At 65.8% G+C, this 54,594-nt stretch carries 56 protein-coding genes (1 of these 56 only partly in view); 36 read left to right on the top strand and 20 right to left on the bottom strand.

The features are described 5' to 3' along the window. The 4 genes from paaK to paaZ form a co-directional block, all read left to right on the top strand. Positions 1–185, top strand: the final stretch of a protein-coding gene (gene paaK, locus AC1DIX_RS04235; RefSeq protein ID WP_477322226.1) for a phenylacetate--CoA ligase PaaK. 1,138 nt of this gene lie to the left of the window's left edge; only the last 185 of its 1,323 coding nucleotides appear in the window; its start codon lies off the left edge, out of view; it ends in the stop codon at positions 183–185. 17 nt (positions 186–202) lie between these two features. Further along, a complete protein-coding gene (pcaF, locus tag AC1DIX_RS04230; protein WP_477322224.1) occupies positions 203–1,408 on the top strand; it encodes a 3-oxoadipyl-CoA thiolase in 1,206 nt (401 codons plus the stop codon). Between the two features lies 1 nt (position 1,409). Further along, entirely contained in the window at positions 1,410–2,000 is a 591-nt protein-coding gene (paaY, locus tag AC1DIX_RS04225) for a phenylacetic acid degradation protein PaaY (protein ID WP_441934554.1), read from the top strand. A gap of 163 nt (positions 2,001–2,163) precedes the next feature. Continuing rightward, a complete protein-coding gene (gene paaZ / locus AC1DIX_RS04220) occupies positions 2,164–4,212 on the top strand; it encodes a phenylacetic acid degradation bifunctional protein PaaZ (protein WP_477322222.1) in 2,049 nt (682 codons plus the stop codon). Between the two features lie 2 nt (positions 4,213–4,214). Here the strand turns inward: paaZ and AC1DIX_RS04215 are convergent, their stop codons facing one another. Both AC1DIX_RS04215 and AC1DIX_RS04210 read right to left on the bottom strand, forming a co-directional pair. Further along, positions 4,215–5,003: a hypothetical protein gene (locus AC1DIX_RS04215; RefSeq protein ID WP_477322220.1), complete on the bottom strand. Its 789-nt coding sequence runs from the start codon at positions 5,001–5,003 to the stop codon at positions 4,215–4,217. A gap of 66 nt (positions 5,004–5,069) precedes the next feature. Next, positions 5,070–7,136 carry a UvrD-helicase domain-containing protein gene (locus AC1DIX_RS04210; RefSeq protein WP_477322218.1) on the bottom strand — a complete coding sequence of 689 codons (2,067 nt, stop codon included), beginning with the start codon at positions 7,134–7,136 and terminating at the stop codon, positions 5,070–5,072. Between the two features lie 69 nt (positions 7,137–7,205). On the opposite strand from AC1DIX_RS04210, the gene AC1DIX_RS04205 reads away from it, so the two are divergent. Further along, entirely contained in the window at positions 7,206–7,814 is a 609-nt protein-coding gene (locus AC1DIX_RS04205; RefSeq protein WP_477322216.1) for a cupin domain-containing protein, read from the top strand. Here the strand turns inward: AC1DIX_RS04205 and AC1DIX_RS04200 are convergent. The 3 genes from AC1DIX_RS04200 to argH all read right to left on the bottom strand — a co-directional run bounded on the left by AC1DIX_RS04200 (position 7,803) and on the right by argH (position 10,604). After that, the gene (locus AC1DIX_RS04200) at positions 7,803–8,480 is read right to left on the bottom strand and encodes an HAD-IA family hydrolase (protein WP_477322214.1); all 678 of its coding nucleotides are present in this window, start codon (positions 8,478–8,480) and stop codon (positions 7,803–7,805) included. The genes AC1DIX_RS04205 and AC1DIX_RS04200 overlap by 12 nt on opposite strands. Positions 8,481–8,491: 11 nt before the next feature. Further along, positions 8,492–8,734: a hypothetical protein gene (locus tag AC1DIX_RS04195; protein ID WP_441934565.1), complete on the bottom strand. Its 243-nt coding sequence runs from the start codon at positions 8,732–8,734 to the stop codon at positions 8,492–8,494. 472 nt (positions 8,735–9,206) lie between these two features. After that, positions 9,207–10,604 (bottom strand): argininosuccinate lyase, encoded by a 1,398-nt coding sequence (gene argH / locus AC1DIX_RS04190; RefSeq protein ID WP_477322212.1) that lies wholly within the window; start codon positions 10,602–10,604, stop codon positions 9,207–9,209. 149 nt (positions 10,605–10,753) lie between these two features. Between argH and AC1DIX_RS04185 the strand changes: the two genes are divergently transcribed. The 4 genes from AC1DIX_RS04185 (at position 10,754) to AC1DIX_RS04170 (ending at position 13,983) form a co-directional block, all read left to right on the top strand. Then, the gene (locus AC1DIX_RS04185; protein ID WP_477322210.1) at positions 10,754–11,374 is read left to right on the top strand and encodes a hypothetical protein; all 621 of its coding nucleotides are present in this window, start codon (positions 10,754–10,756) and stop codon (positions 11,372–11,374) included. Between the two features lie 96 nt (positions 11,375–11,470). Further along, the gene (locus tag AC1DIX_RS04180; RefSeq protein ID WP_441934574.1) at positions 11,471–11,914 is read left to right on the top strand and encodes a GNAT family N-acetyltransferase; all 444 of its coding nucleotides are present in this window, start codon (positions 11,471–11,473) and stop codon (positions 11,912–11,914) included. 75 nt (positions 11,915–11,989) lie between these two features. Further along, positions 11,990–13,234 (top strand): cyanophycinase, encoded by a 1,245-nt coding sequence (locus tag AC1DIX_RS04175; protein WP_441934576.1) that lies wholly within the window; start codon positions 11,990–11,992, stop codon positions 13,232–13,234. Between the two features lie 62 nt (positions 13,235–13,296). Next, entirely contained in the window at positions 13,297–13,983 is a 687-nt protein-coding gene (locus tag AC1DIX_RS04170) for a hypothetical protein (protein WP_477250839.1), read from the top strand. 2 nt (positions 13,984–13,985) lie between these two features. Here the strand turns inward: AC1DIX_RS04170 and AC1DIX_RS04165 are convergent, their stop codons facing one another. Continuing rightward, positions 13,986–15,020 carry an alpha/beta hydrolase gene (locus AC1DIX_RS04165; RefSeq protein WP_477322208.1) on the bottom strand — a complete coding sequence of 345 codons (1,035 nt, stop codon included), beginning with the start codon at positions 15,018–15,020 and terminating at the stop codon, positions 13,986–13,988. A gap of 135 nt (positions 15,021–15,155) precedes the next feature. On the opposite strand from AC1DIX_RS04165, the gene AC1DIX_RS04160 reads away from it, so the two are divergent. The 7 genes from AC1DIX_RS04160 to AC1DIX_RS04130 all read left to right on the top strand — a co-directional run bounded on the left by AC1DIX_RS04160 (position 15,156) and on the right by AC1DIX_RS04130 (position 21,767). Then, the gene (locus AC1DIX_RS04160) at positions 15,156–16,580 is read left to right on the top strand and encodes an IgA Peptidase M64 (protein ID WP_477322206.1); all 1,425 of its coding nucleotides are present in this window, start codon (positions 15,156–15,158) and stop codon (positions 16,578–16,580) included. 98 nt (positions 16,581–16,678) lie between these two features. After that, the gene (locus AC1DIX_RS04155) at positions 16,679–17,266 is read left to right on the top strand and encodes a hypothetical protein (protein ID WP_477322204.1); all 588 of its coding nucleotides are present in this window, start codon (positions 16,679–16,681) and stop codon (positions 17,264–17,266) included. Between the two features lie 153 nt (positions 17,267–17,419). Beyond that, entirely contained in the window at positions 17,420–18,046 is a 627-nt protein-coding gene (locus AC1DIX_RS04150; protein ID WP_441934585.1) for a hypothetical protein, read from the top strand. A 609-nt stretch (positions 18,047–18,655) separates the two neighbouring features. Then, positions 18,656–19,594, top strand: coding sequence for a hypothetical protein (locus AC1DIX_RS04145; RefSeq protein WP_477322202.1), 939 nt, complete (start codon positions 18,656–18,658; stop codon positions 19,592–19,594). Positions 19,595–19,692: 98 nt separating this feature from the next. Then, on the top strand, positions 19,693–20,214 hold the full coding sequence (locus AC1DIX_RS04140; protein ID WP_477322200.1) for a nuclear transport factor 2 family protein: 522 nt from the start codon (positions 19,693–19,695) through the stop codon (positions 20,212–20,214). A gap of 4 nt (positions 20,215–20,218) precedes the next feature. Beyond that, positions 20,219–20,995 carry a lipase secretion chaperone gene (locus tag AC1DIX_RS04135; protein WP_441934591.1) on the top strand — a complete coding sequence of 259 codons (777 nt, stop codon included), beginning with the start codon at positions 20,219–20,221 and terminating at the stop codon, positions 20,993–20,995. 22 nt (positions 20,996–21,017) lie between these two features. Next, entirely contained in the window at positions 21,018–21,767 is a 750-nt protein-coding gene (locus tag AC1DIX_RS04130) for a DsbC family protein (RefSeq protein ID WP_477322198.1), read from the top strand. 60 nt (positions 21,768–21,827) lie between these two features. On the opposite strand, the gene parC is transcribed toward AC1DIX_RS04130, so the two are convergent. Both parC and AC1DIX_RS04120 read right to left on the bottom strand, forming a co-directional pair. Continuing rightward, the gene (gene parC / locus AC1DIX_RS04125) at positions 21,828–24,161 is read right to left on the bottom strand and encodes a DNA topoisomerase IV subunit A (protein WP_477322196.1); all 2,334 of its coding nucleotides are present in this window, start codon (positions 24,159–24,161) and stop codon (positions 21,828–21,830) included. Between the two features lie 57 nt (positions 24,162–24,218). After that, entirely contained in the window at positions 24,219–26,219 is a 2,001-nt protein-coding gene (locus tag AC1DIX_RS04120; protein WP_441934597.1) for a DNA topoisomerase IV subunit B, read from the bottom strand. Positions 26,220–26,459: 240 nt separating this feature from the next. Between AC1DIX_RS04120 and AC1DIX_RS04115 the strand changes: the two genes are divergently transcribed. Next, positions 26,460–27,413 (top strand): gamma-glutamyl-gamma-aminobutyrate hydrolase family protein, encoded by a 954-nt coding sequence (locus tag AC1DIX_RS04115; RefSeq protein WP_477322194.1) that lies wholly within the window; start codon positions 26,460–26,462, stop codon positions 27,411–27,413. A 175-nt stretch (positions 27,414–27,588) separates the two neighbouring features. After that, positions 27,589–27,948, top strand: coding sequence for a hypothetical protein (locus AC1DIX_RS04110; protein ID WP_477322192.1), 360 nt, complete (start codon positions 27,589–27,591; stop codon positions 27,946–27,948). Between the two features lie 12 nt (positions 27,949–27,960). Here the strand turns inward: AC1DIX_RS04110 and AC1DIX_RS04105 are convergent, their stop codons facing one another. Beyond that, on the bottom strand, positions 27,961–28,638 hold the full coding sequence (locus AC1DIX_RS04105; RefSeq protein ID WP_477322190.1) for an ArsR/SmtB family transcription factor: 678 nt from the start codon (positions 28,636–28,638) through the stop codon (positions 27,961–27,963). Between the two features lie 78 nt (positions 28,639–28,716). On the opposite strand from AC1DIX_RS04105, the gene AC1DIX_RS04100 reads away from it, so the two are divergent. Both AC1DIX_RS04100 and AC1DIX_RS04095 read left to right on the top strand, forming a co-directional pair. Continuing rightward, entirely contained in the window at positions 28,717–29,046 is a 330-nt protein-coding gene (locus AC1DIX_RS04100) for an NIPSNAP family protein (protein WP_441934605.1), read from the top strand. Further along, positions 29,043–29,387, top strand: coding sequence for an antibiotic biosynthesis monooxygenase family protein (locus AC1DIX_RS04095; RefSeq protein ID WP_477250834.1), 345 nt, complete (start codon positions 29,043–29,045; stop codon positions 29,385–29,387). Before AC1DIX_RS04100 ends, AC1DIX_RS04095 begins: the two co-directional genes overlap by 4 nt. 124 nt (positions 29,388–29,511) lie before the next feature. On the opposite strand, the gene AC1DIX_RS04090 is transcribed toward AC1DIX_RS04095, so the two are convergent. Continuing rightward, the gene (locus AC1DIX_RS04090) at positions 29,512–29,916 is read right to left on the bottom strand and encodes a VOC family protein (protein ID WP_441934609.1); all 405 of its coding nucleotides are present in this window, start codon (positions 29,914–29,916) and stop codon (positions 29,512–29,514) included. Positions 29,917–29,967: 51 nt separating this feature from the next. Next, positions 29,968–30,414: an SRPBCC family protein gene (locus AC1DIX_RS04085; protein WP_477322187.1), complete on the bottom strand. Its 447-nt coding sequence runs from the start codon at positions 30,412–30,414 to the stop codon at positions 29,968–29,970. 89 nt (positions 30,415–30,503) lie between these two features. Here AC1DIX_RS04085 and AC1DIX_RS04080 point away from each other — a divergent pair, with 89 nt between their 5' ends. Beyond that, on the top strand, positions 30,504–30,863 hold the full coding sequence (locus AC1DIX_RS04080; RefSeq protein ID WP_477322185.1) for a hypothetical protein: 360 nt from the start codon (positions 30,504–30,506) through the stop codon (positions 30,861–30,863). A gap of 9 nt (positions 30,864–30,872) precedes the next feature. Next, entirely contained in the window at positions 30,873–31,454 is a 582-nt protein-coding gene (locus AC1DIX_RS04075) for a CPBP family glutamic-type intramembrane protease (RefSeq protein ID WP_477322183.1), read from the top strand. A gap of 30 nt (positions 31,455–31,484) precedes the next feature. On the opposite strand, the gene AC1DIX_RS04070 is transcribed toward AC1DIX_RS04075, so the two are convergent. Genes AC1DIX_RS04070 through AC1DIX_RS04060 form a run of 3 tightly spaced genes read right to left on the bottom strand, consistent with a single transcriptional unit; the run spans position 31,485 to position 34,082 of the window. Continuing rightward, a complete protein-coding gene (locus AC1DIX_RS04070; protein WP_477250830.1) occupies positions 31,485–32,654 on the bottom strand; it encodes a vWA domain-containing protein in 1,170 nt (389 codons plus the stop codon). After that, entirely contained in the window at positions 32,644–33,231 is a 588-nt protein-coding gene (locus AC1DIX_RS04065; RefSeq protein WP_441934619.1) for a GNAT family N-acetyltransferase, read from the bottom strand. The genes AC1DIX_RS04070 and AC1DIX_RS04065 overlap by 11 nt, the downstream gene beginning before the upstream one ends. Next, on the bottom strand, positions 33,228–34,082 hold the full coding sequence (locus tag AC1DIX_RS04060) for an AAA family ATPase (protein WP_477322181.1): 855 nt from the start codon (positions 34,080–34,082) through the stop codon (positions 33,228–33,230). The genes AC1DIX_RS04065 and AC1DIX_RS04060 overlap by 4 nt, the downstream gene beginning before the upstream one ends. A gap of 176 nt (positions 34,083–34,258) precedes the next feature. On the opposite strand from AC1DIX_RS04060, the gene AC1DIX_RS04055 reads away from it, so the two are divergent. Then, positions 34,259–34,609 (top strand): c-type cytochrome, encoded by a 351-nt coding sequence (locus AC1DIX_RS04055; RefSeq protein ID WP_477322178.1) that lies wholly within the window; start codon positions 34,259–34,261, stop codon positions 34,607–34,609. Between the two features lie 12 nt (positions 34,610–34,621). Continuing rightward, positions 34,622–34,975 carry a c-type cytochrome gene (locus AC1DIX_RS04050; RefSeq protein ID WP_477322176.1) on the top strand — a complete coding sequence of 118 codons (354 nt, stop codon included), beginning with the start codon at positions 34,622–34,624 and terminating at the stop codon, positions 34,973–34,975. Between the two features lie 113 nt (positions 34,976–35,088). Here the strand turns inward: AC1DIX_RS04050 and AC1DIX_RS04045 are convergent, their stop codons facing one another. The 3 genes from AC1DIX_RS04045 to AC1DIX_RS04035 form a co-directional block, all read right to left on the bottom strand. Continuing rightward, a complete protein-coding gene (locus AC1DIX_RS04045; protein ID WP_441934627.1) occupies positions 35,089–35,514 on the bottom strand; it encodes a DUF1841 family protein in 426 nt (141 codons plus the stop codon). Between the two features lie 65 nt (positions 35,515–35,579). Further along, entirely contained in the window at positions 35,580–37,136 is a 1,557-nt protein-coding gene (locus tag AC1DIX_RS04040; protein WP_477322174.1) for a retroviral-like aspartic protease family protein, read from the bottom strand. Between the two features lie 142 nt (positions 37,137–37,278). Then, entirely contained in the window at positions 37,279–37,983 is a 705-nt protein-coding gene (locus AC1DIX_RS04035) for an RNA pyrophosphohydrolase (RefSeq protein ID WP_477250826.1), read from the bottom strand. A gap of 209 nt (positions 37,984–38,192) precedes the next feature. Between AC1DIX_RS04035 and AC1DIX_RS04030 the strand changes: the two genes are divergently transcribed. Together AC1DIX_RS04030 and AC1DIX_RS04025 are read left to right on the top strand one after the other, a co-directional pair. After that, positions 38,193–39,917: a proline--tRNA ligase gene (locus AC1DIX_RS04030; RefSeq protein ID WP_441934633.1), complete on the top strand. Its 1,725-nt coding sequence runs from the start codon at positions 38,193–38,195 to the stop codon at positions 39,915–39,917. A gap of 44 nt (positions 39,918–39,961) precedes the next feature. After that, complete coding sequence (locus tag AC1DIX_RS04025; protein ID WP_441934635.1) at positions 39,962–40,573, top strand: lytic transglycosylase domain-containing protein; 612 nt, start codon at positions 39,962–39,964, stop codon at positions 40,571–40,573. 36 nt (positions 40,574–40,609) lie between these two features. On the opposite strand, the gene AC1DIX_RS04020 is transcribed toward AC1DIX_RS04025, so the two are convergent. Next, positions 40,610–41,500 (bottom strand): LysR family transcriptional regulator, encoded by an 891-nt coding sequence (locus AC1DIX_RS04020; RefSeq protein WP_477322172.1) that lies wholly within the window; start codon positions 41,498–41,500, stop codon positions 40,610–40,612. A 91-nt stretch (positions 41,501–41,591) separates the two neighbouring features. Here AC1DIX_RS04020 and AC1DIX_RS04015 point away from each other — a divergent pair, with 91 nt between their 5' ends. From AC1DIX_RS04015 to AC1DIX_RS04005, 3 genes are read left to right on the top strand one after another with little or no spacing between them, the layout of a single operon-like run. Next, positions 41,592–42,365: a sulfite exporter TauE/SafE family protein gene (locus tag AC1DIX_RS04015; protein WP_477322170.1), complete on the top strand. Its 774-nt coding sequence runs from the start codon at positions 41,592–41,594 to the stop codon at positions 42,363–42,365. 34 nt (positions 42,366–42,399) lie between these two features. Further along, positions 42,400–43,848 (top strand): alkaline phosphatase, encoded by a 1,449-nt coding sequence (locus AC1DIX_RS04010; RefSeq protein ID WP_477322168.1) that lies wholly within the window; start codon positions 42,400–42,402, stop codon positions 43,846–43,848. Between the two features lie 19 nt (positions 43,849–43,867). Further along, on the top strand, positions 43,868–45,250 hold the full coding sequence (locus AC1DIX_RS04005; protein ID WP_477322166.1) for an alkaline phosphatase: 1,383 nt from the start codon (positions 43,868–43,870) through the stop codon (positions 45,248–45,250). A gap of 89 nt (positions 45,251–45,339) precedes the next feature. Here the strand turns inward: AC1DIX_RS04005 and AC1DIX_RS04000 are convergent, their stop codons facing one another. After that, entirely contained in the window at positions 45,340–45,732 is a 393-nt protein-coding gene (locus AC1DIX_RS04000; protein WP_441934644.1) for an SWIB/MDM2 domain-containing protein, read from the bottom strand. Between the two features lie 243 nt (positions 45,733–45,975). Further along, complete coding sequence (ffh, locus tag AC1DIX_RS03995) at positions 45,976–47,340, bottom strand: signal recognition particle protein (RefSeq protein ID WP_441934645.1); 1,365 nt, start codon at positions 47,338–47,340, stop codon at positions 45,976–45,978. Between the two features lie 266 nt (positions 47,341–47,606). On the opposite strand from ffh, the gene AC1DIX_RS03990 reads away from it, so the two are divergent. The 7 genes from AC1DIX_RS03990 to AC1DIX_RS03960 all read left to right on the top strand — a co-directional run. Next, positions 47,607–48,581 (top strand): ABC transporter substrate-binding protein, encoded by a 975-nt coding sequence (locus tag AC1DIX_RS03990; RefSeq protein WP_441934646.1) that lies wholly within the window; start codon positions 47,607–47,609, stop codon positions 48,579–48,581. 27 nt (positions 48,582–48,608) lie between these two features. Next, positions 48,609–49,445, top strand: a complete 837-nt coding sequence (locus tag AC1DIX_RS03985; RefSeq protein ID WP_477322164.1) for an ABC transporter permease — start codon at positions 48,609–48,611, stop codon at positions 49,443–49,445. Positions 49,446–49,459: 14 nt separating this feature from the next. Continuing rightward, positions 49,460–50,254, top strand: a complete 795-nt coding sequence (locus AC1DIX_RS03980) for an ABC transporter ATP-binding protein (RefSeq protein WP_477322162.1) — start codon at positions 49,460–49,462, stop codon at positions 50,252–50,254. 222 nt (positions 50,255–50,476) lie between these two features. Continuing rightward, positions 50,477–51,286 carry a cytochrome C assembly family protein gene (locus AC1DIX_RS03975; RefSeq protein WP_441934649.1) on the top strand — a complete coding sequence of 270 codons (810 nt, stop codon included), beginning with the start codon at positions 50,477–50,479 and terminating at the stop codon, positions 51,284–51,286. Further along, positions 51,283–51,573, top strand: a complete 291-nt coding sequence (locus AC1DIX_RS03970; RefSeq protein WP_477322160.1) for a PP0621 family protein — start codon at positions 51,283–51,285, stop codon at positions 51,571–51,573. The genes AC1DIX_RS03975 and AC1DIX_RS03970 overlap by 4 nt, the downstream gene beginning before the upstream one ends. A gap of 5 nt (positions 51,574–51,578) precedes the next feature. Next, entirely contained in the window at positions 51,579–53,222 is a 1,644-nt protein-coding gene (locus AC1DIX_RS03965; RefSeq protein ID WP_441934651.1) for an ATP-binding protein, read from the top strand. A gap of 3 nt (positions 53,223–53,225) precedes the next feature. Further along, on the top strand, positions 53,226–54,594 hold a 1,369-nt coding region (locus AC1DIX_RS03960), incomplete at its 3' end, for a sigma-54-dependent transcriptional regulator (RefSeq protein ID WP_477322158.1).

Genomic DNA, 54,594 nt, shown 5'->3' with positions numbered 1-54,594 from the left:
TGCGCCCGGGTGCGGGGGAAGCTCTCCTTGCGGACGAGCAGATAGCGGCCCTGGCCCAGGAACTGAAGCACCGCATCAAGACCTATATCGGCGTGACCACCAGCGTGAACCTGCTGCCGGCCCAGGGCATCGAACGTTCGATGACGGGCAAGGCGCGGCGCGTGGTCGACCAGCGCAACAAATAATCCGAGGAGACTTTTTCATGACTGACGCATTCATCGTCGACGCCATCCGCACCCCCTTCGGCCGCTTCGGCGGTTCGCTCGCCGGCGTGCGCGCGGACGACCTGGCCGCGCTGCCGATCGCGGCGCTGATCGACCGCAACCCGGGCGTGGACTGGAGCAAGGTCGACGACGTCTACTACGGCTGCGCCAACCAGGCCGGCGAGGACAACCGCAACGTGGCCCGCATGGCGGGCTTGCTGGCCGGCCTGCCGCCCTCGGTGCCTGGCACGACCATCAACCGCCTGTGCGGCTCCAGCCTGGATGCGGTCGGCATGGCCGCGCGCGCGATCCGCACCGGCGAAGCCCACTTGATCATCGCCGGCGGCGTCGAGAGCATGACCCGCGCGCCCTTCGTCATGGGCAAGGCCGATACCGCCTTCTCGCGTACGGCGAAGATCGAGGACACCACCATCGGCTGGCGCTTCGTGAACCCGAAGATGAAGGCGGAATACGGCATCGACTCGATGCCGGAGACGGCCGAGAACGTGGCTCGCGATTTCAATGTCTCGCGTGCCGACCAGGATGTGTTCGCGCTGCGCAGCCAGCAGAAATGGGCCGCGGCCAATGCGGCGGGTGTTTTCAAAGAGGAAATCGTACCCGTCACGCTGCATGGGAAGAAAGGTGAATCGCGCGTGTTCGACACCGACGAGCATCCGCGCCCCGACGTGAGCCTGGAAGGCCTGGCCAGGCTGAAGGGCGTGGTGACGCCGGATGGTTCGGTCACCGCCGGTAATGCCTCCGGCGTGAACGACGGCGCCTGCGCGCTGCTGCTGGCGTCGAGCGCCGCCATCGAGCAGTACAAGCTGACCCCGCGCGCCCGCGTGGTCGGCATGACCAGCGTCGGCCTGGCGCCGCGCATCATGGGCTTCGGTCCGGCGCCGGCGACGAAAAAGCTGTTGCAGATGACCGGCCTGAGCATCGAGCAGATGGACGTGATCGAACTGAACGAAGCCTTCGCCTCGCAAGGGCTGGCGGTGCTGCGCGACCTCGGCCTGCGCGACGACGACCCGCGCGTGAACCCGAACGGCGGCGCGATCGCCCTCGGCCACCCGCTGGGCGCCTCCGGCGCGCGCCTGGTGACGGCCGCCGTGAACCAGCTGCACCGCACGGGCGGCCGCTATGCGCTGTGCACGATGTGCATCGGCGTCGGTCAGGGCATCGCCCTCATCGTCGAGCGGGTCTGAGATGCCGATCTACGAAATCGACGGCATCCGTCCGGTGGTCCATCCAAGCGCCTACGTGCACCCGACCGCGGTGCTGATCGGCGACGTGATCGTCGGCCCGCGCTGCTATGTGGGGCCCCTGGCCTCGCTGCGCGGCGACTTCGGCCGCCTGATCCTGGAAGAGGGCGCGAACCTGCAGGACACCTGCGTGATGCACGGCTTCCCGGAGGACGACACGGTGGTCGAAGTGGACGGCCATATCGGCCACGGCGCCGTGCTGCACGGCTGCCGCGTGGGCCGCAACGCCATGGTCGGCATGAATGCGGTGGTGATGGACAAGGCCGTGGTCGGCGCGGAATCCATCGTCGGCGCAGCAAGCTTCGTGAAAGCCGGCATGGCGATCCCGCCGCGCAGCCTGGTGCTGGGGGCGCCGGCCAAGGTGATCCGCGAAGTGTCCGACGACGAGATCGCGTGGAAGAGTCATGGGACGCGGCAGTATCACGACCTGGCGCTGCGGTCGATGAAGTCGCTGCGGGAGGTCGAGGCCTTTACCGAGGTGGAGGCTGGGCGTGGGCGGCTGGTGTTCGATGAACCTCACCGTCCTAAAAAGTAGCCGCGAGTATTCGTAGGAACTTGGATTCCCGCCTGCGCGGGAATGACGTTTCTGGGTACGTGGCCTAAAGACCGTCGTCCCCGCGAAGGCGGGGACCCAAGGAAAAGCATCCGAATTCGAAAATACTGACGTTAGACCAAACTGACCGAAGGAGACAGAAAAAATGACCCCAACCACCCTGCAAAGCTACATCGCCGGCCGCTGGCAAGGACAGCAAGCCCACCAGCCCCTGCACAGCGCCCTGGACAACCAGCTGATCTATCACACCCACGCCGAAAAAATCGACTTCGACGAAGCCCTGGGCTACGCCCGGAAGCAAGGCGTACGCGAGCTGATGGCGCTCGACTTCCAGAAGCGCGCCCAGCGCCTGAAGGCCCTTGCGCTCTACCTCATGGAACGCAAGGAAGAGCTGTACGAGATCTCGCACCTGACCGGCGCCACCCGCCCGGACAGCTGGGTCGACGTCGAAGGCGGCATCGGCACCCTGTTCGCCTACGCCAGCATGGGCTCGCGCGAGCTGCCGTCGTCGAACGTGCTGCATGAAGGCCCGGCCATGGCGCTGGGCAAGCGCGGCGGCTTTGCCGGCACCCACATCCTGGTGCCGCGCGGCGGCGTGGCCGTGCACATCAACGCCTTCAACTTCCCGATCTGGGGCCTGCTCGAGAAATTCGCGCCCAGCTTCCTGGCGGCCATGCCCTGCATCGCCAAGCCGGCGACCGCCACCAGCTACCTGACCCATGCCGTGGTCAAGATGATGATGGAATCCGGCCTGGTGCCGGAAGGCAGCCTGCAACTGGTGATCGGCTCCACCGGCGACCTGCTGGACCGCCTGACCGGCTTCGACGCCGTCACCTTCACCGGCTCGGCCGACACCGCCGCCAAGCTGCGCGCCAACCCGAACCTGATCCGCGAAGCCGTGCCTTTCACGGCCGAAGCCGACTCGCTGAACGCCGCCATCCTGGCGCCGGACGTCGGCCCGGACGACGAGGAATTCGACCTCTTCGTCAAGGAAGTCGCGCGCGAGATGACCGGTAAGGCCGGCCAGAAGTGCACGGCGATCCGCCGCATCATCGTGCCGGAACAGCACGCCGATGCGCTGGGCGAGCGCCTGCGCGCACGCCTGTCGAAGATCGTGGTCGGCAATCCGAAAGTCGAGGGCGTGCGCATGGGCGCGCTGGCCTCGATGGACCAGCACCGCGACGTCTCGGAGCGCGTCGAGATGCTCGCGCGCGGCAACGAAGTCCTGTTCAGCGCACGCGACGGCTTCAAGCCGGTGGGCGAGGGCGTAGGTGCCGGCGCCTTCTTCTCGCCGACCCTGATCCTGTGCCGCAACGGTTTGACGAACGACGCCGTGCACGACGTCGAAGCCTTTGGCCCGGTCAGCACCATGATGACCTACCGCGACATCGACGAAGCCCTGATTCTCGCCGCGCGCGGCAAGGGCAGCCTGGTGACGACCCTCGTCACGAAAGATCCGGCGATCGCCGCGCATGCGGTGCCGGTGGCGGCGGCCTCGCACGGCCGTGTCCACATCCTCGACCGCGTGGCGGCCGTCGATTCGACCGGCCATGGCTCGCCGCTGCCGCAGCTGAAGCACGGCGGTCCGGGCCGCGCCGGCGGCGGCGAAGAACTGGGCGGCATCCGCGCCGTGAAGCACTTCCTGCAGCGCGCCGCGGTGCAGGGCTCGCCGACCATGCTGACGGCGGTGACCGGCGAATACGTGCGCGGCGCCGAGGTCAAGGAAAGCGAAGTCCACCCCTTCCGCCGCTGGTTCGAAGACCTGGAGATCGGCCATTCCCTGTTGACCCACCGCCGCACCGTGAGCGAGGCGGACATCGTCAACTTCGGCGGCGTGTCCGGCGACTACTTCTACATGCACTTCGACGAGRTSGCGGCCAAGGACACCCAGTTCGGCAAGCGCATCGCSCACGGCTACTTCGTGCTGTCGGCGGCGGCCGGCCTGTTCGTGTCGCCGGCGCCGGGTCCGGTGCTGGCCAACTACGGCCTCGACAACCTGCGCTTCGTGGCGCCGGTGGCGATCGGCGACACCATCCGCGCCCGCCTTACCTGCAAGCGCAAGGTGGACCGCAACCGCACCGACGAGCAGGGTCGCGGGCAGGGCGTGGTGGCCTGGGACGTGCAGGTGACCAACCAGCATGATGAGCTGGTGGCGAGTTATGACATTCTGACGTTGGTGCAGAAGCGGGGTTAAGCCTACTTTCCGTTCCCGCTGCGGCGGGAACGGCGTTCGCGGGCTGTTTCCCTGCGGAGCGTCATGGCCCGACGCGCATTCATTTTCCCCATCCCCGGCGAGGCCAAGGGCTTGGCGATGCCGGCCCGAACTGCAGTCCGCAGCGACGGGTCGTAAATCAAATCGACCGCAAGCGCGGCGAGGCGCTGGGCTTCGGCATGCTCGCCGATGCCGGCCGTGATCTCAACATCGCGGCGTGCCGATTCGGTATAACTCTTGATACTGGCCCAGCGCTGCGGCGCCCGGGTGAAGCGGCGGTGCTTGATATCCTGGATGTCTTCGCGCAGCACAGTCGCCGAGGTGCGGAGCCGCGCTTCCGGATCCGTGCGGAGCTGATGGGCCAGTCGGTAGTCCTTCACTGCAACGATGGACGGCAAGGCCAACTTCGCGCATTCCCCCGCAAGCACCGGGTGCCGTTCGGCCAGCGCCATGTAGAGTTCATAGGTGGCGCCTGATTGGCCGAGCCGTTCGTCGATCGCTTCGATGTCGCGGAATAAGGCGTGGTTGCCTTCACCCTGGAGAAGGGTTTGCGCCTTCTGTTCGCGCAGCTTGATGAGCGCTTGCCGGGCAGGCGGATAGGCTTTGCCCAGTTTCAGCCAATCATACAGCGCGTATGACAGCCGTACGCCAGCCAGGTACCGGTTTTCTTCCAGCGCGTGATGGTGGAACCACACCAGTTCACGCAGGGCTTCCTCGTGCCTGCCTTCGCGCGCGGCCTGCCGTGCTGCGTGCAACCTTTCCAGTGCCTTCATCGCTTGCCCCCGTGTTAAAACCAGGAACAAGATAGCAGCTTCAAGAAGCGCAAAATGCGCTGATTCTCACCGCAGATTCGTCAGGTAAGCCAGCCGCCGCTCCGCCGACCCCTCATCCGGCTCGAACAGCACCAATTCCTTCATCACCCGCGTCAACCCCACATACAGATGCCGCACCTCATTGGTCGCATCCCTGGTCCGCACGAACTCGTCCTGCGCCAGGAAAGGCATCAGCACATAGGGCCACTCCCTGCCCTTGGCCGCCTGGATGGTGGTCACCCGCACCAGGCTGCGGCGGGTGCCGATGCTGTTCGCATTCTTCGACCTGCGCACCAGCGCGACATCGTTTTCCATCTGCGAAAGCAGGGCCAGGAACTGCGCCGCCGGCACCTGGCCGTGGCTCGAAGCGAAGCGTAAAAACGCGTCGATCGAGCGGCGGGCGGAAGCGACGCGGTCGCGGCTGACGAAGGCGCGGCTGGTGGCGTCGTGCAGGTCGACCTGGCCGCGCAGCATGGTCAGCAGCTCATGTGCGCTCGCGGTCCCGGTCATCGACGCCATCTTCTCGATCACGGGCCGGATCAGGTTCTTGGACTGGCGCGCCTGCGGGCTGTCGAACTCGGTCTCGCGCAGCAGGGCGCCGTCGAAGAAGCTCTTCAGCACTTCCGGCGTGCGCCTCACCTCGTCCTGGGCATACGCCAGCACCGAGCGGCGTTCGGCCCATTCCAGCTTCCAGTGCTTGGGATCGCGCGTCAGGTAGAAGTAGCGCGACAGCGCCAGCACCATCTGCACGCAGGTGTCGGCGTGGGCGCGGCCGTGCAGGGCCGAGTAATCGTTGCTGACGTAGTGCAGGATCCCGCGCAGCAGCAGGATCTCCGGCAGCAGCAGGAAGGTCTCGAAGCCGTCGCACTTGTACGGGATCTTCGCTTCCATCAGCGCGGTCTCGATCTCGATGCTCTGGTCGACGTCGCGCAGCACCACGGCGAAGTCGCGGTTGCTCGGCTTCGGGCGTCCCTTCTGCAGGCTTTCCTTGATGGCCTCGGCCACCAGGCGCGCGCAGTCGCCCGGCTGCGAGGGGTCGTAGCGCATGCGGCGCACGACGGTGTCGCGGTCCGGACGGCCTTCGCAGCCGTTGCGGGTCAGGCCGTCGGCAAGCAGCGCCGGGTCCTTGCCGAAGCGGTAGGACATCCCCAGCGGGAAGCGCTTGGCATCCGGACGGTAGGCTGCCATGAAGCGCAGGCCGGAAAAGACAGGGTCGGCGCCGCGGTCGCGGTTGATGGTCTGGTCCTTGTCGCCGGCCACCACCAGGCGCGCGCCGCGCCGCAGCCGCGCCAGCAGCTCGAACTCCGCCGCGTTCACGTCATGCCATTCGTCGACCAGGTACAGCGACCAGCGGCGCAGCTCCTGGCCCAGCGCCGGCTGGCGCTGCAGCAGGTAGACCAGGTCGGCGACGGCATCGTTCGGGCCCTGCCAGCGGAATTCCTCGGGGTAGGGATGGCGCTGCGCCTCGTACTCGCGGATGATGTCCGCGATCGGGTCCGGCTGGCCGGCCAAGTCGCCGTCGCCGCTTTCGTCGTAGTCGGCATCGTCGCCGTCGTTCGTATCGTCGTCGTCGTGGGACTCGGCGTCCTTGGGCGCGAAGGCGCGGGTTTCCAGCGCGGCCTTCAGCTGGGCCAGGCGGCGCGCGATGTCGTCCAGGTGCTGGTTGTTCTCGTCGAGGCCGAAATTGAAGTCGCTGCGGATGCCCTGTTCCTGGTAGCGCTGCCAGACGCGCGCGGCGGCGTCGACCAGTTCGCCGCGGATGCCTTCGACGTCCTGGTGCACCACCGGGCGGCCGATGCGGCCCTTCTCGGCCAGGTCCTCGATCAGCTGGCGCGCGAAGTCCTCGACCGTCATCACGAAGGTCGCGCTGTCTTCGCCGACTTCCTCCTTCAGCTTTTCATGGAAGCGCAGGCGCGCGCCGCGCGAAAAGCACAGGGCCAGGATCGCGCGTTCGGGCAAGCCGCCCTCGCAGGCCTGGCGCGCTTCCATCGCCAGCGTGGTGGTCTTGCCGGCGCCGGCGACGGCGTCGATCAGCTTGACTTTGTTGGGGGACTGCAGGATGGCAGCCTGCTGGCTGTTTGCTTGCGTGGACATGCGTGTTGGTTCCGGCTTTTTGGCTACTATACACTGTCATCTGTCCATTACCCTCATCAAGGAGCGTCCATGTCGCGGTTAGACCTGAGCAGTATCCCCGTGATGACCGGCACCGGTTATCCCGATCCCTTCGCCGAGGCCGTCAGCGGGCGCAGTCGGCAGGCGCTGGGAGACGCCGGCGGCATCACCCAGTTTGGCGTCAACATGGTGGAGCTCCAGCCGGGCGCCGCCTCTTCGCAGCGCCACTGGCATTCGCGCGAGGACGAATTCGTCATGGTCGTGTCCGGCGAACTGACCCTCATCACCGACGAGGGCGAAACCCTGATGCGCGCCGGCGACTGCGCGGCCTTCCCGGCCGGCCGGCCGAACGGCCATCACCTGGTCAACCGCGGCTGGGGCACGGCGCTGTTCCTGGTGGTCGGCTCGCGCAGCAAGGAAGACAGGGCCACCTACCCGGACATCGACCTGCTGTACGACGGCAGCACCGACAGCTATACCCGCCGCGACGGCACGCCGTATCCGAAACGCGACAAGAACGCGCCCCCGGTCACGACGCCGCTGCCGATCGAGGCCGAGACTTTGGCTCCGCGCGTCTACATCGCCGACCATGGCGAGCAGGATGGCGTTCATCCGGAGCGTGCCGAGCGCGACCCGGTCGAACGCGACTCAGGCGGCTGAAGCCACGCCCAGCCGGCCTTCCGGCGTCTTCACCGCGCGCAGATCCGCATAATCGCGCACCGCCGTCACCCCGGTGTCGAGCGGATGCGCGTGGGTGATGGTGACGACGATGCTGTCCATGCCGGCCGCTTCGGCGGACCTCAGGCCGGCCAGCGTATCCTCGAACACCAGGCAGTCGGCCGGCGCCACGCCCAGCTTGCGCGCGCCCAGCAGGAAGGGATCGGGCGCCGGCTTGCCGCGCTCGACGTCCTCTGCCGCCACCAGCACATCCGGGATCGGCAGGCCGGCGGCGGCGATGCGCGCTTCGGCCAGCAGGCGCGGGGCCGAGGTGACGATCGCCCAGCGCTCGCGCGGCAGGCTGTCGAGGAAGGCGGCGGCGCCTTCGATGGCTTCGATGCCGGCCACGTCCTCGATTTCGGCACGGGTGATGAAGGCGGCCTCAGCCACCGGATCGACGCCCGGCAGTTCGAGGCCGCGGATGGTCTCTTCGGTGCGCTTGCCGTGAATGGTCGGCAGGAAAGCCTCGACGTCCAGGCCATGCCCCCTGGCCCACTGGCCCCAGACCCGCTCGGCGGCCTTGATCGAGGTGAGGATGGTGCCGTCCATGTCGAACAGGAAGGCGGCGTAGCTGCGCTGCGGCAGGTCGGTCCGGAATGCTTGGGTCACTGTTTGCTTTCTTAGTAGAGTCGCCCGGAGTTTACCTTGCGTTCGTAACGGTCGTGCACGTGCTGGCTGATGAAGCCGGACAGGCCGCGGCCGGCAATGGCCAGTTCCTGCATTTTCGCGACGTTGGCGGCGCCGGCGCTGTCCTCGGTGTAGAGGTAGCGGTCGCCATTCCTGAATTGCACGATGATCTGGCCGGCGTCGATGTCGTAGGCAAGCACGCCGGAGTCGCCGCCCAGGTTTTTGTAGCGGTGCATCTGCTTTCCCCCCAAACTTTCCGTAGATTCTAGCGGGGCCGCACCGGGCTTGACGCTCGAAAGAACGGATGCCAGACTGACGGCTTTCAATGACCACCAGAGGAGACGACAAAATGAACCAGCCTGATACCGTCCTCCGGTCGGCCGCCTGACCCGCTGATCATCCCGGCGATGTTCCTGGCGCGTCCCGCGCGCTGACCTTCCATTCTCGACTCTCGTCCGTCCCATTCGCCATCGTGCGCGCCTGCGGCGTGGTGCCGGTCATGGTACTGACCAAGGGAGAAATCGGCAGCGAAGTCCAGGCCACCGGCGGCACGCGCCGCGGCGACGAAATTACCGCAAACTGCTGAGGGAGGTGCGCCGCGCCGGGCAGACGCCGCTCGACCGGATCGCCGAGCGGTCACGCTGGAAGGCCCTGTGCAAGGCGGCCCTCCAGTGCGGACGCGGCAAGCGGGGCGGCTGAAGGTCCTGCTCAGTCGGCCAGCTGGCCGCGCACGCGTTCGATGGCTTTGCGGACCTGGTTCGGCGCGGTGCCGCCGACGTGGTCGCGCGCGGCCACCGAGCCTTCCAGGGTCAGCACGGCGAACACGTCCTGTTCGATCAGCGGCGAGAACTCCTTCAGGCGCTCCAGCGGCATCTCGGACAGGTCGCAACCGGCCACGTCGCAGGCGCGCACGGCATGCGCCACGGCTTCGTGGGCGTCGCGGAAGGGCAGGCCCTTCTTGACCAGGTAGTCGGCCAGGTCGGTGGCCGTCGCATAGCCCTGCAGGGCGGCGGCGCGCATGTTCTCGGCCTTGACCGAGATGCCGGAAGCCATGTCGGTGAAGATGCGCAGGGTGTCCAGCACGGTGTCGACGGTGTCGAACAGCGGTTCCTTGTCTTCCTGGTTGTCCTTGTTGTAGGCCAGCGGCTGGCCCTTCATCAGGGTCAGCAGGCCCATCAGGTGGCCGTAGACGCGGCCGGTCTTGCCGCGCGCCAGTTCCGGCACGTCCGGGTTCTTCTTCTGCGGCATGATCGACGAACCGGTGCAGAAGCGGTCGGCGATGTCGATGAAGCCGACACGCGGGCTCATCCAGGTGACCAGCTCTTCCGACATGCGCGAGATGTGCATCATCAAGACCGAGGCGGCCGCCGTGAACTCGATCGCGAAATCGCGATCAGACACAGCATCGAGCGAGTTGTGGCTGACGTCCTCGAAGCCCAGGGTCTTGGCCACGCGCAGGCGGTCGATCGGGAAGGTGGTGCCCGCCAGGGCGGCGGCACCCAGCGGCAGGCGGTTCACGCGGCGGCGCGTGTCGGCCATGCGCTCGGCGTCACGGCCGAACATCTCGACATAGGCCAGCAGGTGGTGGCCGAAGGTCACCGGCTGCGCCACCTGCAGGTGGGTGAAGCCCGGCATGATGGTGTCGGCGTTGCGTTCGGCCAGGTCGGTCAGGGCGCCGCGCAGGCCTTTCAGCAAGGCGAGGATGTCGTCGATGGCGGCGCGCATGTACAGGCGGATGTCGGTCGCCACCTGGTCGTTGCGCGAGCGGCCGGTGTGCAGGCGCTTGCCGGCGTCGCCGACCAGTTCGGTCAGGCGCTTCTCGATGTTCAGGTGCACGTCCTCCAGGTCGAGCAGCCACTCGAACTGGCCGGCTTCGATTTCGCTGCGGATCTGGGCCATGCCGCGCTCGATGTCGGCGCGGTCCTGTTCGCTGATGATGCCTTGGGCGGCCAGCATCTCGGCGTGGGCCAGCGAGCCCTGGATGTCGAACAGGGCCAGGCGTTTGTCGAAGAATACGGAGGCCGTATAGCGCTTGACGAGATCGGAGACGGGTTCGGAGAAGCGGGCCGACCAGGCTTCCGCTTTTTTGGACAGTTGTGCGGTCATGATGGAGGAGGGGTGTGGGAGTTCCTTGGATCCCTGATTATAAACTGTGCACCGCTTTGCTTCCCCAATCCTTCCCCCAACGCTGGGGCGATGACTTTAGGAAAGAAATGCGGGATGATGTGCCTGTTGATAACGATAAGGAGACAGGCATGAAGCGTTGGACACTCGTGGCGGTGGCGATCGCGGTAGCGGTCGGCGGCATTTACAGCGCCAAGGCGCAGACGGCGGCGACCCCGGCAACACCGGCGCCCCCTGCTGCTGCGGCGGCACCGGCAGCACCTGCTACCCCGGCCGTGCCGGCGTCGAATTACCAGGCGCGCAGCGCCGACGTCGAGAGCGTGGACGGCATCGTCGCCGCACTGTACGACGTGATTTCCGGCCCGGCCGGCAAGCCGCGCGACTGGGATCGCATGCGTTCGCTGTTCGCACCGGAAGGCCGCCTGATGGCCGTCGGCGCGCGCCCGGACGGCAGCTTCGTCCTGCGCGGCATGGGTGTCGAAGACTATATCGCGCGCAATACCAAGGCCTTCGCCAGCATGGGCTTTTTCGAAAGGGAAGCGGCGCGCACGACCGAGACCTTCGGCCAGATCGTGCACGTGTTCAGTACCTATGAATCGCGCCACGCGGCCGGCGACGCCAAGCCTTTCCAGCGCGGCATCAACAGCATCCAGCTCTACAACGATGGCAAGCGCTGGTGGGTCGTGAACGTGCTGTGGCGCGCGGAAGACGAACGTTTGCCGTTGCCGGACCGCTACCTCAGCAGTCATTGAACGATGGGGCAGCGCACGATTGGCTGAATCGACCCTGGCGGCGCGAACGGCGCTAGAATTGGTTTTTTTACCAGAGTTGCCGATCGACGCCGTCCCATGATTACTACTACCAACGACTCCAGTTTCCAGGTCAGTACCGATCGCACGCGCCTGGACGTGCCGATGATTTATCGCTACCTCAGCGAAAACTCGACCTGGGCCGTGGGCATCTCGCGCAAGGTGGTCGAGAGCTCGATCGAGAATTCGCTGTGCTTCGGCGGCTACCTCGACGGCCGTCAGATCGCCTTCGCGCGGGTGGTCACGGACTATGCGACCTTCGCCAACCTCTGCGACGTCTTCGTGGTTCCCGAGTACCGCGGGCGGGGCTATGCCAAGCAGCTGCTCCGCATCGTGTTGGAGCATCCGAGCCTGCAGGGCCTGCGCCGCTTCACGCTCAACACCACGGATTCGCACAGCTTGTATGAGCGCTTCGGTTTCACTGCGCCGCAACGCCCGGAAACCGTGATGGAGCGTTACTCCCCGAACATTTATCTGACCTAACGCGGCTCAACACGGCGCCGGGCCTCTGCAATCAGGCTTACGATTGTTCCAACGGTCAAGATTGGAAGGGAGTCCATGTTAAGGCTCGCACTGCGTGTCGTCGTCGTCATGCTGGCCTTCGCCAGCGTCCAGTTCGCATCGGCCGCCGATGCAAGCGCCGCCTCCAACGCCACGCCCCCGAAGGGATCGCTGGTCATCATCGGCGGCAACCTGCGTCCGGCGAATGCCCCGGTCTGGGAGCGCATACTGCAACTGGCCGGCGGCAAGGATGCGCGCATTGCCGTGTTCGCCTCAGCCTCGGGCTATCCCGAAAAATCCGGCAAGTTCCTGGTCGACCGCCTCAACAGCTATGGCGCCAAGGCCTTTTTCGTGCCGGTGGCCGTCAAGCTGGCAGGCAGCGATTACCATGCTGCCGCCGACGATCCCAAGCTGGCCGAGCTGGTGCGTTCCGCGGGCGGCGCCTTCTTCGCCGGCGGCGACCAGATCCGCATCACCAGCGCCCTGCGTCATGAAGACGGCAGCAATACCCGCGTGCTCGATGCCTTGTGGGACATGTACCGGCGCGGCGGCGTGATCGCCGGCACCAGCGCCGGCGCCGCCATCATGAGCAGCACCATGTTCGGCCGCCCGCGCGCCGTGCTGGCCACGCTCAAGCTGGGCATCGAGGACGGCAAGGAAATCACCGATGGGCTGGGCTTCGTCGGCGACGACGTCTTCATCGACCAGCACCTGCTGGTGCGCGGCCGCTTCGCGCGCATGCTGCCGGCCATGCTGGCCAAGGGCTACAAGCTGGGCCTGGGCATCGACGAGGACACCGCCATGGTGGTGTTGCCGAACCGCGACGTCGAGGTGATCGGCTACAAGGGCGCGCTGGTGCTCGACCTGTCCGCCGCCAACGCGCGCGAGGGCGCCTTCAACGTCAGCAACGTCCGCGTCAGCTACCTCGACAATGGCGACCGCTTCAACATCGTCACCCATGAATTCACGCCCTCCGAAGACAAGGCCGACGGCAAGCTCGATCCCTCGCGGCCGTATTACCGCGAGCCCCTGTTCACCGCCGATATCCTCGGCAACTCCACCGTCGTCGACCTGATGAGCAAGCTGATCGACAGCGACCAGCCGGAAGCCATCGGCATCACGCTCGGCAGCCCGAACGGCGTCCAGCCCGACCTCGGCTTCGAGTTCCGCTTTACCCGCGCCGCCGACAGCGTCGGCTACTCGTCGGCATCGACCGATGCCTACTCGATCTACAACCTGCGGCTCGACATCCGGCCGATCCTGATCCGGCGGCCGCTCTACCAATACAAGTCGCCGCAATAATTGCATAAAAGAAAATATTGGGATAGATTGTTGCTTTGTCATCTATTCCATATCACTTTTTTATGCACTTCGAAGTCCCCAAAGCGAAGAAATTCAAGGAGTTCGGCGGCGAGTACGTGATGATCGTCATCAGTATCCTGACCGCGCTCGCGCTCGAGCAGGGCTTCGAGGCCATGCACCACCGCCACCTCGCGCATGAAGCCAGCGCCAAAATGAATGCCGAGCTGCGCCGCACGATCAAGGAAGTGGATGCCGCGCTCGAGCACAACGAGAAGAAGCGGCAGCAACTCCACCAGGCCCGCGACCAGCTGCTGGCGGGGATACGCGCGAAGACCGACGATGCCGAACTGATGCAACGCTTCAAGAAAGAATGGGCGGAGATGATGCGCCTGGACCTGGACACGCCCACCCTGCACCGCGAGGCATGGGAGGCGGCGGTCGCCAACCAGGCCGTCACCTGGCTGCCCCGCGAAGCGCTCGAAAATTATGCGGGCGCCTACGGGGCGATCCGCGACACCAGCACCTACACCTATAGCGGCGCACTGATGTTCCTCGATGCCCCGCGTCTCCTGGACACCTTCAGCAAGGCCGAGATGGGCACGGCGAATCCGCAGGAAATCTACCAGCTGGCGGCGCGGATGGTGGCGGCCTACGACAACCTCGACAACAACCTGGCGTCGCTGAACAAGGTGCTGAAAACCGTGGTGGCCGAAAACGACAGCGGCCACGCCGGCAAGTCCGGAAGCTGATCTCAGCGGCAGTCGCCGATCTTCTTCAGCAGCCGGTACTGGGCATCGACCATCGGCGGATTCGGATCGTGCCCGGCGCGCGGCACCAGCACGTATTCCTTGTGCGGGGCCTGGATGAAGTCGAAGTAGCGCTTGCTGGGTTCCGGCATGGTCAGCAGGTCCTGCTCGCCCTGCACCATGTAGACGGGCAGCGCGAACTTCGGCCCCAGCTTGTATAAATCGATCTTCGACGAGATGCCGTCGCCTTTCAGGCCGACGAACTGGAGCCATGAGTAATCCTCGCCGGCCGTGTAATCGGCTTCGTCCTTCGGCGTCGCATATGCCGGGTCCGGCGTCCACCAGGCCTTGGGCGCCGGCTCCGTGCCCAGGGCTTCGTACTTGCGCATGATCCGGCGGATGATGCCGGGGCTGCGCGGGTCGGTCCAGGGCGGCGCCCCGATCGCATCCAGCTTGCCGACCGAATCCGCATCCCCGGCCGCGCGCGCCAGTGCCAGCGTGGCRTCGTAGCTGCCGCGCTGCGAGACCGCGTTGCCGACCACCTGGGCGCTGCTGACGAAACCGCAGAACATCTCCGGATTCGACTTGGCCATATACACGCCCAGCACCGAGGACCAGGATCCGCCCATCAGGATCACCTTCCGCTTGCCGAAGCGCCGCGCCGCATGGCGCGCCACCTCGACGCCGTCGTCGCGCAGGCGCTCGACCACCAGCGGCTCTTCATCCTTCATCGGATTGCGCCCGAAGGTCTTGCCGGCACCGCGCTGGTCCCATTGGACGATGGTGAAGTCCTTTTCCCACCCCTTGTAGACCTTATCGGCCCACGGCGTGGTCGAATTGCCCGGCCCGCCGTGCACGATCAGGACGATCGGGTTGGCGCAGCTGCTGCCCTTGATCCTCACCCATTGTTCGATGCCGCCGATGGGCACGAAGCCTTTTTCGTCGATGGCCTGGCCGGGCGTGATGCAGGCTTGCGCATGGGCCGCCTGGTGAAAGAACAGCAAGGAGAGGGCGGCAAGGGCGAGGAAGTGGCGCGGCATCGTGTTCTCCAGTAAGCGTGCTGGCCATTCTTGCCGAGAAATCGGGCCGGGTCATCCTGCGTTAAATGACAGGAGGGCATGCCGCAGTGGATAGACAGGTTTACAATTCGATGATTCTCAGCTGCAAGGAAGACCATGTCCCCCGCTTCGAAACGTCTGCTGTCCACCCTGTTTGCCCTCGCCTGTAGCGCCGCCGCCGGCGCCGCCACGGCCCAGCAACCCGCCACCGTCCGCCTCGACTACACCCACAGCGGCAACGCCCTGTCCGAGCAATACGCCATCGAGCGCGTGCTGATCGAGCCGCTGCCCTGGCCGGGCGACATGTCCCAGCCCTTCGACAACACCAATCGCGGCAACAACCGCCTCGAAGTGGCCGATGCCAGGACCGGCGACCTGCTGTACTCGCGTGACTTTTCCACCGTGTTCGGTGAATGGAAGACGACCGAGGAGGCGAACAAGCTCAGCCGTGGATTCCATGAATCGGTGCGCTTCCCCCAGCCCGACCGGAAGGTAGCCGTGCGCATCCTGAAGCGCGACGAGCGCAACGAGTTTTCGGTGGCGTGGAGCGTCGAGGTCGATACCAAGGCCCAGGACGTGGTGCGCAGCCAGCCGCCGGCGCCGGCGAAACCGATCCCGATCAAGGTCAGCGGGCCGTCGCCGCAGAAGGTCGACCTGCTGATCCTGGGAGACGGCTATACCCAGAAGGACATGAAGAAGTTCGAGGACGATGCGCGGCGCCTGTCGAAGCACCTGTTCGAAGTGTCGCCGTTCAAGGAACGCGCCAGTGACTTCAACGTCTGGGCGATGGCGGTGCCGACCCAGGAATCGGGCATCACGCGGCCCTCGACCGGCGTGCACCACGCATCGGCGCTGGGCACGCGCTACGACATCTTCGGCAGCGAGCGCTATGTGCTGACCCTGGACAACCGCGCGCTGCGCGACATCGCCCAGTACGCGCCCTACGAGTTCATCGAGATCCTGGTCAACAACGATACCTATGGCGGCGGCGGGATCTTCGGCCAGTTCAGCACGGCGGCGGCCAGCAACGACTGGGCCAATTACCTGTTCGTGCACGAGTTCGGCCACCATTTCGCCGGCCTGGCCGACGAGTACTACACCTCGCCGGTGGCCTACCAGTCGAGCGGCGCGCGCATGGAGCCGTGGGAGCCGAACGCGACCGCCTTGCGCGATCCGGGCAAGCTGAAATGGAAGAAACACGTGCAGGCCGGCACGCCGCTGCCGACCCCGTGGCCGAAGGAAGAGTACGAGGCCTATTCGCGCGAGTACCAGAAGCGGCGCGCGGCGCTGCGGGCGGCGAACCGTCCGGAATCCGAGATGAGCGCCCTGTTCAGGGAAGACCTGGTGCACACGAAGGAACTGTTCTCGAAGGCGCAGTACCGCAACGCGATCGGCGCCTTCGAGGGCGCGAACTATGAGGCCAGCGGCTATTATCGTCCGGCCATGCAATGCATCATGTTCGACCGCAGCGAGCAGTTCTGCCCGGTGTGCCAGGACGGGATCAGCGAGATCATCGACCTGTACGCGCGCCCGGCGAAATAAGCGTTGGAGCGGCATCGCGCCGAATCGTGCGCTGCCGAACAGATGGCGGGGGCGCCGGCTCCTATGCTCGTTGCTTACCTAAAGCAACGGGACTCAACATGAAAACATTCCTCGCCACCATCATCTGCGGCTTGCTGGCGGCATCCGCCCAGGCCCAGGTTCAATCCCAGCCGCAAGTCAAACCCCAGCCGCGCGAGCAGGCCGGCAGCAGCGCCAACACGGCGCCGATCGGCCAGGCGGTGTCGGGCCATAACTCGACCGCTGCCGGCGTCTCCGGCACCGGCCTGCACACCGACGGTACCGCGACCACCGGCAGCGCGCATGGCGTTACCGGCGAGCAGGCGGCAGGCGTCAACAGCGCCGGCCAGGTCACCAGCAAGAGCACCGCCGTGATCGGCGTCTCGCCGGAGAAGGCGGACAACGTCAACGCCCAGGCGACCAACACGACGGCGCCGAACAGCACGGCCAAGGACGCCAAGGCGACCGGCGGGCGCGGCAAGGCCGGTACCAAGGCCGAGATGGAAGTCCGCAAGTCGAACACGACCAAGGTCAAGGAGCCGCCGGGCTCGCGCCTGAAGACCGTGCATTCGGTCGAGGCAGGCCGCGAGAAGCGCGCCGAGGTCAAGGAAAAATCCAGGCGCAAGGCAGCCAACCGAGAGGCTGGCGGCGACACCGAAAACCGCTGAGATCTTTCGTAACAACTTTAACAACACTTCCTTGGGCTGTGTGCGCTGTCGTACAGAGTCAATACGGCCCAAGGCCTATTCTGTTAACTCGAATTAATAAAAAGCCATGACGCAACTGCGTCGTCTCACCATATACGGAATAGGAGAAACCCCATGAATAAACTGCTCGCCACCCTGATCGCCGGCCTGTTCGCCACCTCGGTGTACGCTCAGACCCAGTCGCAGAGCACCAGCTCGACCGGTACCCCGACCAACAGCACCGCCACCAGCACCGCTACCGGCATGACCCCGGCCACCGCCAACGGCGTGACCCCAGCACCCGGCACCACCGTGGTCGGCACCACCTCGCCGGCCCACGGCACCAGTGGCATGGGCCAGACCGCCGCCTCGACCGGCGACGCCAAGGCCGACAAGGACATCGCCAAGGCGAACGAGAAGGAATCCAAGGAAATCGCGAAGCAGGACGAGAAGATCTCGAAGGCTACCCAGAAGGCCAACGAGAAAAAGGCCAAGGCCCAGCACAAGGCTGAGAAGAAGATCGCCGACGCCAACGACAAAGTGACGAAGGCCGACCCGGAACACAAGGCCAAGGCATCGGCCAAGGCCGAGAAGAAAATCGCCGAAGCCCATGCCGACGCGCAGGAAACCATGATCAAGGCCGACGAAAAGGCCCAGAAGAAGATCGTGGACGCGAATGCCGACAAGGCCAAGGCACAGAACAAGGCTGCCGAGAAGACCGCCAAGGCCGTGGCTGACGCGCACAAGGACGCTGCCAAGTAATCCTTCATTCTCCGCCAGACCCCGTCCGGACGCCGGTCCGGGCGGCGCGACCCTACGCCGGCGCAGCCGCGACGGCGTTCTTTCCTTCATTAAAATTTCACATTTGCCCGTCTGCAAGTCAGACGCTGCGCGCGTACGCGTGAACGGAATACATGATTCCATTGATCTACAACATTGATTTACATCAGATTTTATTTTGATTGTTGTTTTTTGTAACATTACAAAACCGTAATGTTGCGCTTGTTGCGAGCTCATCACTTGTCTCGTAGACTGGATTTTTAACATTTCAGTCGCCGGTTCAACAGGAGGAGTCGTATCGTGTTGCGTTCCCCAGCTCGGCCTTACCGCATTTCCCTTCCGCTTTCCCATTCGCGCGCGCACGTTCCGCTGCCGCCGCGCTAGCACCTCCGTCACACAAAGTTTCGCGCATCCGCCTGTTTACCCAGGCGGGTTTGCAAGGCATTCGAGCGCCAGGCCGGCGCACGTCCGTAGGTCGGCCTGTCGTTTGGATAAACCGTCACGGCCAGGGCCAACAGCCCTGGCTGGCGGGGTTGGAGACCGTCCCAACCGGGACGCCATTATTTCAATAAAGATCGAAACGGAGAAAAAATGCAATTCAGCCGTCAACTCAGCCTGCTCGCGGCAGGCCTGGCATGTGCTTTCGCTGCGCACGCACAAACCGTCAAGGAAACGCCGAATTCCCAGTTCAAGCCGACCGGCAAAGGCTGGGGGGAGCTGGACAATGTCGCGATGCAGCACTCGAACGGGCAGGCAGGCGGTGCCTCGCGCAGCGCCGGCATTTCCAATCTGACCCTGCACGGCGGCCCGGTGATGGTGGCGCCGACCAATATGTACTACATCTGGTACGGCTCGCAGTGGGATGCGGCATCGCAGAACGTGCTGACCAACCTCGGCCAGCACATCGGCGGTTCGCCCTACTTCAACATCAACACGACCTACTACAACAGCGCGAACGTGCACGTGCAGAACAGCGTGACGCTGGCCGGCAGCACCACCAATACCGGCACCTACGGCACCCAGTTGACCGATGCGAACATTGCCTCGATCGTGTCGGATGCGATCACCTCGGGCAAGCTGCCATCCGATCCGAATGGCGTCTACGTCGTGCTGACCGACCACTCGACCACCGCGACTTCGGGCTTCTGCACCCAGTACTGTGGCTGGCATGACCACACCTCGATTGGCGGCAAGGACATCAAGTATGCCTTCGTCGGCAACGCTGAAACCCAGTGCGCCTCGGCCTGCGGCGCGACCAGCCCGAGCCCGAACAACACCCCGGGCGCGGACGGCGCCGCCAGCGTGCTGGCGCACGAGCTGGAGGAAACGGTCACCGATCCGAACTTGAACGCATGGTACTCGAGCTACGACGGCAAGGAAAACGGCGACAAGTGCGCGTGGAACTTCGGCACCACCTCGCTGGCATCGAACGGCGCCAAGTACAACCAGACTTTCGGCACCATGAAGTACCTGATCCAGCAGAACTGGCTGATCGCCAGCACCCAGAAGTGCGTCCAGCACTATCCCTAAGCAGGGCGGCGTCGGACCTGGTCTGACGCTATCCTGACGATGTGGCGCCCGCCGCGGCATTGGTGGGCGCCAGCTTTTTCATTCTCCTGTCGAGGCATATGAAACGATTCCTGATTCTCCTGGGCCTGCTGGCCACCTTCGGCGGCGCGTTCGCGGCCGGCCAGGTCGCCCCGAACGGGCGCGGCGGGGCGGTGACGCCGACGCGCAACGTCCTCACTTTCACCAAACTCGAAAACGCCTGGCTCGAGGCGCTGCAGCGTCGCGACGCCGAGGCCCTGGGCCGGCTGCTGGCGGACGACTTCGAAATCCGCAGCGCCGCCGCGCCGGGCGTACCGACCGCGCGCGCCGAAGCCTTGCGCGAATCGCTGCGCGCGCCCGTGTCCAGGTCGTCGATCGAGCAGATGGCGGTGCACGAGTACGGCGACGTAATGCTGGTCAGCTTCCTGTGGACGATCGCGGACGGGGCCGCGCCACAGTCCTTTTTTGTGGTCGACACCTGGAAGCGCAGCGGCAGCGAGTGGAAGGCGACGGTGCGTTACGCCGCGCCGGCCGGCGCTGGCGCCGCGATGGTACCGGGAGCGGTCGCGCCCAGCGACCAGTCGCTGCGCAAGAAGATGTGACGCCATGGCCTTCCTGCTGGACAGCAAACTCGGATTCGGCACGGTCTGTGTGGCCGGCATTTTCATCGGGGTGACGGCGGCGTTCTGGCTGCAGGGCGGCGACGCGCCTCCCGCCAGGCCGGCGCCCGCGGCCGCATCGGCCTGGGATGGCGCGATCGGCCCCGGCGCCCTTGCCGCGCCGGCGCCCAGCCCCGGCAGCGCCTCCCGCGAGGCGGCGCCGGGCGAGCCGTCGCTGGTGGATGCCGGCGGCCGCCTCATCATCGGCCTGCCGCTGCGGCAGCTGATCGATTCCTACGTCGTGAAGACCAAGGGCGGCGCACGCCAGGCAGGCGCCGCCGAACTGCGCGCCTACCTGCGCCAAGGCCTGAAGCAGCCGGCGCTGGCGCAGGCGGAAGGCCTGGTCGGCGACTACCTGCGCTACCTGGATGCCGAGCAGGGCTTGCGTGCGCAGCTGCGCATCGCGCCGCCCGGCGAGGGCGCCCTGGATGCTGCCCAGGTCGGACAGATGGAAGACTGGCTGCGGCAGCGCACGCAGTTGCGCGAACGGATGCTGGGCACGGCCGTGGCGCAGGCATGGTTTGCGGCCGAGGATGCCGATTGCGACACCGCCCTGGCGGACTGGCGCAGGATGCACGCGCCGGCCGGGTCGGCCGAAGTGGATTCGAACGAACTGCAGGCACGGCGCCTGCACGGCGCCGTGCTGGAGCAGCGCCGCGAGGAGGGCGCGCGGCTCTGCGCCGCGCAGCTCATCGCGGGCATGGGCGGCGGCGCCGGAACATGAGGGAAGCGATGGAATGGAGACGATGAAAACGATGACGACGATGGCGAGAATCGCCGCGGCGATGGCGCTCGCCGCAGGAGCGGCAAACGCAGCAGCCCGCCCGCACACCGAAACGCCGGACGAGGCGCGCGTCCACAAGCTGGTGGAGCCGCGCATGGGCAACAACGTGAAGGTGGACGTGGTGGAGAAGACGCCGTATGGCGGTCTGTATGAGATCCGCACCGGCGGCGACATCTTCTATACCGATGCGAACGCGCGCTACATGTTCGTCGGGAAGGTGGTCGACCTGGGGACGCTGCAGGACCTGACGCGCGCGCGCACCGACGAGCTGGCGGCGATCCATTTTGCCGACCTGCCACTGGAGATGGCGATCAAGACCGTGAAAGGCAATGGCGAGCGGGTGATGGCGGTGTTCGAGGATCCGAACTGTCCTTACTGCCGCAAGCTGCACGAAACGCTGCGCGGCATCGACAACGTGACCGTCTATACCTTCCTGTTGAATATCCTGTCGGAAGACTCGGCGGCCAAGTCCAAGAATATCTGGTGCGCGACCGACCGCTCGCAGGCCTGGCAGCAGTGGATGCTGGAAACGAAGGCGCCGCCGGCCGCCCCGGCCGGCTGCATCGCGCCCGGGGAACAGGTGCTGGCACTGGGCCGCAAGCTGCACGTGCAGGGCACGCCGACGATCTATTTTGCCGATGGATCGCGCAGCGGCAGTGGCTTCGACACGGCGACATTGGAAGCGCGCCTGCGCAAAGGGACGAAACCGTAAAGTCGGTCGGATGCCATTCTGTTCGTGACGCCCGCCGGGGTAGCGACGGGCGTCACTTTTTTATTGGCCGTCGCCGGTCGTACGCATCGACAGGTCTTTCGCCTTCAGCTTGGCCGACAGCGGCTTGCCCTTGCGTGCCCGCTTGCCGAAGTGCGGCTCCAGGCCCGATGCGAACAGCTCCACGGTGCGCGGTTTGTCGCCGGCCCAGGTGCCGATCACGTTCAGGCCTTTCTGGTTGATCGGCTGGGCTGCGAGCAGGGATTCCTTCGGTTCCAGCTCCATCAGGGTCACGCCGCGGCCGCCGTTGGTCAGCACCTTCATCTCGTCGATGCCGAACACCAGCACGCGGCCCTTCTCGGACAGGCAGGCCACCGCGCCGGCGGTATCCGGCACCACGCGCGGGGCCAGCGGCACGGCGCCGTCGTCCAGCGTGATGAAGGACTTGCCGCCCTTCAGGCGGGTCGCCATGTCGCCGGCCTTGGCGATGAAGCCGAAGCCCGCGGTGGTCGACAGCAGCAGGCGCGTCTCGGCATTGCCGGCGAAGTAGTAGAGGATGCGTCCGCCGCCCGACAGGTCGACCAGGGTCGTGATGGGCACGCCGTCGCCGCGCGCACCCGGCAGCGCCGCCACCGGCACGGAGTAGGCCTTGCCGTTGTCGCCGATGCACAGCAGGTTGTCGATGGTGCGGCATTCGAAGGCGTAGCCGAGCGAGTCGCCGGCCTTGAAGGTGAACTGCGCCGGATCGTGGCCGATGCCGGTGCGCGCGCGCACCCAGCCCTTTTCGGAGACGATCACCGTCACCGGCTCGTCGACGATCTTCTGTTCGGCCACGGCCTTCTGCGCTTCCTCGATCAGGGTGCGGCGGTCGTCGCCGTACTGTTTCGAGTCGGCTTCGATCTCGCGGATGATCAGGCGCTTCATGGAAGACGGATTGTTCAGGATGTCTTCCAGCTTTTCCTTCTCGCCACGCAGCTCGGCCAGCTCCTGCTGGATCTTGATCGCTTCCAGGCGCGCCAGCTGGCGCAGGCGGATCTCGAGGATGTCCTCGGCCTGGCGCTCCGACAGGCGGAAGCGCTCGATCAGCGCGGCCTTCGGCTCGTCCGAGTTGCGGATGATGGCGATGACCTCGTCGATGTTCAGCAGGACGGTCTCGCGGCCTTCCAGGATGTGGATGCGGTCGTTGACCTTGCCGAGCTTGAACTCGGTGCGGCGGCGCACCGTCACGAAGCGGTAGTCGATCCACTCCTGCAGGATTTCGGTCAGGCCCTTCTGGCGCGGACGGCCGTCGCCGCCGATCATCACCAGGTTGATCGGGGCCGAGGTCTCCAGCGAGGTATGCGCCAGCAGCATCAGCATGAACTCGGCCTGGTCCTGGTTCTTCGACTTCGGCTCGAACACCAGGCGCACCGGGGCCTCGCGGCCCGATTCGTCGCGCACGGCATCCAGCGCACCGAGGATGGTCTGCTTCAGCGCCAGCTGCTCGGGCAGCAGGGTCTTCTTGCCGGCCTTGATCTTCGGGTTGGTCAGTTCTTCGATCTCTTCCAGCACGCGCTGGGACGACACGCCCGGGGGCAGTTCGGTGACCACCGCCTGCCACTGGCCGCGCGCCAGTTCCTCGATCTTCCAGCGTGCGCGTACCTTCAGCGAGCCACGGCCGGTGGTGTAGATGTCGGCGATGTTCGAGGCCGGGGTGATGATCTGGGCGCCGCCCGGGTAGTCGGGGCCCTGCACCAGCGTCATCAGCTCGGCGTGGGTGATCTTCGGGTTGCGGATCATCGCCACCGCGGCCGCCGCCACTTCGCGCAGGTTGTGCGAGGGGATCTCGGTGGCCATGCCGACCGCGATGCCGGAGGCGCCGTTCAGCAGCAGCATCGGCAGGCGGGCCGGCAGGGTGCGCGGCTCTTCGCTGGAGCCGTCGTAGTTCGGCTGGAAGTCGACCGTGCCCATGTCGATCTCGTCGAGCAGCAGGCGCGATACCGGCGTCAGGCGCGCTTCGGTGTAGCGCATTGCCGCCGCGCCGTCACCGTCGCGCGAGCCGAAGTTGCCCTGGCCGTCGATCAGCGGATAGCGCAGCGAGAAGTCCTGGGCCATGCGCACCAGCGCATCGTACACGGACTGGTCGCCGTGCGGGTGGAGCTTACCGAGCACGTCGCCGACCACGGTCGCCGATTTGCGCGGCTTCGCCGTCGGGCCCAGGCCCAGTTCGTTCATCGAGTAGAGGATGCGGCGCTGGACCGGTTTCTGGCCGTCGGACACGTCCGGCAGCGCGCGGCCCTTGACGACCGAGACCGCGTAGTCCAGGTAGGCGCGCTCGGCGAAAGTGGAAAGGGTGAGCGTTTCGGCATCAATGCCGGCCGGCTCGTGTTGTTGTTCGAAGAGGCTTGCTTGGCTCATGTTCTATCTATTCGTATTCGGTGCGTGGGCACGCCGTGCCCACGCATTACGTGCGCATCAAATGTCCGCTTCCGTCTCGTTACCGTGCTCTTCCAGCCATGCGCGGCGGGCGGCGGCTTCGCCTTTACCCATCAGCATATTGAAGCGCGCCGACGATTCGGCCAGGTTGTAGTCGCCGAAGGCCACCGGCAGCAGGCGGCGGGTATCCGGGTTCATCGTGGTTTCCCACAGCTGTTCGGCGTTCATCTCGCCGAGACCCTTGAAGCGGGAGATGCTCCACACGCCTTCCTTCAGGCCTTCCTTCTTGAGCTTGTCCTCGATCGCCAGCAGTTCGCCGTCGTCCAGCGCGTACAGCTTCTGGATCGGCTTCTTGCCGCGCGCCGGCACGTCGACACGGTACAGCGGCGGACGCGCGACACACACGTGGCCGTTCTTGAACAGGGCCGGGAAATGCTTGAAGAACAAAGTGAGCAGCAGCACCTGGATGTGCGAGCCGTCGACGTCCGCATCGGAAAGGATGCAGATCTTCCCGTAGCGCAGGCCGGACAGGTCCGGCGTATCGTCCGCGCTGTGCGGGTCGACGCCGATCGCCACCGCGATGTCGTGGATCTCGTTGTTGGCGAACAGGCGGTCGCGGTCGGTCTCCCAGGTGTTCAGCACCTTGCCGCGCAGCGGCAGGATGGCCTGGAATTCCTTGTCGCGGCCCATCTTGGCCGAGCCGCCCGCGGAATCGCCCTCGACCAGGAACAGTTCGTTGCGGGTGATGTCGGTCGATTCGCAATCGGTCAGCTTGCCCGGCAGGACGGCCACGCCCGAGGACTTCTTCTTCTCGACCTTCTGCAGCGAACGCAGGCGGGATTGCGCCTGCTTGATGACCAGTTCGGCCAGCTTCTTGCCGTAGTCGACGTGCTGGTTCAGCCACAGCTCGAGCGGCGGACGGGTGAAGGTCGACACCAGTTTCACGGCGTCGCGCGAGTTCAGGCGCTCCTTGGTCTGGCCCTGGAACTGCGGATCCAGCACCTTCGCCGACAGCACGAACGAGACGCGCGCGAACACGTCTTCCGGCAGCAGCTTGACGCCCTTCGGCAGCAGCGAGTGCATCTCGACGAAGCTCTTCACTGCGCCGAACAGGCCGTCGCGCAGGCCGGATTCGTGGGTGCCGCCGCTGACCGTCGGGATCAGGTTGACATAGGATTCGCGCACCACGGCGCCTTCCTCGGTCCAGGCCACGACCCAGGCCGCGCCTTCGCCTTCCGCGAAGCCCTCATCCCCTGCAGCCGCATATTGCGCGCCTTCGAACAGCGGGATCACGGTCTGGCCCTGGCCCACGGTCTGGGCCAGCGCTTCAAGCAGGTAGCCGCGCAGGCCTTCGTCGTAGCGCCAGGTTTGCGTATCGCCGGTCTTTTCGTTGGTGAGGGTGACGGTGACGCCCGGCAGCAGCACGGCCTTCGAACGCAGCAGGCGCTGCAGCTCGGCCATCGGGATCGTCGGGGAGTCGAAGTACTTGCCGTCCGGCCAGGCGGTGACGCGGGTGCCGTTCTTCTTGCCGCCGCGCTCGGCCGGGTTGGAGCTCAGCGGCTCGACCACGTCGCCGTGCTCGAAGGCCAGCTGGTGCACGCCGTTGCCTTGCTCGTCCTTGCGCCAGACGGTGATTTCGAGGCGCTTCGACAGCGCGTTGGTGACCGACACGCCGACGCCGTGCAGGCCGCCCGAGAAGGCGTAAGCGCCGCCCGAACCCTTGTCGAACTTGCCGCCCGCGTGCAGGCGCGTAAACACGATCTCGACGGTGGAGACGCCTTCCTCGGGGTGGATGCCGACCGGGATGCCGCGGCCGTCGTCCTCGACCGTGATCGAGCCGTCCGTGTTCATCGTCACGGCGATGTTCTTGCAGTGACCACCCAGCGCCTCGTCCGAGGCGTTGTCGATCACTTCCTGGATGATGTGCAGCGGGTTCTCGGTGCGCGTGTACATGCCCGGACGCTGCTTGACGGGCTCCAGTCCCTTCAGGACCCGGATGGATGATTCGCTGTAGTCGGTTGCAGTTTTCTTGGTGGCCATGCTGGATAGTTGTATGTCGAATGCCTGCGCATTCTATCTTGTCGGGCGGAAATGAGAACGCCAAACGACGCGGCAAAAGGCGCCAGTGTCGGTGCTTACGCGCTTTTTGGGAAGAGTGGCTAACGCAACACTGTATGGAAATACAGTATTTTTGCCTGTTGCGCCGAAGTTTGCAAGTGCTGGATGTGAGATTCTGTAAATGGGAATCGTGCGCGCCTATGGCAGGGCTATAGTGAGTTCATGGCAGAGGACAATGAAGACCGTGAAACTGCGGGGGCGCCGCGCGTGCCTGACCGGCGCGCGTCTGGAAATGCGTCGCGCTACCTGCGGCAGGGCGATACACCCTTGAATCTGGCCGGCCGCGTGTTGCGTTCGCGCTGGCGCGCCCTCAGCGACCGCTTCAGCCGCGACTTCATGCGGCGCACCCTGCGCATCGGCGTTTCCGCCCGCATCTTTCATCCGGAACCGGGCGCCGTCGGCCTGCGCAGCAAGAACCTGCAATACCTCGAAGAGTCGATCGCGCAATGGGTGATGTCGCGCGATGTGCTGGTCTTCATGGTGCCGACCGTGAACACCGGTGGTTTGCTCCACCCCAGCAACATCACCATGCGCCATTACGCGCGCCACCTGGACGGGCTGGTGCTGCAGGGCGGGGCGGACGTCTCGCCGATGACCTATTCCGAAACGCCCACCAGGCCCGAATGGAACGGCGACCGCGCGCGCGATGTATATGAACTGGAGCTGCTGCACGAGTTCGTCGACGCCGGCAAGCCGGTGCTCGGCATCTGCCGCGGTTGCCAGCTGATCAACGTCGCCTTCGGCGGCACCCTCTACCAGGACGTCGCCACCAATGTCCCCGATGCCCTGGCCCACGTGCACGAAGACTACGACGCCCACCGCCACGCCATCGTCTTCCCGCACGGTTCCTCGCTGGGCAAGATGTTCCCCGACCAGAAGCGCCCGATCGTGAATTCCATCCACCACCAGGCCGTCAAGGACCTGGGCCGCGACATCCACGTCGAGGCGATGTCGGACCCGGACGGGATCGTCGAAGCGATCCGCTACCAGCGCGCACCCTTTGTGATGGGGCTGCAGTGGCATCCGGAGTTCCACCGGGCGAAGGGGACGGAGCTGCTGGATTGTACGCCGGTGCTGGATGAGTTTTTGCGGGCTGCGCGCGAGACGCGGCTTTAAATAACTACCGTCGTCCCTGCGATTGACCACCGTCGTTCCCGCTATTGTTACCGTCGTCCCCGCCTTCGCGGGGACGACGAGATCATGCGCGGCAACGAGGTATTTCGCTTGCACAGCCATCAAACTGCCTCCATAATCTAAATGAGAATCATTCTCATGAAAACAAGGAGGCCCAATGGACGACGATTTTTTGGACGACACCCCCGCATCCGGCACCCCCAGCACCCGCCACGCCCTCTTGATCGCGGCCCTGCTGCACCTGATGTCGCAGTACACGATCCGCAGCGCCAAGCGCGACCCGCGCAATCCCGACGACGAAGGTCCCTGCGTCAAACTGGCTGCCGTGATCGAGCGCCACCTCGATGCCCTGGCGCGCCTGCCGGACGCCGAGCCGGTGCTGCGCGCCACCTGCGAGCAGCTGCGCGTGAAGTGGGAAGACCTGGTCGACAGCCGCATGCCGGCGCCAGCCAGGCGGCCGCTGTTGTCGCGCATCCTGCGTCCGGGGATGTTCAAGACCCCGGCGCTGGCCACCTGAGCCGGCGGGAGTTCAGTCCAGCCAGGTGCGCAAGGCCGCTTCGCCGTCCGGCGTGAAAGCCAGCACGCGCGAGTCCGGCACGCGCCCGGCCCAGCCCAGTTGCTGGAAACGGTCGAGGAGTAGCGTGCCGAGCTGGCCGGCCAGGTGATGGCGGCGCTCGCTCCAGTCCAGGCAGGTGCGGCAGAAGGGCCGGCGCGATGCCGGCAGCCTGTCGAGATCGATGCCGAGGGCGCGCACCGCGCCGCGGCCCGCATCGGTCAGATTGATGCCATCGGCGCCGAGAGAAAAAGCGCCGCGCTGCGCCAGGTGCTCGTAGATCAGCACGCCCAGCTCGCCGGCCAGGTGGTCGTAGCAAACCCTGGCCTTGCGCAGCGCCGGCTCGCGCGGACTGGAGCGCATCCGCACGGCGCCGGTGCCGAAGGCCACGCCCATCAGTGATTCCAGCAATTGCGCGACCTCGGCATCGGCGATGCGGAAGTAGCGGTGCCGGCCCTGCGCCTCGACGGACAGCAGGCCGGCATCCTGCAGCTTGGCCAGGTGGCCGCTGATGGTCTGGCGCGTGACGCCGGCGGCGTCCGCCAGTTCGGTCGCGGTCAGCGCCATGCCGCTCATCAGAACGGTGAGCACTTCGGCGCGCGCATGGTCGCCGATCATGGCGGCGATATTCGTGATGTTCGGTCCGTCCCTCATGCTTCGATGCTAACCGAAGCATCGGGGGATGGCAAAGGACTAGAGTGGCCCTGTCCATCACAAGGAGTCCACATCACCATGATTACCTGCTTCATCCGTTACGAAATCGACCCCATCCAGAAAGAGGCCTTCCGCCGCTACGCGGAAAACTGGGGCCGCATCATTCCTCGGCTGGGCGGACGCCTGCTCGGCTACTTCCTGCCGCACGAGGGCACGAATTACGAGGCTTGGGGCCTGGTCGGCTTCGACAGCCTGGCCGCCTACGAGGCCTACCGCGCTCGCCTGAGGCAGGACGAGGAAGCGTGTGCCAACTTCACTTTCGCGCGCGAAAGCAGATTCATCCTGCGCGAGGAACGCAGTTTCACTGAACTGGTGGAAGGCACTTTCCAGTCGGAGCCGCAGCGATGATCGCCGTGATCTTCGAAGTCGATCCGGACCCGGCGCACCGCCAGGAATATCTCGGTACCGCAGCCGCGCTGCGCGCCGAACTGGAGGCCATCGACGGCTTCATCTCCGTCGAGCGCTTCGAATCCCTGAGCCGGCCGGGCAGGCTACTGTCTCTGTCGTTCTGGCGCGACGAGGAGGCGGTGCGGCGCTGGCGCACCCAGGCCGCGCACCGGGAAGCGCAGGCGCGCGGGCGGCAGGGCGTGTTCCGCGGCTACCGCCTGCGCGTGGCCGAGGTCGTGCGCGACTATGGCCTGCACGACCGCGAGCAGGCGCCGTCGCTTACCTGGAACCTATCCCAGTAGGCCGGAGTCGCTCCTGACGCGCCTGGCAAGCGGGTGCTGCGTTGCTCGTCGTTGCATGGCTCGCCATGCGGCCTCCTCGCGCCTTGCCCGCACTTGCAATGCATCGTCATGAGCTTCCCCCCGCCTACCGGGAAAGGTTCTTAGGACGATAGATGGCGCAGAGCTTGTGGCCGTCGGGATCGCGGACGTAAGCGAGATACATCTTCCCGATGCTGCCTTCGCGCAAGCCCGGCGGCTCTTCGATCGAGGTGCCGCCCTGCGCGACCGCGGTGTCATGGAACTTCTGCACCTGTTCCGGCGAATCGCATTTGAAGCCGATGGTGCCGCCGTTGGCAAAGGTGGCGTCTTCGCCGTTGATGGGCTCGGTAATGCAGAAGGTGCTGCCGTTGTGGCGGTAGAAGAGCCGCGTATGGCCGCTGCCGGCGGTGTCGCGGAAGGGCTCGCCGGCACCGAGCGTGCCGAGCACGGCATCGTAGAAGCGTTTCGAGCGTTCCAGGTCGTTCGACCCGAGCATCACGTGATTCAGCATGCATGTCTCCTTTGATGAGCGAAGGCCCACATCATAGCGCGGCCCGTCGGCTCAGTCCCTGATCTCGGCCTCGACCAGCTTCGCCAGCAGTTCCAGCGACTCCTGCCAGCCCAGATAGCAGGCTTCCGCCGGAATCATGGCCGGAATCCCTTCCTGGCGGATCTTGACCTCGACGCCGCAGAACACTTCGCGCAGCTGCACCGTGGTCTGCATCCGGCCAGGCAGGTTCGGATCGTCGAATTCGGCCGAGTAGCGCAGGCGCTGGCCCGGCGCGAGTTCCAGGTATTCGCCGCCGAAGGTATGGCTGTGGCCGGTAGTGAAATTGGTGAAGGACATCCGGTAGCGGCCGCCGACCCGGACGTCCATCTCGTGGACGGTGCCGATGAAGCCATGCGGCGGCAGCCATTTGGCGAAGGCGGCGGCGGTGGTGAAGGCGCGGTAGACGCGGTCGGCGCTGGATTTCAGGACACGGTGCAGCTCGACGGTGTTGGTGGTCATGATAGCTTCCTTATCGTTGGTGGCAGAGGACATCCCTCCGATGGTACGACGAACGAGGCCCGGCAGATTCGACATGCTAGAGTAAGTCCATGTCCAGCTCCCGACAATATCCCGTGACGCCGGATGGACGTTATTTCGTCGTCGATGGCCGGCTTTGGCGCACGAGCAATCCTGCGCTGGCGCCGGAACTCAGGCAGGAATGGGTCGACAGGCTGATGAAGGCGCGCCGCCAGGTCGGCGTCGCGAAGAAGGTCGGCGACGTGGCGGCCGAACGCGGCGCCCGCCGCGACGTCGACGAAGCCAAGCGCGCACTGGGCGAACGCGGACCGGTGTGGTGGACGGACGGCGCGCCGGATTTCAATCGCAGGATGGTGGCGAACACGCCATACGCGGACTGGTATGCGGCCTTGCCGGACGCCCTTGAAAGGCGGCCCGGTACGCTGGGATAGAATGGCGGGATGACCCAAGCTCCACAGACCGCACCGCGCGCCCCGATCCGCCTCGCTTCCCAATTGCTGACCTGCCTGGTCTTCTGCCTGATCGCCGCCCCCATCATCTGGTTCGGCCGGCCGCATCCGCTGGAACTGTTCAGCCGTCCGCTTGGGCCGCTGACCCAGCTGCTGGTCGGCCAGGTGCTGGCGCTGCTCGCCGCCAGCGTGTCATGGCTGCTGTTCCGCATGACCGCCAACTCGGCCTCCAGCGCCCGCACCATCGAGAGCTATGCCAAGCTCGACCTGGGCGGCCTGAACCCGCTGTGGATCAGCATCGCCGCCGCGATCGGCGAAGAGATGCTGTTCCGCGCGGCCCTGCAGCCGCTGCTGGGCGTGTGGATCGTCTCGCTGCTGTTCCTGGTCACGCACGTGCCGGTGTACCGCTTCCGCAAGCTGGATGGCGCCGCGCTGGCGCAGGCGGCCGGCGTGTTCGTCGGCAGCGTGGTGCTGGGCTTCGTGTTCCAGCGTGTCGGCCTGCTGGCTTCGATGCTGGTGCATGCGTGGATCGATATCGTGGGCTTGATGATCGTTCGAGCCGCGATTCGTTAGTAGGGTAGGCACCCCGCGCCCACGCGGACCTTATTTGCTCAGCAGGCGCATCGCCCGCTCCAGCCCATCTATCGTCACCGGAAACATCCGGTTATTCATGATCTGCTTGATGACGGCAATCGACTGCCGGTACTGCCACAGGCTTTCCGGCTCAGGATTCAGCCAGGCGAATTTCGGGAAGGCGTTGCAGAAGCGCGCCAGCCATTCGGCGCCCGCTTCCTCGTTGTTGTATTCGCTTGATCCGCCCGGGGCCAGCACCTCGTAGGGACTCATGGTGGCGTCGCCGACGAAGATCACGCGGGTATCGGGCGGGTATTTGCGCAGCACCTCCCAGGTCGGGAAGCGCTCCGAGCTGCGGCGCCGGTTGTTCTTCCACAGGTAGTCGTAGACGCAGTTGTGGAAGTAGAAGAACTCCATGTTCTTGAATTCGGTCTTCGCCGCCGAGAACAGTTCCTCGGTGCGCTCGATGTGGTCGTCCATGGTACCGCCGACGTCCAGCAGCATCAGCACCTTGATGCGGTTCTTGCGCTCGGGCTGCATCTTGATGTCGAGCCAGCCGGCGTTGTTGGCGGTCGAGCGGATCGTGTCGTCCAGCGCCAGTTCTTCGGCGGCACCTAGGCGGGCGAAGCGGCGCAGGCGGCGCAGCGCCACCTTGATGTTGCGGACGCCCAGTTCGCGCTCGCCATCGTAGTCCTTGTATTCGCGCTGCTCCCACACTTTCACGGCGCTGCGGTTCCTGCTCTTGCCGCCGATGCGGATTCCTTCCGGATTGGTGCCGCCGTTGCCGAAGGGGGAGGTGCCGCCGGTGCCTATCCATTTGTTCCCGCCCTCGTGGCGCTCTTTCTGCTCCTTCAGCAGCTCGGCCAGGCGGTTCATCAATTTGTCGTAGCCGAGCTTCTGCAGCTCGGCCTTCTGCTCCGGCGTCAGCTCGCGCTCCAGGCGCTTGATCAGCCAGTCGAGCGGGATGTCGGCTTTGGTGTCGAACACCGTCTCGATGCCCTTGAAATAGGCGCCGAAGGCCTTGTCGAACTTGTCGAAGTGGGCTTCGTCCTTCACCAGCACCAGGCGCGACAGGTAATAAAACTCGTCGAGCGAGGGCGCGATCACCTGTTTTTCCAGCGCTTCGAGCAGCGTCAGGAATTCCTTGATCGTGACCGGCACCCTGGCGTCGCGCAGGGTGAAGAAGAAATCAATCAGCATGCCTGCTCAGCCGGTAGTGCAGCTGCGACTTGATCTCGGGCCACTCGCCGCGCAGGATGCTGTACATGACCGTGTCGCGCACGGTGCCGTCGCGGCGCGGCCCGTGGTGGCGGAGTACGCCATCCTTCTTTGCGCCGAGGCGCTCGATCGCCGCCTGCGAGGCGTGGTTGAAGTTATCGGTGCGCAGGCCGACCACCGCGCAGCCGAGCATGTCGAAGGCATGCGAGAGCAGCATCAGCTTGCAGCTGGTGTTGACGTGGCTGCGCTGGCGGCTCTTCGCATACCAGGTGTAGCCGATCTCGACGCGGTCGATGGCCGCGACGATGTCGTGGTAGCTGGTCGAGCCGATCACGGCACCGGTCGGCACGTCGATCACGGCGAAGGCGCGCCGGTTGTCCATCTCCAGCGCGGTGCGGATGTACTGTTCCGTCTCGTCCGGCGCCGGAACCGAGGTGATGCGCAGGTTCCACAATTCTCCGTCCGCGGCGGCGGCGCGCAGGCCGTCGACGTGGTGCAGGGCCAGCGGCTCCAGCCGCACGCCGTTGAATTCGAGGGTGGCGGGATCGACGCGGATCATCGGTTGTGCCTCGCCATCGCCACCAGGCGCTCGAACAGGTGGACGTCCTGCTCGTTCTTCAGGAGCGCGCCGTGCAGCGGCGGCACGATGGTCCGGGAGTCCCCGCTGCGCAGGGCCTCGAGCGGGATGTCCTCGGCCAGCAGGAGCTTGAGCCAGTCGAGGAATTCGGAGGTCGACGGCTTCTTCTTCAGGCCCGCCACCTCGCGCAGCTGGTAGAAGTTCTCCAGCGCGGCGGCCAGCAGTTCCTGCTTCAGGTTCGGATAGTGGACGTTGACGATGTCCGCCATCGTCTCGCGGTCCGGGAACTTGATGTAGTGGAAGAAGCAGCGGCGCAGGAAGGCGTCCGGCAGCTCCTTCTCGTTGTTCGAGGTGATGATCACCAGCGGACGGTGCCTGGCCACCACCATCTCGCGCGTTTCGTAGACGTAGAACTCCATGCGGTCGAGTTCGCGCAGCAGGTCGTTCGGGAATTCGATGTCGGCCTTGTCGATCTCGTCGATCAGCAGCACCACCGGCTCGGGCGCCGTGAAGGCCTGCCACAGCACGCCCTTGACGATGTAGTTGTGGATGTCGCGCACGCGCTCGTCGCCCAGCTGGGAATCGCGCAGGCGCGAGACGGCGTCGTATTCGTACAGGCCCTGCTGCGCCTTGGTGGTCGATTTGATGTGCCACTGCAGCAGCGGCATGTCGAGCGCCGCGGCCACTTCTTCGGCCAGCATGGTCTTGCCGGTGCCGGGCTCGCCCTTGATCAGCAGCGGGCGGGCCAGGGTGAGGGCGGCGTTCACGGCCAGTTTCAGGTCATCGGTGGCGACGTAGGTGTCGCTGCCTTCGAAACGTTGGGTTGCGTGCATGGGACGTTCAAGGTGATGGGGAAGTGACATCGAGTATATGACAGTTGCATCGCCACCGCTGAATTGTTGCTTTGTAGACTGAGCCATATTCTTCATATAGAATCGGCTATTCGTAGTACATTTGCTAAGTTTTTGAGCAGTTGCGGTATACAATTCAACCATACGATTGTGCAATCATGAGAAAACCATTAGCTGTACTGTTGCTTGCCGCCGCCGGAGCCGTGATGGCCAGTGCAGCCGGCGCCGCAGAGATCGTCGCCAACCCGAAAGCCGCACCGAACAAGATTGAGCAATGTATCGGTTGCCACGGCATCCCCGAGTACAAGACCGCCTTCCCCGAGGTCTACCAGGTGCCGATGATCGGCGGCCAGTCCGCCAAATACATCGAAGCCGCGCTGCAAGCCTACAAGAAGGGCGACCGCAAGCATCCGCAAATGACGCCGACCGCCAGGGTGCTGTCGGACCAGGACATCGCCGACATCGCCGCGTACTATTCGCAGCAGTCGGCCGCCACGCCCACCAAATGAGCCGGGGACGCCATGAATAAACTGATCCTAGCCCTGTCCAGCGCCGCGGCACTGATGGTGTCCGCGTCCGCCTTCGCCAGCGGCGATACCGCGCGCGGCGCCGAACTGGCCAAGAAATACAACTGCGCCTCCTGCCACGGCGCCGACTACAAGAGCCCGATCGACCCGAGCTATCCGAAGCTGGCCGGCCAGCATGCCGACTACCTGGTGCATGCGCTCACCGCCTACCAGCGCGGCGACAAGGTCATGAATGGCCGTAACAATCCGATCATGGCCGGCATGGCCCAGCCGCTGTCGGACCGCGACAAGGCCGATATCGCCGCCTACCTGCAAAGCCTTCCGGGGCCGCTGGTCGTTCGCAAATAAGCGCTGCCAAGTAAACTAGCGGTCTCTCTGGTCCGCCGGCCCATGCCGGCGGACTTTGTTTTTTGGCGCTGCCGCTCACCGCGTGGCCGACGACAAGCTGGATTGAACTTGTTTCAGCGGACGCGCTTGCGCACGCAGTCGATATAGGCTTCCGCATCCGGCGGCAGCCCGCTGCGCTGCGAGGTCCACATCATCTCGCCCAGGCACTCCATGATGTCGTGGTGCGCATCGTGCTCGCCGATGCGGGCCGCAAGGGCATCGTGGGCCGCCTTGATGCCGCGCGGCTGGTCGATCGAGACCTGTTCGGCGATCGACAGGTGCATCGACAGGTGCAGGAAGGGATTCGGCTGGCCGCCTTCGACCGAGTAGTCGCGCGCCACGGCCTCGTCGGCGTCGAGCAGGGCGTCGTGGTATTCCGGATGCTGGTCGATCCAGTCGGCCGCGATCGCATCCATCGGGGTCAGGATTTCGTTGGCGCGGCGCTTGCGCCAGGCTTCGCAGAAGAAGCGGCGCACATCGTTGGAGGAGGGGGTGAACATGGTGGGGTCGCAGAAAGGAAAGCAGGCGCCATTGTAGCGCGCCTGCTTTTCTCGCGTTTGCCGGCTCAGGGAGCGGCGGTTGGCGGTGGCGCCACCGGCGCCGCCGGTTTCGCCGGGCGGCACTCGGCGTGCAGTTTCGCCAGCAGCGCCTCGGCCTGCGGCTTTTCCTCGCGCGCGGCATGCCATTCGGCCATGTAGGAGGTCGCCATGCAGGTGCGCGCATGCGCGGCCTGCTTGTCCTTGGCGGCGATCTCGAGCAGGCCGGCCTGGTCCAGTTTGCCGAGGTAGAAGTCGGCGATCGGCGCCGGCCAGTCGTCGTTGCGCTGCTTTTTCACGCTGGCGGCCAGTTCGGTCTTCGCCAGCTCGGCCTGGCCCTTGCGCACGCGGGCGTTGTACAGCCACAGCGGGCCGAAGCGCTCGGCAGGCAGCTGGTCGAGGGCGGCGCGCAGCTTCGGGATCGCCTCGTCGACTTTCCCGTGCAGCATCTGCTGGCGTCCGAAATTGAGGTTGGCGTTCGGCTGGCCGGCCGCGGCGGCTTTTTCCAGCCAGGACTGGGCCTGTTTAGGGTCGCGCGGGGCGCCGCGGCCGGTGTTGAGCATATAGGCCAGCGCGTATTGGGCGTCGGCATTGCCGCCGTCGGCCTCCTGCAGCATCCACGGTTCGAGGCCGGTGCGGCGCGAGAACACGTCGCCGCCGAGGTAGGCGATGTAGAGCTTGCGCTGGCTCATCGCGAACAATACGCGGTGGGCGCGCAGGAAATCCTGGCCCAGCAGGAGCTCGGCCTCGAGCTGGCTCTGGACGTCGACGATGCTGAGCTCCGCGCCGCCGATGGTCTCGCCGCCGATCTGCACCGACTTGACCGGCGCGGTCCAGTGCGAGGCGCGGTCCGAGCCGACGCCGCCGGTATCGCCCAGCCGCGTCACGTCCGCAGCCTTGACGTCGATGCCGAGCTTCTTGGCGCCCCTCAGTGTCAGGAAGCTGTTGGCCGCGCCGGTATCGATCATGGCGTCCAGCTCCTTGCCGTTGACGAGCACCGTGAAGTGCGGATTCGGGCTGTCGCTGCGGCTGAACTCGAAGGGCAGGACGACCGTCTCTTCCTTCCAGTAGTTGAGCGGGGTGTCGCGGTCGCAGTTCTGCGGGCGGAAGAACTTCATGTGCTTGGCGCGCAGGTCGAATTCCATGTCGGCCTGCAGCAGGAAAGGCGCGCCGACCAGGGCGTCGAAAGCCGGCGTGAAGGTGGTCTCGCCGATCACGTACAGGTCCAGGCGCTTCCTGGAACTCTTCACCGGGCCGATCGCGAATTCGCCGATGCGGGCCGCGTACAGCCGCGAGCTGCCGCCGATGCCTTCGACGTAGCGTCCCGTCATGTGCATGACCAGGTCGCGCTTGGCGACGGCGTTCATGGTCAGCTGGGTGTCGAAGGCGCCGGTGTCGACCAGCATGACCGCGGGCGCGCCGTCGATCACGCCGTCGACCGCCGGCACCAGGCCCTGGCCGACATACTTGAGCGGCATGTCGGCGACCTCGACATAGGTACAGCGCGGAGCGTCGCCGGCGCGGGCCAGCGGATTCAGGAGCAGTGCGCAGGCCAGTGGCAGCAGGGCACGTTTCAGCGGCATCATTATTGTCTTTCTGTTGAGGAGCAATGCTGGTGATTCTACTGCGCAAGTTTGTAAATATTGCAAGAAAAAAATGCAAAAAGGCAAGTGCGCCGATAAAACGACGTACTTGCCTTCCAGGTTGTTGCTTTTGCGCTACTTTTGATTACTCTTTGTCGCGCGCAAGCACCAATTGAGAACTTCCCACCGCATCGGCGATCGCCTTGCTGGCAGCGACCACCACCTTGTTGCTGGCGTTGGCGGACTGCCTATTGCCTGGCTGAACGTTGCCGGCATTTCCCGTGTTGCCACTACCGCCATTCCCGCCATTGCCGCGCCGCTCGTGCGGCTGGCGCAGGTAGCGCGAGCTGTGGCGGCGTTCGCCCTGGCCGTTGGACGGCCAGGTGAGGAAGCGCGACAGTTCCTGCAGCGCACGCTGGTAGACATCGCGCTTGAACTCGATGACCACGTCCAGCGGCACCCAGTAGTCGTGCCAGCGCCAGGCATCGAATTCGGGGTGGTCGGTCAGGCGCAGGTTGACGTCATTGTCGCGGGCGACCATGCGCAACAGGAACCAGATCTGCTTCTGGCCACGATAGTGACCACGCACTTCGCGCTTGATGAAGTGATCCGGGACCTCATAGCGCAGCCAGTCGCGGGTGCGACCCACGATCTTGACGTGCTCCTGGCGCAGGCCGATCTCTTCCTCGAGCTCGCGGTACATCGCCTGTTCCGGCGTCTCGCCGTATTTGATACCCCCTTGCGGAAACTGCCACGAGTGCTCGCGCACCCGTTTGCCCCACCACACCTCGTTGTTGGCGTTCAGCAGGATGATGCCGACGTTGGGGCGAAACCCTTCACGATCGAGCATGATTCACCTCGAAACTTTCTGCCAGCTTTTGCTCTTGTCTCTTGTATTTTTACTTACAGCTCAGGTGCCTCTGCCGTTAACTCGCGTCGGAACAACGGCATGCACCACTTCTTTCAGAGCCATTTGTATAAAGATTGGATGCATCGGCCAGCTAATCCTTTAAAATTAGGTTGATTATAACCCTCTCTTTTTAAAAAGAATTCATCGATATGCGTGCCTCTCGATTTTTTATTTCAACGCTCAAAGAAGCGCCTTCCGACGCCGAGATCGTCAGCCACAAGCTGATGATGCGGGCCGGGATGATCAAGCGCCTCGGCTCCGGCATCTATACCTACATGCCGCTGGGCCTGCGTGTGATCCGCAAGGTCGAGGCCATCATCCGTGAAGAAATGAACAAGGCCGGCGGTATCGAGCTGCTGATGCCGCTGGTGCAGCCGGCCGAACTGTGGCAAGAGACGGGCCGCTGGGACAAGATGGGGCCTGAACTGCTGCGCCTCAAGGACCGCCATGGCCGCGACTTCGCCCTGCAGCCGACCTCGGAAGAAGTCGTGACCGACGTGGTGCGCACCGAGATCAAGAGCTACCGCCAGCTGCCGGTGAACTTCTATCACGTCCAGACCAAGTTCCGCGACGAGCGCCGTCCGCGCTTCGGCCTGATGCGCGGCCGCGAGTTCACCATGAAGGATGCCTATTCCTTCGACCGCGACGTCGAGGGCATGCAGGTCTCCTACCAGACCATGTTCGACGCCTACGTGAAGATCTTCACCCGCTTCGGCCTGAAGTTCCGCGCGGTGGCGGCGGACAACGGCGCCATCGGCGGCACCGGCTCGCACGAATTCCACGTGATCGCCAGCACCGGCGAGGACGCGCTGGTCTACTGCCCGACCTCCGATTACGCCGCGAATATGGAAGCGGCCGAGGCACTGCCGCTGATCGCTGCGCGCGCCGCCGCAACCCAGCCGCTGACCAAGGTCTCCACGCCCAACACCACCAAGTGCGAAGGCGTGGCCAAGCTGCTCGGCATCCCGCTGGAACAGAACGTCAAGTCGATCGCGCTGACGGTCGAAAAGGAAGATGGGACCAAGGAAAACTGGCTGCTGCTGCTGCGCGCCGACCATGAGCTGAACGAAGTCAAGGTGTCGAAGGTTCCGGGCCTGAAGGATTTCCGCTTCGCCAGCGAAGCCGAAATCCAGGAAGCCTACGGCACCGTGCCGGGCTACCTCGGTCCGATCAATACGAAGCAGCCGGTCAAGGTCGTGGCCGACCGCACCGTCGCCAACATGGCCGATTTCGTCTGCGGCGCCAACGAGGCCGATTACCACCTGAGCGGCGCCAACTGGGGCCGCGACGTCGCCGAGCCGATCGTCGCCGACCTGCGCAACGTGGTCGAAGGCGACGCTTCGCCGGACGGCAAGGGCGTGCTGGCGATCGAGCGCGGCATCGAAGTGGGCCACGTATTCCAGCTCGGTACCGCCTACTCCGCCGCGATGAACTGCGTCTACCTGGACGAAAAGGGCCAGCCGGTACCGATGCAGATGGGCTGCTACGGCATCGGCGTGACCCGCATCCTGGGCGCGGCGATCGAGCAGAACTTCGACGACAAGGGCATCGTCTGGCCGGACGCGATCGCACCCTTCGAGCTGGTGCTGTGCCCGATGGGCTACGACCGCAGCGAACTGGTGAAGGCGGAGACCGACCGCCTGTACGCCGAACTGCAGGCGGCCGGCATCGACGTCATCGTCGACGACCGCGGCCTGCGTCCGGGCGCCATGTTCGCCGACTGGGAACTGGTGGGCGTGCCGCACCGCGTGGTGATCGGCGAGCGCGGTCTCAAGGAAGGCAACCTGGAATACCAGGGCCGCCGCGATGCCGAAGCGAGCTCCGTGCCCGCCGCCGACATGGTCGCCTTCGTCAAAGGCAAACTGGCCAAGTGATGCCGGCCCGTTTTGCAAGCCGGGCTTCGGCCTGGCTCGGCTCCATGCTTGCTGCCGCTGCACTGATGAGCAGCGGCGCGGCTTACGCCGGCAACCAGAAGGAAGAAGCGCTGGCCGATTCGGTCCGGCTGGCGCTCGAACGGGCGATCCGCGACGGGCGCCCGCCGAAACCGGTGTTCCGCGACGCCGCCGCCCAGGGGCGCTACCGGCAGTGGTTCGACGCGATGTCGGCGCGCCTGAAGCGCCGCCTGCCGGACGACCAGGTCCGCACCGAGTTCCTCGAGTCGGCCTGGTACGAAGCGACCCGCGCCGGCCTCGATCCGGGGCTGGTGCTGGGCCTGATCCAGGTGGAGTCGGCCTACCGCAAGTACGCGGTGTCGATCGTCGGCGCGCGCGGCTACATGCAGGTGATGCCGTTCTGGACCAGGGTGATCGGCGACTCCAACCGCCGCGCCCTGTTCGACATGCAGACCAACCTGCGCTACGGCTGCTCGATCCTGCGCATGTACATCGACATGGAAGGCGGCAACCTGTATCTGGCGCTGGGCCGCTACAACGGCAGCCGCGGCCGGCCGGAGTATCCGAATGCGGTGCTGGCGGCGTGGAAGAATTGGGAGTTCAAGCCGGCGGCCGCGACGGCCATCGCGTTGAACTGATTCGCATGTGATTGCGTGGGCGGTCTCCACCCGCGCTCACGCCCGTAATGCATCCACCAATTGCTGCGCATGCCGCGGCAAATCATCGAAACTGCGCACGCAAATCGCCAGCTGCCGCAGCGCCCACGCATCCGCCAGCTCCAGCACCGCGATCGTCATCGTCTGCGCGCAGCGCCGCGCCGCCGGTTCGGGCACGATGCCGATCCCGACCCCTGCCTCCACCATCCTGCAGACCGCCTCGAGGCCGCGCAGGCGCACCCGCGTATGCAGCGTGCGCCCGAGACGCCGCGCCTGCAGCTCCAGGTAGCTGGACAGGGCGCTGTCGCCGGCCAGGCCGACCTGGTCGAAATCGGCCAGGCGCGCGAAGGCCACCGGGCGGCCGTCCGGCGACAGCACCTCCGCCAGCGCCGGCGTGGCCACCGCCACCAGGCGGTCGGTGCGGAAGGGGAAGCTCTCCAGCTGCGAGAGGTCGACCGCGTCCGACAGGATGCCGAGGTCCGCTGCGCCTTCACGCACAGCCTTCGCCACCTCGTGGCTGGCGCGCTCTTCGAGTTCGACGTCGACGTGGGCGTGGCGCGCCAAAAAGCCGGCCAGTGCGTCCGGCAGGTACTCGCTCAGCGAGGCCGTATTGCACAGCAGCCGCACCGTGCCCTTCAGGCCCTGGGCATGGTCGCCCAGCTCGGCGCGCATGCGCTCCAGCTGCTGGAACACCAGGCGCGCATGCCTCACCAGGGCCTCGCCGGCCGGCGTCGGACTCACCCCGCGCCGTCCGCGCAGCAGCAGCGGCACCCCCAGCGTTTCCTCCATGCTGTGGATGCGCTCGCTGCAGGAAGCCAGCGACAGGTGGGCGCGCGCGGCGCCGCCGGTGATGCTGCCGGCTTCCACCACGTGCAGGAACAGCTGCATGTCGACCAGGTCAAATCTCATAGCCTCTCTCGTTTAGCCTTCGGAATTTCCGAAGGCTCATTGCGGTAATCCCTCATTCTGCAAGCGCCCGGGATGGGGCAGAATTCCAGGCATGGACGCTCTGCTTTCCATCTTACACGCACATGAAGCCTTCGATTTGACCTTGATTTCCCTGGTGTTCCTGCTCGCCGGCCTGGTCCAGGGTGTGGCCGGACTCGGTCTGCCGACGGTCGTGGTCGGCCTGCTGGGGATGATGATGGCGCCGCGCGACGCAGCCGCTTTAGTGGTCGTGCCTTCGCTGGTGACGAATGCCTGGCAAGTGGCGGCAGGTCCCTCGGCGGGGCCGCTCGCGCGCCGCCTGTGGCCGATGCTGGCCGGAATCGCCGCCGGCACCCTCGTCGGCGGCATGCTGCTGCCGGCCAGCGCTTCCGCGGATGCGGTGGCGGCCCTGGGCGGCGCCCTGATGATGGTGGCGGCGGCCGGCCTGGCGTCCTTCACGCTGCACGTGCCGCCCAGCGGCGAGCGCGCGGCCTCGCCCGTGGTGGGCCTCGTCACCGGCGCGGTCACGGCCGCCACCGGCGTGTTCGTGATCCCGGCCGTGCCTTATCTGCGGGGATTGCGTCTCGAACGTGAGCTGCTGGCACAGGCGCTGGGCATGGCCTTCACCACCTCGACCGTCGCGCTGGCGGCCTCGCTGCTGCTGGCCGGGCAGTTCGAACTGCGCGAGGCCGGCCTGTCCTTCTGTGCGCTGCTGCCGGCGCTGGGCGGCATGGCGATCGGCCGGCGGATCCGCGGACGCATCCGTCCCGAACCCTTCCGCCGCTGCTACTTCATCGGCCTGCTCGGGCTCGGCCTGTATTTGATGCTGCGTCCCTTCCTCGGATAGACTGCTTGCTTTCTTCATCAGGGAGCAAGCAGACATGCGATTCACCCCCTTCGCCGCCGCCATGCTGATGGCCTGCGGCGGCGCCGTGCTGACGGGCTGCGCCGGCGCGCCGCCCGCGACCAGCGCCGCCACCATGCAGGCCCGTGACATCGACCGCGCCCGCAACGTGATCTTCTTCCTCGGCGACGGCATGGGCATCAACACCCTGACCGCCGCCCGCATCTACGCGGTGGGGGAAAGCGGCGAGCTGACCATCGACACGCTGCCCGAATCGGCCTTCGTGAAGACCTACTCGAACGATGCCCAGGTGACCGACAGCGCGGCCTCGATGTCGGCCTATATGACCGGGGTGAAGCAGAACAATGGCGTGATCTCGATGTCGTCCGACACCCGCGCGATGGCGCCGGCGGCGGATGGCGCCAGCCGCTGTGAGAACGGCCAGCCGGTGCCGACCCTGCTGGAACTGGCCAAGGCGCGCGGCCTCGCCACCGGCATCGTCACCATGACCAGCGTCACCGACGCCACCCCGGCCGCCACCTATGCCCACGCCTGCCACCGCAAACTGCAGAACCAGATCGCGGCGATGATGGTGCCGGGCGGCGCCGGCTACAACACGGCGCTGGGCGGCGGCATCGACCTGGTCGTCGGCGGCGGCGCCCAGTACTTCAAGCCGGCGGCCGGCGGCGGCAAGCGCCTTGACGGCCGCAACCTGCTGGCCGAGCTGCAGGCGCGTGGCTACCGCACGGCCTTCGATGCCGCGAGCCTCAAGGCGCTGGCGCCATCAAGCCTGCCGACCATCGCCCTGTTCGCGCAGGACGACCTGGCCTACGACGCCGAGCGCGATCCGGCGCGCCAGCCCAGCCTGGCCGAGATGACGCGCAAGGCGGTCTCGCTGCTGGGCCAGCGCAGTGCGCAGGGCGGCAATCAAGGCTTCTTCCTGATGGTGGAGGGCGGCCTGATCGACCACGCGCTGCACGCCACCCGCGCCAAGCGCGCGCTGCAGGAAACCGCGGCCTTCGACGCCGCGCTGAAAGCCGCGATCGACGAAGTACAAAAGACCGATCCGGGCCTGAAGCACACCCTGATCGTTGCCACCGCCGACCATGACCACACACTGCTGATCAACGGTTATTCGCCGCGCAGCGGCAAGACCACGCCGGACAATCCGGGTGTGCTGGGCCTGGTGCGCAGCCTCCCGGACGGCAAGGTCAAGCTGGACAAGGACGGCGCGCCCTACACCATCCTCGGCTTCGGCACCGGCGAGCACCGGGTGCAGGGCAGCCGCGCCTCGCAGGCCGGCCTCACGGACGCCATCGTCAGCGCCGACGACTACCACCAGGAAGCGGCGGTGCGCATGAAGTCCGAGACCCATGGCGGCGCCGACGTCTACCTGGGCGCGGTGGGTGCGGGCGCCGAGGTCTTCCGCGGCACCATCGACAACACCCGCGTGTTCACCCTGATCAAAGRGGCGGCCGGCTGGTAAGGCGCGCAAGGAGATTCACATGAAAGCAATCCGCACCTGCGCGCTGCTGCTGGCAGCCGCATTCCAGACCCAGGCCTTCGCGCAGAATTTGGCCGCACCCCAGGCGAAGAACATCATCTTCTTCCTCGGCGACGGCATGGGCCCGACCACGATCACGGCCGCGCGCATCTATAAATACAAGGAAGAGGGGCTGCTGAACTTCGAGCGCCTGGACCGCACCGCGCGCATCAAGACCTACTCGAACGACGCGATGGTGACCGACAGCGCGCCTTCGATGGGCGCCTACATGACCGGCGTGAAAATCAATAACGACGTGATCTCGCGCAAGGATGCCAAGCCGCAGTCGCCGGGCAAGGACGCCAACGGCAACCCGAGCGTGGACCGCTGCGGCGAGAACAATGGCAGCGCGCCGATGACCATCCTCGAACTCGCCAAGGCCGCCGGCCGCTCGGTGGGCGCGATCACCACCACCGAGCTGACCCACGCGACCCCGGCCTCGACCTTTTCCCATGTCTGCAACCGCAACACGGTCTATACCATCGCGCAGCAGATCGTGCCCGGCGGCGCCGGCTACAACGAGAGGCTGAAGGACGGCGTCGACGTCCTGATGGGCGGCGGCCGGCCTTTCTTCACGCCCTACGATGCGAAGGCCAACCCGAAGGGCCGCGCGGACGGGCGCGACCTGCTGGCCGAGCTGGAGTCCCGCGGCTACTTCGTGGCGGCCACCCGCGGCGACATGATGTCGGCCCTGCCGAACCGGAAGTTCGTGGGTATTTACGCCGACAGCCACCTCGACTACGCCACCGTGCGCAAGCCCACCCAGCCGACCCTGGCCGAGATGACCAGCAAATCGATCGAGCTGCTGTCGAAGAACCCGAAGGGCTTTTTCCTGATGGTCGAAGGCGGCAAGATCGACCACGCGCTGCACGACTCGAACGCGAAGAACGCGCTGGAGGAGGTGGTCGACTTCGACAACGCGATCCAGGCCGCGCTGGACCGCATGCGGAGCATCGACCCCGGCCTGGAGCACACCCTGATCGTGGTGACGGCCGACCATGACCACACGATGGTGATGAACGGCTATCCGAAGCGCGGCAACCCGATCCTCGGCATCGTGCGCGACGTCGCGACCGGCCAGCCGGCGCTGGATGCGGACGGCAAGACCTACACGACCCTGGTCTACGGCGGCGGCCCGAATCGCCAGGAGCTGCGCAGCGACGTCGACGACGCCCGCGCCCAGGCCCTGGACTACCGCCAGGAGGCCGGCGTGCGCCTGCCAGGCGAGGGACATGGCGGCGGGGATGTGAAGCTGTATGCGGTGGGGGCGGGATCGGCGCCGTTCAAGGGCACGATCGAGAATACGCGGGTGTTCGATCTGATGAAGGCGGCTGCGGGGCTGTAGCGACCACCGCATATATAAACAAAAAGCCCCGGCAAAAACCAGGGCTTTTCATCTTGGTATCCGGCCAGCGGGGCGGCCTGTCGTCGTTTTTATTTGAGGTGATCGGAGATCAGCTTGGTCATCTCGAACATCGATACCTGGGCCTTGCCACCGAAGACGGCTTTCAGCTTGTCGTCGGCGTTGATCATGCGGCGGTTTGCGGCGTCCTGCAGGTTCTGGGCCTTGATGTAGTCCCAGACTTTCTTGGTGACTTCAGTACGCGGCAGCGGCTTGGCGCCGACCACTGCGGCCAGGGTCGCCGACGGGGTCATCTCTTTCATGAATGCGGCGTTGGGCTTGCGTGCTGCTGCCGGCTTCGCTGCTGCTTTCGGTGCTGCTGCTTTGGCAGGAGCTGCCTTCTTTGCTGCAGGCTTCGCCGCTGCAGCCGGTTTTGCAGCGGCCTTCTTGGCGGGCGCTGCGGTGGTTTTTTTGGCTGTTGCCATCTTCGAGCCTCCTAAACGGAACACGTGGAAAATTGCGCAATAAATCGCACCGGCTTATATTGGTAGGGTTTTAGTGTTCGTGCAAGTCTTTTTCGAAATTTTTTCATTCTTATAAGCCCCAAAATGGCAGATCGTGCCAGCCGCGCCGCTCCAGAGTGAAAAATGGGCTCCGCAAGAGGCAAAAAAGCCGTGCGGAGCGGCTGCCACGCACGGCTTTCGACAGGTCCCGAAAGGGACGGACGGTCAGCGCATTCCGGGCATCATGCCCTTCATCCCGCGCATCATCTTCATCAGGCCACCGCCTTTGAGCTTCTTCATCATCGTGTTCATCTGATCGTACTGCGTCAGCATGCGGTTCACTTCCTGCACCTGAACGCCGGCGCCGGCGGCGATGCGGCGCTTGCGGTTGGCCTTGATCAGTTCCGGCTTGGCGCGTTCCTGCGGGGTCATCGAGTCGATGATGCCGCACATGCGGCGCACCTGCTTTTCGGCCTGGTCCATGTTGGCGCCGCTTGCCGCCTGCTGGAACTGGGCCGGGAGCTTGTCCAGCAGTCCGGCCATGCCGCCCATCTTCTTCATCTGGGTCAGCTGGGCCTTGAAGTCGTTCATGTCGAACTTACCGCCCGACTTGATCTTGTTGGCCATGTCGGCCGCGGCCTGCATGTCCACACCTTTGCGCGCTTCCTCGACCAGGGCCAGGATGTCGCCCATGCCCAGCACCCGGTTGGCCATGCGGGCCGGATCGAAGGCTTCCAGGCCGTCCAGCTTTTCGGACACGCCGGCGAACTTGATCGGCTTGCCGGTCACGTGGCGCACCGACAGCGCCGCGCCGCCGCGCGAGTCGCCATCGAGCTTGGTCAGGATCACGCCGGTCAGCGGCAGCGCCTCGTTGAAGGCCTTGGCGGTGTTGATCGCATCCTGGCCGACCATGGCGTCGACCACGAACAGGGTCTCGATCGGCTTGACGGCGGCGTGCACCGCGGCGATCTCCTGCATCATCGCCTCGTCGATCGCCAGGCGGCCGGCGGTGTCGATGATCAGGACGTCGTGGTAGTGCTTCTTGGCCCAGTCCAGCGCGGCCAGGGCGATGTCGACCGGCTTGTCGTTGGCGGTAGACGGGAAGAAGTCGGCGCCGACCTGCTTGGTGACGGACTCCAGCTGCGCGATCGCGGCGGGGCGGTACACGTCGGCGGAGACGGTCAGCACCTTCTTCTTCTGCTCTTTCAGGTACTTGGCCAGTTTGCCGGTGGTGGTGGTCTTACCCACACCCTGCAGGCCGGCCATCAGGATGATCGCCGGCGGCTGCTGGGCGAACGAGAGCTGGGACGCCTCGGGGCCGAGGTCGGCGCCCATCAGGGCCGCCAGCTCCTTCTGCACCACGCCGACCAGGGCCTGGCCGGGGGAGAGCGAGCCGATGACCTCTTCGCCCAGCGCTTTTTCCTTCACTTTGGCGATGAATTCGCGGACTGCCGGCAGCGCCACGTCCGCCTCGAGCAGGGCCAGGCGCACTTCGCGCAGCATCTCGGCGGTGTTCGATTCGGTCAGGCGCGCCTCGCCGCGCATCGTCTTGACGACCTTGGCAAGGCGTTGGGTCAGGTTATCCAGCATGGTTGTGTTCTACCTATCTACCTAGATTGTGTTTGGGCGCAAACCGCCATTCTACCGCATGTATGGCCATGTTTTTGATGGTCAAGACCTTGCCCTGGCGATCCGCAAGCGAAAAAGTCAAGGCCCTGCGTTGATACTTGGTAGGCGGATTTGTGAATTTCTGAGTAAGCAACTGTACTGTTTGACAATGTATTGCTCTACGTTATAGCCTCGTTGCCATTGCAAGTTCGCAGTTCATTGAAGCAGACCATAACGGAGAGACAGCAATGACAGTAAAAGCGTTCGGCAAGACCATTCTCATCGCCTCCCTGCTGGCTGCGGGCGGCGCCCAGGCCCAGGAAGTCGTCCGGCTCGGCAACCTCAAGTTCGCCCACTATGGCGCGGTGTCATATATAAAGGAGATCGCACCGAAGTGCGGCATCAAGGTCGAGGAGCGCGTGTTCGCCAAGGGCCTGGATGTGATGCAGGCCATCATCGCCGGCGAGATCGACGTCGGCACCACGGCCTCGGAAGCGGCGATCTCCGGCCGCGCCGGCAATGCGCCTATTTATGTCGTCGCCGGCTTCGCCAAGGGCGGCGCGCGCCTGGTGGCGGGGCAGGGCAGCAATATCAAGAGCGTCAAGGACCTGAAGGGCAAGAAGGTGGGCGTGACCCGCGGCGGCATCCAGGAAGTGCTCTTGATGGCCGAGCTGCAGAAGGTGGGCCTCACCGCCGACGCCGCGCCGGGCAAGGATGTGCAGCTGGTGTTCCTGGCCTACGCCGACCTGAACCAGGCGCTGCTGGGCAAGAACATCGACGCCATGATGCAGTCCGAACCGCAATCCTCGCAGGCCATCAACAAGGGCTTCGGCACCGAGATCATCAAGCCTTACGACACCCCGATCGGCGAACCGGTGCGTACCATGGTGATGACCGAGAAGTTCTACACCACCAAGCGTCCGCTGGCCGAGAAATTCATGCGCTGCTTCGTGCAGGCCACCAGCACCTTCATCAAGGATCCGGCGCTGGCCGAAAAGTACGTGCGCGACGTCGTGTTCAAGGGCCAGATCACCAGCGACGATTTCCGCGATGCGATGGATAACGCGTCCTACACCTACGACATCACGCCGGAGCACATCCAGACCACGACCGACATCATGTACAAGACCGGCGTCGGCCGCATGGCCAAACCGCCCGCGGCCAGGGAGTGGGTCAAGACCGACCTGCTGGACGAGGCCAAGAAGGGCCTGGGTGTCAAGTAATCACCACGCGTGAGCGGGGAGAGCGGGATGGCAAAAAGAAGCTGGCAGGACATCGCCGTCGGCCTGGTGGTGCCGATCATGGCGATCGGGATCTGGCAGTGGGTGGCGGGCATGGGATGGGTCAACGCGAACATCCTGCCGTCGCCGCTGGCGGTGTGGAACAAGTGGGTGGCTTATCTGCTGCCGCTGCAGGATTTCAAGACCTGGCACGAGAACAAGCCTGATGGCGCTTGGTGGGCGTGGGCGCTGTCGGGAGAGTTGATCATCGATTCGCTCGGCAGCCTGTACCGGGTGTTGGTCGGCTTCGCGGTCGGCGCCGGCCTGGCCCTGCCGCTCGGCCTGGCGATGGGCGCCAGCCGCATCGTGTACGCCTGGATGAATCCGCTGGTGCAGCTGCTGCGCCCGATTCCGCCGATCGCCTACATCCCGCTGTCGATCCTGTGGTTCGGGCTGGGCAATCCGCCGGCCATCTTCCTGATCGCGATCGGCGCCTTCTTTCCGGTGCTGATGAATACCATCGCCGGGGTGCGCCAGGTCGACGGCATCTACCTGCGCGCCGCCCGCAACCTCGGCGCCGGCGGCGCCACCATGTTCCTGCGCGTGATCCTGCCGGCTGCCGTGCCGTATATCCTGACCGGCATGCGGATCGGCGTCGGCACCGCCTTCATCGTGGTGATCGTGTCCGAGATGATCGCGGTGAACAACGGCCTGGGTTTCCGCATCCTCGAGGCGCGCGAGTACTTCTGGTCGGACAAGATCATCGCCGGCATGATCACCATCGGCCTCCTCGGCCTGGCGATCGACTGGGCCATGAATCGCCTGAACAACCACCTGCTGCGCTGGCACCGCGGCCTGGAGCACTGAATGGGGAGCACCGAGTGAGCGCGCATATCGTCATTGATCAGGTCAGCAAGGTGTTCGAAACCGACGGCCGCCGCTTGGTCGCGCTGGAGAACATCGGCCTCGAGATCCGGCGCGGCCAGTTCGTCTGCCTGCTCGGCCCGTCCGGCTGCGGCAAGTCGACCCTGCTGAACGCGATCGCCGGCTTCGCCCCGCCGACCGCAGGCCGGATCCTGGCCGACGGYGCCCCGGTGGCCGGACCCGGACCGGAACGCGGCATGGTGTTCCAGGAATACGCGCTGTTCCCGTGGATGACGGTCGAGCAGAACGTCGGCTTCGGCCTCGAGATCAAGGGCATGGCCAGGCCCGCCGTCGCGGCGCGCGTGGCCGAGCTCCTGAAACTGCTGTCGCTGGAAGACTTCGGCAGGCGCTATCCGAAGGACCTGTCGGGCGGCATGCGCCAGCGGGTCGCGATCGCGCGCGTGCTGGCGCTGGATTCGCCGATCATGCTGATGGATGAACCCTTCGGCGCCCTCGACGCGCTGACCCGCCGCAACCTGCAGGACGAGCTGCTGCGCATCTGGGCCGAGCTGAAGAAGACCGTCATCTTCGTCACCCACAGCATCGAGGAAGCGATCTACCTGGCCGACCGCATCGTCGTGATGACCTACCGGCCGGGCACGGTCAAGCGCGACATGGCGATCGACCTGCCGCGCATGCGCGACCCGGCCGCGCCCGAGTTCAATGCGCTCAAGCGCGAACTGGGGCAGCTCGTCATGGAAGAGCAGCAGCGGCATCATGAGGCGGAGATGAGGTCGGCGGCTGTCGACTAAGTGTTTAYTAGTAACGTCGTTCCAGCGAAGGCGGGAATCCAAGTTAAGCTAGCGTTCTGCAAACAAACCTGGACCCCCGCCTTCGCGGGGGCGACGGTGATGACTTCTCGGGGCCGACGGTGATGACTTCGCGGGGGCGACGGTGATGACTTCTCGGGGCCGACGGTGATGACTTCGCGGGAGACGACGGTGGTAACGATCCGGATAGTGTAAACTCGCCCCATGCAAACCACCTTATTCATTGCCGCGGCCATCCTGTACGCGGTGTGTGCCCTGCTGCCGGCGCGGCGGGGTTTCGTCGTGTCCGGCGTGACCGCGCTGGCGTGGGCGCTGCATGGCGCCGCGCTGTGGCCGGACATGCTGGCCCACGGTGCGCTGCGCGTCGGCTTCGCCTTCATGCTGTCGGCCGCCTTGTGGATTTCGGTGGCGGCCTGGTGGATCGAGAACCGCAATTTCGCGCTCGACGGCATGCGCCGCATGGTGATGCCGTGCGCGGCGGTCGCCGCCCTGTTGCCGCCGCTGTTCCCGGGCAGCCTCATCTCGCTGAGCGAACAGTCCCAGACGCCGGCCTTCGGCTGGCACGTCGCGGTCGCCATCATGGCCTACAGCACGCTCACCATCGCCGCCTTCCATGCCGTGCTGATGGCGCTGCAGGAAACCCGCCTGCACACCCGCAACGCGAAGAAGGGCTGGCTGGGCGCCGCCATCGACCAGCTGCCGGCCCTGCTGACCATGGAAAAGCTGCTGTTCCGGATGATCGGCATCGGCTTCGTGCTGCTCAGCCTGACCGTCCTGTCGGGCATCGTGTTCTCCGAACAGCTGTTCGGGCGCGCGCTGCGCTGGGACCACAAAAATATATTCGCGCTGCTGTCGTGGCTGCTGTTCGCCGCGCTGCTGGCCGGACGCCGCTGGCGCGGCTGGCGCGGCAAGACCGCGCTGCGCTTCACGCTGGCGGGATTCGCTACCCTGGCGCTGGCCTATGTCGGCAGCCGTTTTGTCCTTGAAGTCGTTCTGCACCGGGGGTTCGTATGACGCGACTGTTATTCTGGATTGCGCTCATCATCCTGGTGGTGATGGCGGTACGCAGCAAACTGCGGGCGGCGGTGGCCGCGCGCACCTATCAMCCGCAGCCGGGGCAGGGGCCCGACATGTCCGCCGCCGGCGCGCCGGCCCGGCCGCAGGTCGAGGACTCCGAGCGCATGACCTCCTGCGCCCAATGCGGCATCTATTTCCCGGCCTCGGAATCGGTTCGTGAGGGCGGACGCGATTACTGCAGCCAGGCCCACGCGCGCCAGGCGGCCGCCTCCCGCATCGATTGAGGCGCATGGCGCCCTGGCAGCCCTTGTCCGCAGCGTCGCGGGAGACCTTCTGGCGCTCGCTGCAGACGCTCAACGCGACGCGCATCGTGATCGCGCTGGTGCTGCTGGTCTACCTGGCGGTCGATGCGCGCCATGGCCAGGGCTTCAGCCGGCTGGGCGGCGCGGTCTATGGCCAGACCTGCGTCGCCTACGTGCTGGCGGCCCTGCTGTTCGCCGGCATCACCCAGCGCTGGCGCCGCCGTTTCCTGTGGCAGCTGTGCTGCCAGATCCTGGTCGACATCACCGTCATCTCGCTGCTCTACCTGGCCGCCGGCGGCGCCCGCAGCGGACTCGGACTGCTCTACCTGTTCCCGCTGGCCGGCGCCGCGATCCTGGCGCCGCTGGTCCTGGCGCTGTTCTCGGCCTCGCTCGCGACCCTGTTCGTGCTGGCCGAAAGCACTTACCAGATCTTCATCAGCGACCAGGAGCCGCCGCTGTTCCAGGCCGGGATGACGGGCGCCGTCTTCTTTGCCGTGGTGCTGGTGGTGAGCCGGCTGGCGGCGCGCCTGATCGGGCAGGAAGAGCTGGCGGCCAGGCGCGGTGCCGACCTGCGGGTCCAGCAGGCGGTCAACCGCATCGTGGTCGACGATGCCGGCGACGGCATCCTGGTGGTGGGAAGCGACGGCTTCGTCTTTTCCGGCAACCCGGCGGCGCGCCGCATGCTCGGGCTGGACAGCGACAGCGACTTCCGCCTGGCCGACATCGCCGCGCTGGAACCGGTGGCGCAGGCCTTCCAGGCCTGGCTCGAGGCCGAACCGGCCGAAACCTACGTGACCGTCAAGCGCTGGCAGGACGCGGCCGGACCGGTGCGCGGCCGCCTCGACCAGCCGGTGCACCTGAAACTGCGTTTCGCGCGGGTCGACACCCCGGACGGCGAGGCCGAGCGCAGCGTGATTTTCATGCAGGACGTGAGCGCCATCGAGAACCAGGCGCAGCAGCTCAAGCTGGCCTCGATGGGCCGCCTGACGGCCAGCATCGCGCATGAGGTGAGGAATCCGCTGTCGGCGATCGGCCACGCGACCTCGCTGCTGGCCGAAGACCTGAGCGGACCGGCCGAGACCCGGCTGCTGCGCATCGTCGGCGACAACGTGGCGCGCGTGAACCGCATGGTCGAGGACATCCTGAAACTGTCGCGCAAGGTGCAGCCGGGCGCCGAGCCGGTGCCGCTCGGCGCCTTCCTGGCCGAGCTGAAGGCGGAGTTCACGGAAACCCATGGCCTGGCCGATCACATGATCTACATCGGCGACGCCGGCCCGCGCACCGTGCGCTTCGACGGCCTGCACCTGCGGGAAGTGCTGGTCAACCTGCTGGGCAATGCCGTACGCTATGCGAGCGGCAAGCCGGCCAGCATCCGCGTGTTCCCGGTGCTGGACGCCACCGGCCGCGTCGAGCTGCACGTGCAGGACGACGGTCCCGGCATCACGCCCGAGGTGAGAGCCCACCTGTTCGAGCCCTTCTATACCACCTCGAGCAAGGGCACCGGCCTGGGGCTCTACCTGGCGCGCGAGCTGTGCCTGAACAACGGCGCCATGCTCGACTACGAATACCGGGTCGATGGCCCCGCCGGCTTCGATGCGCCGGGACGCTTCGTGATCACCTTTACTATATAGAGTATGAGTTCTCCCCGCATCCTTGTAATCGACGACGAAGCCGACCTGCGCGAACTGCTCGAGATCACCCTGGTCAAGATGGGGCTGGACGTCGACAGCGCGTCCACCGTGCGCGAGGCGCGCGCGCTGCTGGGCCAGACCGAATACGCGCTGGTGCTGACCGACATGCGCCTGCCCGACGGCACCGGCCTGGAGCTGGTGCGCGAAGTCGCCGGCGCGGGGCGCGGCACGCCGATCGCCGTGATCACCGCCTACGGCAGCGCCGAGAACGCGGTAGTGGCGCTGAAGGCCGGCGCCTTCGATTATGTCTCCAAGCCGGTGGTGCTGGACGACCTGCGCACCATGGTGCGCTCGGCGCTGCGCCTGTCCGAAGCGCCGGCCGGGCAGCCGTCGGCCCCGGGAGAAGGGGAGGACGGGAGGAATTCGCGCCTGCTCGGCCGCTCGCAGGCGATGCAGGCGCTGCGCGCCCAGATCGGCCGGCTGGCGCGCTCGCAGGCGCCGATCGCCATCAACGGCGAATCCGGCAGCGGCAAGGAGCTGGCGGCGCGCGAGATCCACGCCCGGAGCGCGCGCGCCGGCAAGCCCTTCGTCGCCGTGAACTGCGGCGCGATTCCCGAAGCGCTGATGGAGGCCGAGTTCTTCGGCTACCGGAAAGGCGCCTTCACCGGCGCCACCGACGAGCGAGACGGCTTCTTCCAGGCCGCCAACGGCGGCACTCTGATGCTGGACGAGGTGGCCGACCTGCCGCTGGCGATGCAGGTCAAGCTGCTGCGCGCGATTCAGGAGCGGCGCGTGCGCAAGATCGGCGCCACCGCCGAGGAAGCGGTGGACGTGCGCATCATCAGCGCCACCCACAAGGATCTGGGAAGGCTGGTCGAGACCGGCCAGTTCCGCCAGGACCTGTTCTACCGCCTGAACGTGATCGAGCTGACCCTGCCGCCGCTGCGCGAACGCCTCGACGACCTGCCGCTGCTGACCGAGGCCATCCTCGCGCGCCTGGCAGGGCCGGGCAATGCGCGCCTCGGCGCCGGCGTGCTGGAAGCGCTGCAGGGTTATGCCTTTCCCGGCAATGTGCGCGAACTGGAGAATGTGCTGGAACGCGCGCTGGCCTTTGCCGACGACGGCGTGATCGAGGCCGGCGATCTGCTGCTGAAGGGCGCGCGTTTGCTCGATGCGGGAAGCGCCGCTGTGGTCCGCGAAACGGCGGCAGTGGAAGCGCCTGCGCAGCCGGCAGCGCAGGCCGCCATGCCGCCGGCCGCGGCGCCCGCCGCACCCGCTGCACCCGCCGCGCCGGCCCCGGCCGAGACGCCGTCCGGCATGCCGAGCCTGGGCGCCGGCGAGCTGCCCAGCAACCTGCCGGACTACCTCAGCC

It is taken from the genome of Massilia sp. 05N420, from assembly GCF_056397205.1.
The sequence above is the reverse complement of the archived record's forward strand: the minus strand, read 5'-3'. Positions and strand labels throughout refer to the sequence as shown.

What these genes read in the sequence shown, in the direction of transcription:
- pcaF (WP_477322224.1), top strand. Translation starts at nt 203, where the DNA reads ATGACTGACGCATTCATCGTCGACGCCATCCGCACCCCCTTCGGCCGC.
- paaY (WP_441934554.1), top strand. Translation starts at nt 1,410, where the DNA reads ATGCCGATCTACGAAATCGACGGCATCCGTCCGGTGGTCCATCCAAGC.
- AC1DIX_RS04215 (WP_477322220.1), bottom strand. Translation starts at nt 5,003, where the DNA reads ATGAAGGCACTGGAAAGGTTGCACGCAGCACGGCAGGCCGCGCGCGAA.
- AC1DIX_RS04210 (WP_477322218.1), bottom strand. Translation starts at nt 7,136, where the DNA reads ATGTCCACGCAAGCAAACAGCCAGCAGGCTGCCATCCTGCAGTCCCCC.
- AC1DIX_RS04205 (WP_477322216.1), top strand. Translation starts at nt 7,206, where the DNA reads ATGTCGCGGTTAGACCTGAGCAGTATCCCCGTGATGACCGGCACCGGT.
- AC1DIX_RS04195 (WP_441934565.1), bottom strand. Translation starts at nt 8,734, where the DNA reads ATGCACCGCTACAAAAACCTGGGCGGCGACTCCGGCGTGCTTGCCTAC.
- argH (WP_477322212.1), bottom strand. Translation starts at nt 10,604, where the DNA reads ATGACCGCACAACTGTCCAAAAAAGCGGAAGCCTGGTCGGCCCGCTTC.
- AC1DIX_RS04185 (WP_477322210.1), top strand. Translation starts at nt 10,754, where the DNA reads ATGAAGCGTTGGACACTCGTGGCGGTGGCGATCGCGGTAGCGGTCGGC.
- AC1DIX_RS04180 (WP_441934574.1), top strand. Translation starts at nt 11,471, where the DNA reads ATGATTACTACTACCAACGACTCCAGTTTCCAGGTCAGTACCGATCGC.
- AC1DIX_RS04175 (WP_441934576.1), top strand. Translation starts at nt 11,990, where the DNA reads ATGTTAAGGCTCGCACTGCGTGTCGTCGTCGTCATGCTGGCCTTCGCC.
- AC1DIX_RS04170 (WP_477250839.1), top strand. Translation starts at nt 13,297, where the DNA reads ATGCACTTCGAAGTCCCCAAAGCGAAGAAATTCAAGGAGTTCGGCGGC.
- AC1DIX_RS04160 (WP_477322206.1), top strand. Translation starts at nt 15,156, where the DNA reads ATGTCCCCCGCTTCGAAACGTCTGCTGTCCACCCTGTTTGCCCTCGCC.
- AC1DIX_RS04155 (WP_477322204.1), top strand. Translation starts at nt 16,679, where the DNA reads ATGAAAACATTCCTCGCCACCATCATCTGCGGCTTGCTGGCGGCATCC.
- AC1DIX_RS04150 (WP_441934585.1), top strand. Translation starts at nt 17,420, where the DNA reads ATGAATAAACTGCTCGCCACCCTGATCGCCGGCCTGTTCGCCACCTCG.
- AC1DIX_RS04145 (WP_477322202.1), top strand. Translation starts at nt 18,656, where the DNA reads ATGCAATTCAGCCGTCAACTCAGCCTGCTCGCGGCAGGCCTGGCATGT.
- AC1DIX_RS04140 (WP_477322200.1), top strand. Translation starts at nt 19,693, where the DNA reads ATGAAACGATTCCTGATTCTCCTGGGCCTGCTGGCCACCTTCGGCGGC.
- AC1DIX_RS04135 (WP_441934591.1), top strand. Translation starts at nt 20,219, where the DNA reads ATGGCCTTCCTGCTGGACAGCAAACTCGGATTCGGCACGGTCTGTGTG.
- AC1DIX_RS04130 (WP_477322198.1), top strand. Translation starts at nt 21,018, where the DNA reads ATGAAAACGATGACGACGATGGCGAGAATCGCCGCGGCGATGGCGCTC.
- parC (WP_477322196.1), bottom strand. Translation starts at nt 24,161, where the DNA reads ATGAGCCAAGCAAGCCTCTTCGAACAACAACACGAGCCGGCCGGCATT.
- AC1DIX_RS04120 (WP_441934597.1), bottom strand. Translation starts at nt 26,219, where the DNA reads ATGGCCACCAAGAAAACTGCAACCGACTACAGCGAATCATCCATCCGG.
- AC1DIX_RS04115 (WP_477322194.1), top strand. Translation starts at nt 26,460, where the DNA reads ATGGCAGAGGACAATGAAGACCGTGAAACTGCGGGGGCGCCGCGCGTG.
- AC1DIX_RS04110 (WP_477322192.1), top strand. Translation starts at nt 27,589, where the DNA reads ATGGACGACGATTTTTTGGACGACACCCCCGCATCCGGCACCCCCAGC.
- AC1DIX_RS04105 (WP_477322190.1), bottom strand. Translation starts at nt 28,638, where the DNA reads ATGAGGGACGGACCGAACATCACGAATATCGCCGCCATGATCGGCGAC.
- AC1DIX_RS04100 (WP_441934605.1), top strand. Translation starts at nt 28,717, where the DNA reads ATGATTACCTGCTTCATCCGTTACGAAATCGACCCCATCCAGAAAGAG.
- AC1DIX_RS04095 (WP_477250834.1), top strand. Translation starts at nt 29,043, where the DNA reads ATGATCGCCGTGATCTTCGAAGTCGATCCGGACCCGGCGCACCGCCAG.
- AC1DIX_RS04090 (WP_441934609.1), bottom strand. Translation starts at nt 29,916, where the DNA reads ATGCTGAATCACGTGATGCTCGGGTCGAACGACCTGGAACGCTCGAAA.
- AC1DIX_RS04085 (WP_477322187.1), bottom strand. Translation starts at nt 30,414, where the DNA reads ATGACCACCAACACCGTCGAGCTGCACCGTGTCCTGAAATCCAGCGCC.
- AC1DIX_RS04080 (WP_477322185.1), top strand. Translation starts at nt 30,504, where the DNA reads ATGTCCAGCTCCCGACAATATCCCGTGACGCCGGATGGACGTTATTTC.
- AC1DIX_RS04075 (WP_477322183.1), top strand. Translation starts at nt 30,873, where the DNA reads ATGACCCAAGCTCCACAGACCGCACCGCGCGCCCCGATCCGCCTCGCT.
- AC1DIX_RS04070 (WP_477250830.1), bottom strand. Translation starts at nt 32,654, where the DNA reads ATGCTGATTGATTTCTTCTTCACCCTGCGCGACGCCAGGGTGCCGGTC.
- AC1DIX_RS04065 (WP_441934619.1), bottom strand. Translation starts at nt 33,231, where the DNA reads ATGATCCGCGTCGATCCCGCCACCCTCGAATTCAACGGCGTGCGGCTG.
- AC1DIX_RS04060 (WP_477322181.1), bottom strand. Translation starts at nt 34,082, where the DNA reads ATGCACGCAACCCAACGTTTCGAAGGCAGCGACACCTACGTCGCCACC.
- AC1DIX_RS04055 (WP_477322178.1), top strand. Translation starts at nt 34,259, where the DNA reads ATGAGAAAACCATTAGCTGTACTGTTGCTTGCCGCCGCCGGAGCCGTG.
- AC1DIX_RS04050 (WP_477322176.1), top strand. Translation starts at nt 34,622, where the DNA reads ATGAATAAACTGATCCTAGCCCTGTCCAGCGCCGCGGCACTGATGGTG.
- AC1DIX_RS04045 (WP_441934627.1), bottom strand. Translation starts at nt 35,514, where the DNA reads ATGTTCACCCCCTCCTCCAACGATGTGCGCCGCTTCTTCTGCGAAGCC.
- AC1DIX_RS04040 (WP_477322174.1), bottom strand. Translation starts at nt 37,136, where the DNA reads ATGATGCCGCTGAAACGTGCCCTGCTGCCACTGGCCTGCGCACTGCTC.
- AC1DIX_RS04035 (WP_477250826.1), bottom strand. Translation starts at nt 37,983, where the DNA reads ATGCTCGATCGTGAAGGGTTTCGCCCCAACGTCGGCATCATCCTGCTG.
- AC1DIX_RS04030 (WP_441934633.1), top strand. Translation starts at nt 38,193, where the DNA reads ATGCGTGCCTCTCGATTTTTTATTTCAACGCTCAAAGAAGCGCCTTCC.
- AC1DIX_RS04025 (WP_441934635.1), top strand. Translation starts at nt 39,962, where the DNA reads ATGCTTGCTGCCGCTGCACTGATGAGCAGCGGCGCGGCTTACGCCGGC.
- AC1DIX_RS04020 (WP_477322172.1), bottom strand. Translation starts at nt 41,500, where the DNA reads ATGAGATTTGACCTGGTCGACATGCAGCTGTTCCTGCACGTGGTGGAA.
- AC1DIX_RS04015 (WP_477322170.1), top strand. Translation starts at nt 41,592, where the DNA reads ATGGACGCTCTGCTTTCCATCTTACACGCACATGAAGCCTTCGATTTG.
- AC1DIX_RS04005 (WP_477322166.1), top strand. Translation starts at nt 43,868, where the DNA reads ATGAAAGCAATCCGCACCTGCGCGCTGCTGCTGGCAGCCGCATTCCAG.
- AC1DIX_RS04000 (WP_441934644.1), bottom strand. Translation starts at nt 45,732, where the DNA reads ATGGCAACAGCCAAAAAAACCACCGCAGCGCCCGCCAAGAAGGCCGCT.
- ffh (WP_441934645.1), bottom strand. Translation starts at nt 47,340, where the DNA reads ATGCTGGATAACCTGACCCAACGCCTTGCCAAGGTCGTCAAGACGATG.
- AC1DIX_RS03990 (WP_441934646.1), top strand. Translation starts at nt 47,607, where the DNA reads ATGACAGTAAAAGCGTTCGGCAAGACCATTCTCATCGCCTCCCTGCTG.
- AC1DIX_RS03985 (WP_477322164.1), top strand. Translation starts at nt 48,609, where the DNA reads ATGGCAAAAAGAAGCTGGCAGGACATCGCCGTCGGCCTGGTGGTGCCG.
- AC1DIX_RS03975 (WP_441934649.1), top strand. Translation starts at nt 50,477, where the DNA reads ATGCAAACCACCTTATTCATTGCCGCGGCCATCCTGTACGCGGTGTGT.
- AC1DIX_RS03965 (WP_441934651.1), top strand. Translation starts at nt 51,579, where the DNA reads ATGGCGCCCTGGCAGCCCTTGTCCGCAGCGTCGCGGGAGACCTTCTGG.